Source organism: Cryobacterium sp. CAN_C2 (assembly GCF_015751745.1).
Lineage (GTDB): Bacteria > Actinomycetota > Actinomycetes > Actinomycetales > Microbacteriaceae > Cryobacterium.
In genome coordinates this window covers 115,344-155,866 of record NZ_JADOUX010000007.1, presented here as the reverse complement: position 1 = coordinate 155,866, position 40,523 = coordinate 115,344, and the positions used below count along the sequence as shown (strand labels likewise).

Annotated in this window: 36 protein-coding genes (1 of these 36 only partly in view); 20 read left to right on the top strand and 16 right to left on the bottom strand. The window is 63.9% G+C overall.

Features of this window, described 5'->3' with window-relative positions; genetic code table 11:
* Positions 1–252: 252 nt before the first annotated feature.
* Both IWX77_RS08115 and IWX77_RS08110 read right to left on the bottom strand, forming a co-directional pair.
* Positions 253–819 carry a hypothetical protein gene (locus IWX77_RS08115; protein ID WP_327012119.1) on the bottom strand — a complete coding sequence of 189 codons (567 nt, stop codon included), beginning with the start codon at positions 817–819 and terminating at the stop codon, positions 253–255.
* Between the two features lie 7 nt (positions 820–826).
* The gene (locus tag IWX77_RS08110; RefSeq protein ID WP_196844003.1) at positions 827–1,261 is read right to left on the bottom strand and encodes a single-stranded DNA-binding protein; all 435 of its coding nucleotides are present in this window, start codon (positions 1,259–1,261) and stop codon (positions 827–829) included.
* Between the two features lie 252 nt (positions 1,262–1,513).
* On the opposite strand from IWX77_RS08110, the gene IWX77_RS08105 reads away from it, so the two are divergent.
* A complete protein-coding gene (locus tag IWX77_RS08105) occupies positions 1,514–2,047 on the top strand; it encodes an SHOCT domain-containing protein (protein WP_196844002.1) in 534 nt (177 codons plus the stop codon).
* Positions 2,048–2,112: 65 nt separating this feature from the next.
* Here the strand turns inward: IWX77_RS08105 and IWX77_RS08100 are convergent, their stop codons facing one another.
* The 5 genes from IWX77_RS08100 to IWX77_RS08080 all read right to left on the bottom strand — a co-directional run bounded on the left by IWX77_RS08100 (position 2,113) and on the right by IWX77_RS08080 (position 9,236).
* Positions 2,113–3,936, bottom strand: coding sequence for a TraM recognition domain-containing protein (locus IWX77_RS08100; protein ID WP_196844001.1), 1,824 nt, complete (start codon positions 3,934–3,936; stop codon positions 2,113–2,115).
* Between the two features lie 168 nt (positions 3,937–4,104).
* Positions 4,105–5,568 carry an ATP-binding protein gene (locus IWX77_RS08095; protein WP_196844018.1) on the bottom strand — a complete coding sequence of 488 codons (1,464 nt, stop codon included), beginning with the start codon at positions 5,566–5,568 and terminating at the stop codon, positions 4,105–4,107.
* Between the two features lie 23 nt (positions 5,569–5,591).
* Positions 5,592–5,993 (bottom strand): hypothetical protein, encoded by a 402-nt coding sequence (locus tag IWX77_RS08090; RefSeq protein WP_196844000.1) that lies wholly within the window; start codon positions 5,991–5,993, stop codon positions 5,592–5,594.
* 715 nt (positions 5,994–6,708) lie between these two features.
* Positions 6,709–7,506 carry a DUF4839 domain-containing protein gene (locus IWX77_RS08085; RefSeq protein ID WP_196843999.1) on the bottom strand — a complete coding sequence of 266 codons (798 nt, stop codon included), beginning with the start codon at positions 7,504–7,506 and terminating at the stop codon, positions 6,709–6,711.
* A 383-nt stretch (positions 7,507–7,889) separates the two neighbouring features.
* Positions 7,890–9,236 (bottom strand): SCO6880 family protein, encoded by a 1,347-nt coding sequence (locus tag IWX77_RS08080; RefSeq protein WP_196843998.1) that lies wholly within the window; start codon positions 9,234–9,236, stop codon positions 7,890–7,892.
* Between IWX77_RS08080 and IWX77_RS08075 the strand changes: the two genes are divergently transcribed.
* Positions 9,235–10,436 (top strand): IS3 family transposase gene (locus IWX77_RS08075; protein ID WP_196843997.1). Its coding sequence is split into 2 segments (ribosomal slippage): positions 9,235–9,487 and positions 9,487–10,436, totalling 1,203 coding nucleotides; the frame shifts between segments, so codons are not numbered across the junction. The genes IWX77_RS08080 and IWX77_RS08075 overlap by 2 nt on opposite strands.
* Positions 10,437–10,665: 229 nt before the next feature.
* Here IWX77_RS08075 and IWX77_RS08070 read toward each other — a convergent pair.
* Positions 10,666–11,442, bottom strand: coding sequence for a hypothetical protein (locus tag IWX77_RS08070; protein WP_196843996.1), 777 nt, complete (start codon positions 11,440–11,442; stop codon positions 10,666–10,668).
* 321 nt (positions 11,443–11,763) lie between these two features.
* Between IWX77_RS08070 and IWX77_RS08065 the strand changes: the two genes are divergently transcribed.
* On the top strand, positions 11,764–13,545 hold the full coding sequence (locus tag IWX77_RS08065; protein ID WP_196843995.1) for a serine/threonine protein kinase: 1,782 nt from the start codon (positions 11,764–11,766) through the stop codon (positions 13,543–13,545).
* A gap of 711 nt (positions 13,546–14,256) precedes the next feature.
* Complete coding sequence (gene mobF, locus IWX77_RS08060; RefSeq protein ID WP_327012120.1) at positions 14,257–17,784, top strand: MobF family relaxase; 3,528 nt, start codon at positions 14,257–14,259, stop codon at positions 17,782–17,784.
* A gap of 52 nt (positions 17,785–17,836) precedes the next feature.
* Here mobF and IWX77_RS08055 read toward each other — a convergent pair whose 3' ends face one another.
* A complete protein-coding gene (locus IWX77_RS08055; protein WP_196843994.1) occupies positions 17,837–18,451 on the bottom strand; it encodes a hypothetical protein in 615 nt (204 codons plus the stop codon).
* A gap of 228 nt (positions 18,452–18,679) precedes the next feature.
* On the opposite strand from IWX77_RS08055, the gene IWX77_RS08050 reads away from it, so the two are divergent.
* The 5 genes from IWX77_RS08050 (at position 18,680) to nadE (ending at position 23,507) form a co-directional block, all read left to right on the top strand.
* Positions 18,680–19,864, top strand: a complete 1,185-nt coding sequence (locus IWX77_RS08050; protein WP_196843993.1) for a competence protein CoiA — start codon at positions 18,680–18,682, stop codon at positions 19,862–19,864.
* A gap of 269 nt (positions 19,865–20,133) precedes the next feature.
* Complete coding sequence (locus IWX77_RS08045; RefSeq protein WP_327012121.1) at positions 20,134–20,520, top strand: sulfate permease; 387 nt, start codon at positions 20,134–20,136, stop codon at positions 20,518–20,520.
* Positions 20,521–20,596: 76 nt separating this feature from the next.
* The gene (locus IWX77_RS08040; protein WP_196843992.1) at positions 20,597–20,863 is read left to right on the top strand and encodes a hypothetical protein; all 267 of its coding nucleotides are present in this window, start codon (positions 20,597–20,599) and stop codon (positions 20,861–20,863) included.
* A gap of 8 nt (positions 20,864–20,871) precedes the next feature.
* Positions 20,872–22,095 (top strand): hypothetical protein, encoded by a 1,224-nt coding sequence (locus IWX77_RS08035; protein ID WP_196843991.1) that lies wholly within the window; start codon positions 20,872–20,874, stop codon positions 22,093–22,095.
* 590 nt (positions 22,096–22,685) lie between these two features.
* Positions 22,686–23,507, top strand: coding sequence for an ammonia-dependent NAD(+) synthetase (gene nadE, locus IWX77_RS08030; RefSeq protein WP_196843990.1), 822 nt, complete (start codon positions 22,686–22,688; stop codon positions 23,505–23,507).
* Positions 23,508–23,538: 31 nt separating this feature from the next.
* Here the strand turns inward: nadE and IWX77_RS08025 are convergent, their stop codons facing one another.
* Positions 23,539–24,309 (bottom strand): hypothetical protein, encoded by a 771-nt coding sequence (locus IWX77_RS08025; protein ID WP_196843989.1) that lies wholly within the window; start codon positions 24,307–24,309, stop codon positions 23,539–23,541.
* Positions 24,310–24,409: 100 nt separating this feature from the next.
* The gene (locus IWX77_RS08020; RefSeq protein ID WP_196843988.1) at positions 24,410–24,655 is read right to left on the bottom strand and encodes a DNA mismatch repair protein; all 246 of its coding nucleotides are present in this window, start codon (positions 24,653–24,655) and stop codon (positions 24,410–24,412) included.
* 146 nt (positions 24,656–24,801) lie between these two features.
* Here IWX77_RS08020 and msrA point away from each other — a divergent pair, with 146 nt between their 5' ends.
* From msrA to IWX77_RS07995, 5 genes are all read left to right on the top strand, one after another.
* A complete protein-coding gene (msrA, locus tag IWX77_RS08015; protein WP_196843987.1) occupies positions 24,802–25,326 on the top strand; it encodes a peptide-methionine (S)-S-oxide reductase MsrA in 525 nt (174 codons plus the stop codon).
* 206 nt (positions 25,327–25,532) lie between these two features.
* A complete protein-coding gene (locus tag IWX77_RS08010) occupies positions 25,533–26,072 on the top strand; it encodes a single-stranded DNA-binding protein (RefSeq protein ID WP_196843986.1) in 540 nt (179 codons plus the stop codon).
* Between the two features lie 35 nt (positions 26,073–26,107).
* Positions 26,108–26,692 carry a DUF6993 domain-containing protein gene (locus IWX77_RS08005; protein ID WP_196843985.1) on the top strand — a complete coding sequence of 195 codons (585 nt, stop codon included), beginning with the start codon at positions 26,108–26,110 and terminating at the stop codon, positions 26,690–26,692.
* 5 nt (positions 26,693–26,697) lie between these two features.
* The gene (gene ettA / locus IWX77_RS08000) at positions 26,698–28,380 is read left to right on the top strand and encodes an energy-dependent translational throttle protein EttA (protein WP_196843984.1); all 1,683 of its coding nucleotides are present in this window, start codon (positions 26,698–26,700) and stop codon (positions 28,378–28,380) included.
* An 18-nt stretch (positions 28,381–28,398) separates the two neighbouring features.
* The gene (locus IWX77_RS07995; RefSeq protein WP_196843983.1) at positions 28,399–28,866 is read left to right on the top strand and encodes an acyl-CoA thioesterase; all 468 of its coding nucleotides are present in this window, start codon (positions 28,399–28,401) and stop codon (positions 28,864–28,866) included.
* Positions 28,867–28,896: 30 nt separating this feature from the next.
* Here IWX77_RS07995 and IWX77_RS07990 read toward each other — a convergent pair whose 3' ends face one another.
* The gene (locus tag IWX77_RS07990) at positions 28,897–29,340 is read right to left on the bottom strand and encodes a Rieske (2Fe-2S) protein (RefSeq protein ID WP_196843982.1); all 444 of its coding nucleotides are present in this window, start codon (positions 29,338–29,340) and stop codon (positions 28,897–28,899) included.
* Between the two features lie 330 nt (positions 29,341–29,670).
* Between IWX77_RS07990 and IWX77_RS17065 the strand changes: the two genes are divergently transcribed.
* Positions 29,671–29,982 carry a sigma factor-like helix-turn-helix DNA-binding protein gene (locus IWX77_RS17065; RefSeq protein WP_327012122.1) on the top strand — a complete coding sequence of 104 codons (312 nt, stop codon included), beginning with the start codon at positions 29,671–29,673 and terminating at the stop codon, positions 29,980–29,982.
* Positions 29,983–30,484: 502 nt separating this feature from the next.
* The gene (locus IWX77_RS07980) at positions 30,485–30,655 is read left to right on the top strand and encodes a hypothetical protein (protein WP_196843981.1); all 171 of its coding nucleotides are present in this window, start codon (positions 30,485–30,487) and stop codon (positions 30,653–30,655) included.
* A gap of 8 nt (positions 30,656–30,663) precedes the next feature.
* Here the strand turns inward: IWX77_RS07980 and IWX77_RS07975 are convergent, their stop codons facing one another.
* Positions 30,664–31,539 (bottom strand): acyl-CoA thioesterase, encoded by an 876-nt coding sequence (locus tag IWX77_RS07975; protein WP_297413258.1) that lies wholly within the window; start codon positions 31,537–31,539, stop codon positions 30,664–30,666.
* 68 nt (positions 31,540–31,607) lie between these two features.
* Between IWX77_RS07975 and IWX77_RS07970 the strand changes: the two genes are divergently transcribed.
* The gene (locus IWX77_RS07970) at positions 31,608–32,285 is read left to right on the top strand and encodes a hypothetical protein (protein WP_196843980.1); all 678 of its coding nucleotides are present in this window, start codon (positions 31,608–31,610) and stop codon (positions 32,283–32,285) included.
* 4 nt (positions 32,286–32,289) lie between these two features.
* On the opposite strand, the gene IWX77_RS07965 is transcribed toward IWX77_RS07970, so the two are convergent.
* Positions 32,290–33,843 carry a PucR family transcriptional regulator gene (locus tag IWX77_RS07965; protein WP_196843979.1) on the bottom strand — a complete coding sequence of 518 codons (1,554 nt, stop codon included), beginning with the start codon at positions 33,841–33,843 and terminating at the stop codon, positions 32,290–32,292.
* Between the two features lie 138 nt (positions 33,844–33,981).
* On the opposite strand from IWX77_RS07965, the gene gabT reads away from it, so the two are divergent.
* From gabT to IWX77_RS07950, 3 genes are read left to right on the top strand one after another with little or no spacing between them, the layout of a single operon-like run.
* Positions 33,982–35,349, top strand: coding sequence for a 4-aminobutyrate--2-oxoglutarate transaminase (gabT, locus tag IWX77_RS07960; RefSeq protein ID WP_196843978.1), 1,368 nt, complete (start codon positions 33,982–33,984; stop codon positions 35,347–35,349).
* Positions 35,346–36,842: an NAD-dependent succinate-semialdehyde dehydrogenase gene (locus IWX77_RS07955; protein ID WP_196843977.1), complete on the top strand. Its 1,497-nt coding sequence runs from the start codon at positions 35,346–35,348 to the stop codon at positions 36,840–36,842. The genes gabT and IWX77_RS07955 overlap by 4 nt, the downstream gene beginning before the upstream one ends.
* A 25-nt stretch (positions 36,843–36,867) precedes the next feature.
* Entirely contained in the window at positions 36,868–38,244 is a 1,377-nt protein-coding gene (locus IWX77_RS07950; RefSeq protein WP_196843976.1) for a flavin monoamine oxidase family protein, read from the top strand.
* 652 nt (positions 38,245–38,896) lie between these two features.
* Here the strand turns inward: IWX77_RS07950 and IWX77_RS07945 are convergent.
* Together IWX77_RS07945 and IWX77_RS07940 are read right to left on the bottom strand one after the other, a co-directional pair.
* Complete coding sequence (locus IWX77_RS07945; protein WP_297413294.1) at positions 38,897–39,304, bottom strand: globin; 408 nt, start codon at positions 39,302–39,304, stop codon at positions 38,897–38,899.
* Between the two features lie 109 nt (positions 39,305–39,413).
* On the bottom strand, positions 39,414–40,523 hold the 3' portion of the coding sequence (locus IWX77_RS07940) for a mechanosensitive ion channel family protein (RefSeq protein ID WP_196843975.1). Its footprint extends 6 nt past the window's final position; the window shows 1,110 of its 1,116 coding nt (coding positions 7–1,116); its start codon lies beyond the right edge, outside the window; its stop codon occupies positions 39,414–39,416.

The window sequence follows — 40,523 nt, the reverse complement described above, 5'->3', positions numbered from 1 at the left end:
TCATCTTTGCGTCTCCCAAGTGCCAACGGCTCCAACGCTGCTGAAGACATCCTGCCGTCGCGCGTGGGCTCATCCGCTGCCCGTAAGACGGACGCTGAGCGGGCACGTCCGCACGGATACTGGGATCTGCGGGTTACGAGCCCGAAGGTGTCGCGTTTACCCCGCCCTTTGAACATTCTCGCTCAGGAGCGTCAACTGCGACAGCGAAGCAATCCCTTTTGCGCCCTTCGCAAGAGCCAAGGCTTGGCGATATCAACTAGATTCAGCGCGAGAGTAGAACGATGCCTCGGCATCGCGGCGACGCGCGACATCGTCGACGACGAACTGCACGAAGTCCTCATCGCGGTCGCCGATGATCTCGTCTTCGACGGTGTCGGCCGGCGGCTCGCCTGGCCAAGCAGTCTGCCGCGTTGCCCGGTCGCGCTCCAGCCGCGTTCCCGAGATCGCGACCCAGTCGCGCAGCCGATGGCGGGCATCCGCAAAATCGCGATGCCAGCCAAGCGGAGCGGAGCCGTGCTGGTCAGGGTCGTAGGCGCCGAGCCAGTGCAGGTGCAGTGCGGAGAGTTCCCAGACAAGTTCGGGGTGCCGATGCCAGAACGGTGGCACGACGGATGCCGGCAGCCCGTAGGTGCGCCGCAGCCAGTTCACCCACCGGTTGAGTTCGATCCATTCGGCTGCGGCGTCGTCGGCGCTGAGCAGGTTCCAGTTGATCGGATGCGGCGGCTCCGCCGTGAGCGGACCGTCTAGGTCATCCAACGAGCTCGCTCGGAACGCGTCGTCGTGGTCGTCGGATGCCCACTCGACCAGTGACTCTGCCATTGCTGTTTCACCGCCTCGAGCTGGTGTGAGCCGCTTCCGCTTCGTGCTCAACTTCGGTATCCAGCGAGGTGTTCGAAGCGTCGCGATGGGTACGGTCGACTTGATAGTTGGTGCGAGCGAGGTCGTGGCCGATCTTCTTGGCGACGAATTCTTCGCGTTGCATGGTTTCGCCGTCGCGTTCGACCTGGAAAATGCGCACATACCCTTCGGCGACGAAGCTGTCGCCTTTGGCGAAGCGGGCAAGAGCCCGTTCGGCGGTGGCGCGATAGGCGACCAAGTCGTGGAAGGTTGGCTCGAGCGCTGTGAAGTTGCCGCTGTCGTCGTGTCGGAAGTGCGGCTGGCCAACGCGCACGTAGAAGCGGGTATCGCCATTCGCGGTGACCGATCGCTGCGGGTCGGAAGCGATGAAGCCGGACAGCGATTGCTGCGTGTGAAATGCCATGGGACTCTGCCTCTCGTGATTTGGACGGTGCACGTTGATTTGCCTTCACAAGGAGGTGCGCATTCGCTCCCTATTTCTTCGGCGACAGTCAGGAGCGGTCGATTTCCGGGTAACTCGAGTCCCGCAGTGATTGGTCATCATGAAATTCCATCTGACCTTGATCGCTGGCTAGGGGTGCCCTTCCGATTACGAACAAAAAGGTGGGCGGTGCGGTCGGCTGATATCTTTCTCTCAGTCATCACAATCGGGGGTATGTCCATGAACGAAACGCCATTCTTCACTTTTACGTCACACATCGATGGTAAAAATGCCCGCATATCCGTGTTTCAGGATCGAGTCGAGTGGGTTAGACCTAGGGGTGTATCGGGCGGAAAGATCACGGCAGGGCTGCTAACGGGGGGACTGTCGCTTTTTGCAACGGGATTCGCAAACGGTAAAAGTGGCACCGAGATGATTCCAGTGAAAAGCATGTCCAGCGTTACGACGTCGCGAGATGGTCTGTTGAATACCAAAGTTTCCGTGATCACGTCTGGCAACACGGTCGACTTTCGCGTATCCCACGCGGAAGCCGCAAAAGTCAAAATCATTCTGACGCAGCTCATTCTTGGTTCGCACCCTTCACAGCAGGTACAGAACTCGGAAAGGGTGGCCGCTTTACCAGCCCCTGCGGTGCCCCAAGACGACGTGATGGCGCAACTTGCCAAGCTGGGCGAGCTCAAGGCGGCTGGCGTTCTAACGGCAGAAGAATTCACTCAGAAGAAGGCCGAGTTGCTTGGAAGGCTCTGATGACGACCTTTACGATACGTCCTGCTAGATGAACGGCACGTCCGCGGCACGTTGACGGATGCATCTCAACGGCGCGTCTGATCGTCACGCGTAGGTTCGACTCGCTCAGGTTCAGGTCCGCTTCGAGTCGGCCTCCCCATCAACCCCTCGATTTCCTCCCAGTTCGCACGCAACTCTTTGGCATCCGGGCGCGCGGTCCACATCTGCAGACTCGCGATGATCGGTGGCGCCGCGCGCAGCATGATCAGGCCGGTGCCGAACGGCAGGGTGCGGATGGTGTCGGGCGGCATGATCGGCACCCGGCGGATGGAGCGCTGCGATGAACGCGAGCCGCGATCGCCGATCGTCGTCGAGTCGGTCGTTTCGTCGCGGTCGCCGATCAGAGTCGAGAGGTCGTGCAGGTCACGTGAATTGGATCCACCGCCGAGCACGATCTTGACGATGGAGGAGTCCCAGATGGTGCCGGCGGCGTTGTCGCTCCACTTCGTGCGCGCCTGCGCTAGGGACTGCAGCACCGGCATCGTCGTAATACCGGTGCCGCCGCCCTCAGCCATGAGCGTGGGTAGCGAGGGGAGTGGCGCGAGGTTTCCGATCTCGTCGAGCGCGAGCAGCAACGGTGGGTCCAGCCTTGCGCCCGCGCTTCGGGCGGCGATGCGGCGAGCGGTCTCGACGAGGTCCTCGACAAACGCCGACACGAGAGCGGCCGAGTTGTTCGAGCCCGCGCCGGTCGCCAGCAGGTAGAGGGTGCCATTGCTGCGTAGGAACGCTTCGGGGTCGAACCCCTCGCCCTCCGGTGGTGAGACGGCATCCAAGACTCGAGGGTCAGCCAAGGCGCCCAACGAGAGCGAGACCCCTTGCCAGATGGAGTCGCGCGTGCGCGGGTCGGCCTCCAGAGTGGCCCGGAGCGAGTCGCCCCAGCCGGTGGCCGCTGCTGGAGCGCTCAGCAGAATCGAGACGGCGTCGTGGGCAGCGGCCGGGTCCAGGGTCCAGCGAAAGAGGTCAGCTGGCGAACAGTGATCGAGCGCTGCCGCGTGCAGCATCGACTGCAGGGCCGTGCGGGTCTTGGCTTCCCAAAATCCACCGCCTTCGACGCCGCCCGCGGCCAGTCCGGTTCCGGCGGCGAGCCCTGCCGCGCGAATCATCGCCGTGAGCGGATCCTCGCAGCCGCGAATCGGTGACCACCGCAGCCCCACCGGCACGCCCGCCGCCAGCTGTTGCGGATCGAACACCGCCACCGGCCCCAGCCGTTGCCGTGCGCGCAGCGTGGTCGTGAGGTTGTCGGGGCGCGTCGAGGTCGTTACGACCGGGCCCGGCGCATCAAGAATGGCATTGATCACGATGTGCGCCCCCTTGCCGGAGCGTGGCGGTCCGATTACCAGGATCGAGTCCTCGACGCTCGCCCACACCGCGGTACCTCGTGATCGCCCGATTCGATAGCCGACATCGCTCGGGCTGGCCTTCGCGAGCGACGGTCGAAGATGCGCGGCGCGCTTCATGATCGCCGAATGCGACGCGGCACGGGCCACCTCGGCACGGGTCGCTGTGCCGGCAATGCGGTACGGGTCGACCTTCGTTGTGACGCCCCTGAAAATGCGCCACAACCCAATCGCCAGAGCGGATGCCAGCCCCACCAGCACGATCGTCGTCACCCAATATGCGACCGCATTCAAACCCGGTGCCCGAAGCCCTGCGGCCGGGTTGCCTGGCTCTAGGAGCACAGCGAGTCCGGTTTCCGGCCCGCCAGCGGGTTGCTTGGTGCCCGTCACCCAGGCCGCGGCAGCACCCGAGCCGCGAAGCAGCAGAGCCAACACTGCCGCGCCGATCAGGAGTCCAATACCGAGGTTGGTCAGCTCGTCACCGAGGTCGGTCTGCGGTCGCTGGGTGGTCATCCGCTTAAGACTTCAGATTCGATCCGGGATGGCTGAACCGGCGCGTGGGGGAGTGAGAGAAGTCTCGCTCGTCGGAAGTAGACGGCGCGGGGCTCGGGTAGTTCGGCGAGTGTCATTCGCGATTCTCGTCCCATGGACAGTCCTCCTCAATCAATACAAGTTGTACAGCTATTGCCCCGATGTCATCCGCGCCGTCGTGTCGAACGCCGCAAGCTCATCGGGGTGCAGTTGATGCTGCACAACAAAACTGCGATCCTTCACCCGCCACAACCCCTGACCGGTGCCGAGCGCGGGCAGCAATTTCTGCTCGGTGCGGCTGAGCCCGAGCGCGCTCGCCGTGGATCCGAGCTGATCCGGTTCCTGCCGGTAGACGATGCGCGTCTCAGCGTTGGCCAGGAGCGACGACGCCAGGGCGCGCATGGTGGATCCGGAGTCGCCGACGTTGTCGAGATCGCTGAGCTTGTGGAAGATCAGCATGTTGGCGATGCCGAAGTGTCGGGCGAGCCGCCACTGGGCATCCATTCGGCGCAGCAGCGCCGGATACGCCATGAGTCGCCAGGCCTCGTCGTAGATGACCCAGCGCTGGCCGCCGGCCGGGTCGGCGAGGGCGGATTCCATCCACGCCGACGAGCATGTCATCAGCACCGAGATTAGGGTCGAGTTCTCGGCCACCCGCGACAGGTCGAGCGACACCATCGGCAGCGAGGGGTCGAAGCGCACGGTCGAGGGTCCGTCGAAGAGTCCGGCGAGGTCGCCGGCGACCAGCCGTCGCAGCGCATGGCCGACGAGGCGGCCGTCTGCGGCGAGGCGACCTTCGTCGTCCTCGGGGTTGGGGGAGAGGATGCGATCGACCACCATGGGCAGGATCGGCACTTCGGAGCTGCGCACGGCATCCGCCAAGGCGAGATCGATGGCCGTGTGCTCGAGCGGGCTGAGTGGACGATCGAGCACGGTTTCGGCGAGGGCGCCGATCAGATCACGGCGCCGGGCGGTTAGCTGCGCCGACCATTCGGCGTCCGAAACGGATGCTACCCGGTGGCCTTCGTCGAGCGGGTTGAGCCGGTTGCGCAGGCCGTGGCCGAGGATGATCGCCTTGCCGCCGACGGCCTCGGCGACGGCGGTGTGCTCGCCCTTCGGATCGCCCGGCACATAGACGCGCCGGCCGAAGGGGAGCGAGCGGGTGTAGAGCGACTTCGCCAGCGAGGACTTGCCGGAGCCGACGATGCCGGCGAGCACGATGTTCGGGGCGGTAATCATTCCCTGTTGGTAGAGCACCCAGGGGTCGTAGACGAAGGCTCCGCCCGAGTAGAGGTCCTGTCCGACGAAGACCCCAGCCGAGCCGAGTCCGGCCTCGGCGAGAAACGGGTAGTGACCGGACAGCGTCGCGGTCGTGTCTTGGTGCTTGGGGAGTTTTAGTCGTCCGGGCGTTCGCAGCTGAGCTGGACCCGGCTCGCCGGCTTTGGGCAGGTACGCGCCCGATCGTGCTTCGTCCCGCTCCGCGTGCCAGCGCGTGCGGGCGGCGAGAGTCGTGGCCTTCTGGGCATCCGCTTCGATCTTGCCGGCCTCTCGGCGACGAGCGCGACGGTCGCGGCGCAGCTCGCCGCACGGCTCGACCAGCGCGGCTGTGTGCATCCGCTCGGTTACTGCGGTGTCTTTCACAGCGTGACCGTGCGCTCGACCAGGCGCGTTGACCGCGGGGCGCCCCAGATGTCGTCGCGGTGGGGCGTCGACGGTGCCGGTACGACTTCAGATTCAAGCGGATGCCACCGCAACAGCGATACGTACCGGTACGTCCTGCTGTAGGTCAGCGCGTATGGAGAGCCGTCGTGCTCGATGATGTGGTCGGTCCGGCCGGCCGGGATGCGGTCGTAGACGTACCCATTCTCGAGGGCGGCATCGGTCGTGGCCTCGCCGTGGTCTCGTGGCTGCAGGTAGTCGAAGGCAGCGGATGCTCCGCTTCGGTCGATCAGTCCGAGCACCGCGTCGGCCTCAGCTCCTTGTAGGAAAACGACACTGATCCATCGAGATGTGCGGTTCTTCGTTTCGTACCCAGCCATGCGTCGCTCCAATCACGTATTGCTTTGCTTTGGAGGTGCGCAGAGCGCTACGCCGGCGGAGACGGCGGTGACAGAATTAGGTGGAGAGGCGCCGTGTCCGTCTGATGATTCGGATCTCGATGGCCCTATAGAGGAAGAAACCCATAGAGATAATCGAGCTGCTCCACATCGCAGACTGCCCGAACTCGGAAGAAACCCTTCATCGCCTGCAACGCGCGGTCAACAACACCCTGCCGTCGGACACGCCCATCAAATCCATACTGATCGATTCCGCTGAGACGGCCGCGAGTCTTCTCTTCGCTGGATCGCCGACGATCCTCGTCGACGGTGTGGACCTCTTCCCTACGGACGGCCGCACGAGCCACCTCGCTTGCCGGATCTATCGCACGCCGAATGGCATGGCCGGAGCTCCGACCCAGCAGCAAATCGAAGCAGCACTTGCTGCTTATGGATAGCGCCGCGGAATTCAGCTGTTCCTGCTGTGGTCGCATCTATCCCCGCCGCAAGCTGCATGCCTTCAGCGACAGCGTCTACATCTGCCGACGATGCGGACTGTGGGTCGCGCTCCGGCTCCGTGCCGATCCGCTTGGGCACGATCAGCATTAGTCGACCCGCTGTGGCACCTGCCTTCGGAGCGTCGTTTCGGCTCCAACCGATCGCGTCAAGCAGGCTTCGCTCTAGCAATTGATGTGATTAGTCGGTTGATTCAGCGCTTCTAACGGAACGCAGTAGCGACCGGCTCGAGAATGAATTGGCAGGGGAGGCTGTCGAAGAAGTCGACTTCAGCTGTGATACGAATCTGGTCCCCCACGCCGATAGTGTCTTTTCCATTGGATCCGGTGAGATGCAGATCGTATGTGGCATTCACGTCCCGGAACTGAAAGGAAGGCCCAACGATCTTTGTTTCGCTGTAGTCCCCAGGCGCGAGAAGGAAGTCATACCGAGTGTCGTAGTCGCCGTGGTGTTGCATAGCAGAGATGTTGCCGTCGAATTCAATTATTCGACCTTCGTATTTGGCCGCGAAATCTGAATTCACGTCACTGCAATTGTCTGTTATAGCTAGGAACGCTGCGAGGTCCGCGTTGTTTTCAACAGTCATAATCTCCGCATCTGCACTGGGACTGACGGACGGCTCTGCGGACGGAGCTGCAGACTCCGCAGGCTGGTCCTCGTCATCCTCAGGGAAGGAATGGTACGACACGACAATCGAAACGCCGCGTTCAAATACGCTGGCCTTATCGAAGGACGCGACTCCACCGATCTCAACTTCCTCTACCTCTCCGGGGCTGCTCAGCCAGCCGGCAATTAGGTCGCCCATCGCCTTCGTTTCGACATTCGTGAAGCCGGCGCCGGTCAAAGAATCCGCGACGTCTTGAAAGTCTTCGTCAATGAAGTCATCTGAAGATGCTGGCATGCGTGCCTGATCAGCCGTGAGGGGCTTTTCACGACTGCACCCTGCGACGGACAGCATCAATGCCACTCCGAGGCCTGCCGCGATAATTCTTTTGATCACTTGAAATACCTCACTGTTTCAGGGACGTGCTTCTGACGCGCCGTACTTGGCCGCCTGCGTCGGTGCAGGCCAACCCGTCGCCAGGCATTGCGGCGTGCGGACGGGAATCCGCCTACTTGATCAGGGCCCGGATTATGAGAACGACCAACCACAGACCCCCCGTGATGATGGTCAAGATGGTGTGCAATAAAATCGCACCGCAGCCAGGCTTGTTCTTCGCCAACGTTTCTCATTCCCCGTAAGTGCCTCGCGTACGGCAGTACGCCGACTCGTCGAATCCCCGGACTCGGCCAAGCCTCGCCCCCATGCTTCTAAGCCTTATCGTAGTGGCTGGATTTCTGGTCGCTCGCAGGCCTCAGAAATAGATAACCACCTAGCGATAGTCACACGCTCCGACACAATGGCAACGCCGCAGCCGTGAACGCCTGCGCCTGCTGCCCCACCAACCTGCGTGTCTCGCAGGATGCCTGAATTGCGGCCTGCTCGATCGACGCCACCGTAGCGTCCAGCTCATCGACCGTGGGCGCGGTTATGCAGATGAGGCCGGTGGTGCGCAGTACGCCGTGGCCTGCGGTGAGGTCGGCCTCCTGGTGCAGCAGGTCGTGGTACTCGGCGGTGGCGCCGGCATCCTCTATTTGGCCGATGCGGTTGCGTTGGTGGGCGTCGCTGATGAGCTCGGTCTTCTTCTTGCGCAGGTCGCGCGCGGCCTGGTCGGCGCGCACGGGCAGGTAGTGCAGCGACACGGTGCGCAGGATGCCGTTGGTGAAGACCAGCGGTGACAGAAACCCGGGGAAGACTTGCGACCTGGGCCATTCGCTGATCCACAGCACCGCGTGAAAAGCACTGTCGGTGCGAAGATGATCCCAGCTCTCGGCGACGGCAACCGGCCCGGCCGTGGCCAACGACCGCCCAACTAGCGGATGCCGCTCCAGATCGACACCGATAGCCGGGTCGTAAGCGGTTCGCAGGATCACCGCGAGCTCGTCGGCGGTAAGCCAGCCGCCGACGGTCAGGTCCGCTGCCCGCAGCGCGCCAGTGAGAGCGGTCATTTCCTGCCGCAACACGGTCGCCGCGCCTCGCATGCCGCCGCCCTGAGTGCGCACCTGCCGGCCCGCCGCGTTGAGATCGAGTGACAGTGCGATCGTTGTGGCATGGCGTTCCCCTGCGGGTCCGGCTCTCTCGATCAGGTCGCGGTAGGTGGTTGCGGCCCAGCTGTCGTCGTTGATGCCGTGCCCCTCCCACCACTCGGTCAGGCCGGTGCCGGAGTCGGGCAGCGTGCGCTCAGACACCTGCAGCCGCGCGATCCGCCCCGACCGGCAAGCGCCAGCGAGCACGCGCCCCCAGCCGACCACGCGTCGATGCTGCTCGTCCGGGTCGAGCAGCGCGAACGCCGGGTGCGACACAGCGACGACCGCGGTGAGGGTTTGCGCGTGCGGGTCGTGGATCATGACCGCCCCTGACTCGGGATCGTTCCACTCGCGCAGCGCGGCGGCATCGCCCGGCAGTGACAGGGTGCCCACCGGGCGCGGGCGGATGATGCGGCGCCGGTAGGTCAGCTGCTCATGCCCAGACCGCCACGCCCACCGAGTGACGACCGGCATCCACTCGACGATTTTGCGCCCGCCAACCGGGATACCCGCGGTCACCGCCGCGGTGCCCCAGATCGGGCTCGTCCACGCGACTGCGCCCGTACAGTGAATTGAGACAGACGATAGGAGGATCTGTTTCATGACGAATCGTCGTAAGTTCAGTACTGAGTTCCGGGCCGAGGCCGTGGAGCTGGTCGTTTCATCGGGCCGGCCGATCGCGCAAGTCGCACCCGAGATCGGGGTCGTGGAGGGGACGCTGGGGAACTGGGTTCGGGTCTGGAAGGAAGAGCACCCCGACGCCGGCGCGAAGGACCCTGGCCCGGTGGAGTGGAGCAAGTACAAAGCGTTGCAAGCTGAGAATGCCGAGCTGAAACGGGAGATCGAATTCTTGGGAAAAGTCAGCGCCTTCTTCGCGGCGAAGCAACGATAAACGACTACTTCATGTTTATCAGTGTGGAGAAGGCCACCTTCCCGATCGACTGGATGTGCCGCAAGCTCAAGGTCTCTCGGGCGTCGTTCTACCGCTGGCTGCGTCCGGCGGAACCCACTAAAACGCAGGTGCGCCATGACGAGCTCGACGCGCACGTGGTCCGCGTCTACAAGCGTGAGAAGGGCAAGGCTGGGAGGGACCAGATCACTACCCTTCTGGGTCAGGAGGGCGTCAGTATCGCCACGGGCACAGTCGGGTCGATCATGGCCGGGCGCGGCCTGCGGGCAGTCAGGATGCGGGCGTGGAAGAAGACGACGACGGTTGACCCCGACGCCCGGACCGAGCACATTAAGAACCACATGCTCGACAAGAATGGGAAGCGGGACTTCACCTCCACGGTTCCAGGGACCAGGCTCTGCGGCGATATCACCTATCTGAGAACCGGGTCGGGGTGGCTGTATTTGGCGACCGTCATTGACTTGTCTACGCGGATGGTCGTGGGCTGGTCGATGGCCGCTCACATGCGCACCAGCTTGATCATCGACGCCCTGGCGATGGCCCGCGACCACGGCCACCTGGACGTGAACGGGGCCATTTTCAACTCGGACCGCGGCTCACAATACACTTCTGGAGATTTCCAGAAGTGGTGCTTCGCGAACGGGGTGACGCAGTCGATGGGAGCGGTGGGCGTGTGTTGGGATAACGCCGTGGCGGAGTCGTTTTTCTCCCATATGAAGACCGAAATGTATTACCAGCAGCACTTCGAGAACCACCTCGCCGCGCGCACCGCGGTGATGGAATACATCGAATCCTGGTACAACCGGCGACGGCCCCACTCCCACAACGGAGGATTACAGCCGGCCGCCGCTCTCGCCGCTTACCAAGACCGCCGCCAACTGGCTGCGGCATAGAAGAAAAACACATCGAACTGTCTCAAAAACTTGATGAGCGCATGTTTCCAGTGTTCTTGCGACCGATTGCATCTACTTTGGCGGATCGCCGATGAATCCAAGCTGCGTTTCGCCGACACGATGCAGCGGGGCCGATACATCACGCCGCGACCAATGAGCCATGCCCGCTGGGGTGGCAGTCGGTACCGCCACAGCGTTTCGACAATTAATCTGTTTATTTCTGTGTTCCTTACGGACTTTGATTCGCCGGCCTCTCGGGACGCCATGACCAGTCTGTTCGGACCCAGCCTGCAACCGGAGACCAGTAGAAGCACCCCTGGTCAGACATCAATCCTCCTGCCCAAACGTGAGTGATCTCGACCGGTAGGCGAGGAGGAATGACAGGGAGCCACGATTCGGTTAGAGCGAGTTGTGCGCCGAAGCGGCTGCCGACCGTTGCCCATATGAAAGCATGGCGCTCAACTCCGCCGTATCGGGCAAGCTTCGCGGCCACGTCCATTTGCGCCGCTAGGACGTTACTTATCCAGTTGCCGAGCTCGTCCGTCCCGGCAGAGCCGCTCCAGCCGCCTTGGGAAAGGATCACATTCCACCCCACGGGTTCTACTGACATTTTGCTCATGCGACGAATGCCGAGATCACGAAAAGCTCGGGGCACGTGGGTGCCGTCCATTTCATCGGGTAATTGCGGGTCCATCGCGAGCAACAAGGACGGCAGTTCCTCATGGATATGGCGGATTCTCGCGCGACGTGTGAGCGTCATATGCCAGGAATTCCTAATTCCCGGGACCTGGAGGAACTGTCCGTATTGCTCAAGAGCCGCAGCTTGGCGCACGTATGGCACCTCGTGATCGCTGACAACCTCGAGCGGGTAGTTACCCTTGCTGCCCCGAATGATCGCATCCACCATTCCAGGGGATCGGCCGTCGTCGTGCAGGTCGACGGGAACGCCGAGGTGAAGCGCCACTATCTGTCGGGCGGTCGCTTCTTCAAAACGATCTCTAGTCACCCTGCGAAAGGTACGCGACGATGGACACCGATGCTAGGCCATGGCTAGGCAAGTGTCGAGAAATCCAGGCGATAAATAGCCTCTGGATCACGTTCTTCGCGAACACGACCTTATGGTGTCCCGCGCGCGCTGCGATCCTCGCCGACTCGACTGCTCCAGCGCTGCAGCCAACACAGAACCCACTCCCACGCCTTTTGCAGATCGAGGATGAAGATGACGAATCGCGTTGGATGCGATCTCGTGAAGCGCGCGACGGATGACCGGCTGGCCTCGATTCGACTTGTCGCGCAAGCACCACGGGGGCGGTAGTAGCGTGGCTTCATGCCGAACCATGAGTCACTCATCATCGACGGAGTCACTTATGAACTCGAATCAGCCCTAGGACAGGGCGGATCAGCCGTCGTCTGGAAGTCTCGCCGCAGGCCCGACGACCTGGTTTTCGCGGTCAAACGGATCAGGAAGGATTCCAATGAGGGCTCCGCTCGCAACAAGCGTTTCGAGCAGGAGATCGGGTATGGCCAGACGGCGAACCATCCAAACGTCGTAAAGATCCACGCACGCTCGGACGACGCGAACTTCTTTTACTACGTCATGGACCTTTACCCTATGACCCTGCGAAACGTGATCAGCGACGAATTCGATGCCGAAGTGCTCCTCGACTACACACTCCAACTCTGCGGCGCGCTCGCGTACGTGCACAGCGGCGGCATCGTGCATCGCGACATTAAGCCCGAGAATGTGCTCGTCGACCCTGACGCGCGCCGACTAGTCCTGGCCGACTTCGGCATCGCGCACTTCAAGGACTCTGCGCTTACGGAGCGCGACGATCTCTTGGTGAACCGGAACTACCTCGCACCCGAACAGATGATGAGGAACAATGCTCACGGCATAGGCAAACCTGCGGACGTCTATTCGCTCGGCCTGATCATTACCGAGATGTTCACGAAACAGAACGCCCGAGGGAGACGGCACGCGCTTATACGTGAAAATTACCCGTTCCTGGCGGACCTCGACCTGATCGTTGAACAGATGATGCTCCAAGACGAGGGGCAGCGGCTCCGTATCGACACCGTGCGTGGCCTGATCAGGATGACGCTTCAGCGGCTTAACTCTACGATCGAGGAGATAGTCGATGAGTTGCGCCCAAACGAGCTGCCCGCCGGCGTTTCGCCTGGCGAGGTCGAGCGGATCCTCGGCCGGGCTGCGAGGGACGTGCTATCAGCCAGGCAGGTTTTCGAGCGGGTCACCGACCAAGAGCTTGGGCGATATAACCTCAACTATCACTGCGAGATTGAGTACCAGGTGAGCCCGGAGTTGTTCAACACCTGTGCTCAAGCTGTTGTGTACGCCCAGTGCAAGGCAAAATTCGATTACGAGGGCGCTGGGCGCTGGGACGAGCCTGACGACTCTCTGGTGTCATCGGTCGCCAAGCCCGCGCTTCTTCGCGAGCTGGAGTTGATTTTGGATGACTTCCCCCTCCTTCAGAGTTCACTCTGGGATGGGCTGCCGCGGCAGTCAACTCACTTGTTCAGATTCCTCAAGGACTACCACTGCAACGAGCTTCTGACGAGGATCCGAGCATCCGTCTACGGCCAGGACGCCGACTCATTAAGGGTCAATCTGATTGGTGCCCCGATCCTCTGGATCGCCCGATGCGTACGCGGGTATCTGGACACCGATTACCTGAAGCTCGACAATACGGTTCGCGAAGAGATCGGGTTTGAGCGCCACCTATCCGTGCTCTGGTCGGAGACGCTTCCGTTGGATTCGGCCCGCGAAGCGACTGGAGCGAAGCTCTTGTCCGAGCCGTTCAACGCCGACGACGTAGCGCTGACGCTCAAGACGTTTGAGGCGAAGTGGGATGTTTCCGTCGGAGAGCTCCCCAAAGGAGATTACTCGGTCATGTTCCGGGCACCCGACGAGTACCGTCGCTTCCACGACGAAGCGCTCGCTCTCGCAGAACCGGGCTCAGTGTTCGAGGCCGACGTACTCAATCTGCTCCGCCCTGAGGCGGAGTTCGACGATCTTGTCGCGCTCACGTGGGATCGGGACTTCGACGTGGCGATCACTCTCGGGAAGATCATGGGCACCCACTCGCCCTAGGTCTAGCCCATCGAGACCCTCCGGTGCGTTGAAGGATCCGCTTACGCGGCGCGAACGCGCGAATAGCTCGAGGCCATCACGAGCGTCACCAGGGCGGCGAGAGGTGCACGTTGAGTTGACGCTTAGCCTTCGATCCGGCGCCTTTGGTCTACTCATCGTCTACTCATCAGAATCAAGAGGCGACGACCCGAACCAGCAAGGTGAAATACGTAGGAGAGAACCGCACCGTTCCCTGTAAAAACAAGGGATCCTGGCGAACTTTCCGAAAAATGCGGTGTCAGCCCGTGCGTTGGAACCCCAAAGGTATAGCAGGCTCAGATCTTTCAAGGCCGACCTGAAATCGAGGCAGCCCTCGAGACTCCTGCTGGCCAGTCCTTGACAGGGCTTCCGTGTTCCAAGTGGATGATGCAGCTGAAGGGTTTACGGCCTTTTGCCTGGGGCGGCACGGGGTGCCGAAGCGCGGGGTCCATCACGCTGAGGGTCGAGCGTCGTCCACTACGGCCGACCGTGGCGACATAGACCACCTTCGGCCTTGCTGCGCTCGTATGCCCGAAGGATGTCGCCTCCGCCAGCGGTTGGGCGCGGTGAATCGTTGGCCACGATGGCCTGAATAATCTTGGCGGAATACTTGCCCAGTTGCTTGCAAAAATCCTGCGACGAAGAAGCGTCTGTCGAATGCTCTGGCGGTCGCGGCGCACCTTCAATGCAACTATGGAGGTAACTGGGGTGACGGTGTCGATGCGGGTGATGAGCGCAGGGGACGGTTACAAATACCTGCTGCGCACGGTCGCCGCTGGTGATGGCAAGCGACTTCTGTCGACTCCGCTGACTCGTTACTACACCGAGGAAGGGACGCCGCCGGGACGGTGGATGGGCGGCGGCCTCCGCGGCCTCGGCGAGGGACTCATCGTTGAAGGCGATGTCATCACTGAAGCGCAGCTGCAGTTACTCATCGGGTTGGGACGCGACCCGGTTACCGGCGAACCTCTCGGTCGCGCGTACCCGATGTATCGGCCGGCCGACGACCGCGCCTCCGACCCGAGAGGCGAGCTCGGTCCGACCGAACGAGCCGCGGCATCCGCTGAAGAGCAGTCGGACGCAGCACGCCGTCGGGCCGTCGCGGGCTATGACTTTACGTTTTCGATTCCGAAGTCGGCGAGCATCCTCTGGGGTGTGGGCGATGCGATCACCCAGGAGCAGATCGTGCACGCGCACCATGCGGCGGTGGCCGAGGTGCTGGCGTACATGGAGCGCGAGGTCGCGGCGACGCGCACCGGCTCGACGGCGCAGGGCGGCACCGTGGCGCAGGTCGATGTGACCGGACTGATCGCGACGGCGTTCGATCACTTCGACAGCCGGGCCGGCGACCCGCACCTGCACACGCACGTCGTGATCAGCAACAAGGTGCAGACCGTGCTCGACGGCAAGTGGCGCTCCCTCGACGGCCGGCCGATGCACGAGGCCGTGGTGGCGCTTTCCGAACTGCACGAGACGCTGTTTGCCGACGAGCTCACGCGATCGCTCGGCGTGCGGTGGCAGATGCGGGAACGGGGGCGAGATCGCCACGCGGCGTGGGCGCTGACGGGAGTGCCGGAGGCGCTCGTTGCGGAGTTCTCGACGCGGGCCCGGCACATCGATGTCGCAACTGACAGGTTGATCGAGGAGTTTGTGACCGGTCACGGGCGGCGTCCGACGCCGGTGACGATCATGAAGCTGCGTGCGCAGGCCACGCTCGCCACGCGGCCGGCGAAACAGGTACACTCGCTCGCGGACCTCACGGCGGCGTGGCGCGAACGCGCCGCGCACGTGCTCGAGCACGAAATGTTGACGGTCGCCGAATTGTCCCCAGTGTTGCTGCGTGCCGAGGACCTGCCGCGCCAGGCCGTGGATGCGCTCGGGGTGAGCGTGATGACGGCCGTCAGCGAGAAGCGCGCCACCTGGCGGCACTGGAATCTCACGGCCGAGGCTGCGCGCCAGACGATGCCGTACCGGTTCGCGTCGGCCTCCGATCGGGAAGTCGTCGTCGGTCTCGTAGTGGATGCTGCCGAGCGCGCGTCCCTGCGCCTCACGCCGCCAGAGCTCGCCGTGAGCCCCGTGGAGTTTCAACGGGAGGACGGGGCGTCGGTGTTTCGGCCGAAGCATTCCGTCGTGTTCACCTCGACCGAGCTGCTCGACGCGGAGACTCGGCTGCTCGAGCGGGCCGCGCTTCTGACTGCACCACGCGTGGCGCTCGGGTTGGCCGCTCGTTCTCGATTGCCGGGTGGCGGGCGGCTTGCTGACGACCAGCTCGAGGCGCTCGCGTCCGTTGCTGGTTCGGGCCGTTTCATCGATGTTCTGGTGGGGCCGGCCGGCGCGGGCAAGACGACGGCGATGAACGCGCTCCGGCGAGCGTGGGAGGCAACGCACGGAACCGGCTCCGTGGTTGGGCTGGCTCCGTCGGCTGCCGCGGCGACGGTTCTGGCGACGGATCTCGGTATCGCGACCGAGAACCTGGCCAAATGGTGGCAGACCCATGTTGACCAGGGCTCGTCATTTCGGGCTGGCCAGCTCGTAATCATCGACGAGGCATCGCTGGCGGGCACAATGCCATTGGATCGGGTCACCGCTCAGGCCTTGGATGCGGGGGCGAAGGTGTTACTGGTCGGCGACTACGCTCAGCTGCAGTCGGTCGAGGCGGGCGGTGCGTTCTCGCTGCTCGTGCACGATCGAGCGGATGCGCCCGAACTCATCGATGTGCACCGCTTCGTGCACGAGTGGGAGAAGACAGCGTCCCTCGGGCTGCGCCAAGGCAACCCCGACGTGATCGACTTGTACGGCTCGCATGACCGCTTGCGCGACGGCAGCACCGAGGCGATGGCGGATGCTGCCTACGAGGCATGGCGGGCGGACATCCGCTCGGGCAAGTCGGCCGTGCTGATCAGCGACTCAAACGAGGCCGTCGCAGCGCTGAACGTGCGCGCTCGCACCGAGCTGATTCTAGAGGGCCGGGTCGACGCGCTGCACGAGGTCGCCCTGCACGACGGAACTCGCGCCGCCGTCGGCGACACGGTCATCACCCGGCGCAACGACCGGCGGCTGTATGCGTCGCGCAGCTGGGTGCGCAACGGCGATCGGTGGAATGTGATCGGCGTGCATCGGAACGGTTCGGTCGAGGTGCGGCGGCAGGGTCGGCGGTGGGGGAGCACGGTACTGCTTCCGGCTTCGTACGTCGCTCAGCACGTCGAGCTGGGCTACGCGGTCACCTCTCACCGGGCGCAGGGGATCACGACCGACACCGCGCACGTCGTCGTCGCGCCGAGCATGCCGCGCGAGAACCTGTACGTGGCGATGACGCGCGGGCGCGAGGCGAACAGCGCCTACGTCGCTGTCGACCGGCCCGATGTTGCCCATGTGGGGCCGCGGCCGGGTGACGCTGCGGACGTGACGGCGCGCAGCATCCTCTGTGGCATTTTGCAGCACGTCGGGGCCGAGCTGTCCGCCCACGAGACTCTGGCGGCCGAGCAGGATGCGTGGGGATCGGTGGCGCAACTCGCGGCGGAGTACGAGACCCTCGCGGCCGCCGCGCAGCACGACCGGTGGGCCGCTCTGGTGCGAGCGAGTGGGCTCTCGCCTGGACAGGCTTCAGAGGCGATCAATTCGGATGCCTTCGGGCCTTTGACCGCGGAGCTGCGGCGAGCCGAGGCGCACTATGTTGACGTGGCGCGCCTGCTTCCACGCGTGGTCGCGGCTCGGGGTTTCGAGGATGCTCAGGACATCGCGGCAGTGCTGCGAGCCAGGGTCGCCGCGGTCGTGTCGCGAGATACCGGGGCAGGTCGCAGCCGCCGTTCTCCGCGGCTCGTTGCCGGCTTGATCCCTCGTGCGCTCGGACCGATGGATGCTGCCATATACCAGGCGTTGGTCGAGCGCGCCGACCTGATCGAGTCGCGAGCGTCCGCCGTGCTCGACCAAGCGTTGCTCGCGGGGGAGCCGTGGACTCGAGCCCTCGGCGCCGCACCACGCGGGTCGGCCGCCGCCGCGTGGCACCAAAGCGGATGCACCGTCGCCGCCTATCGTGACCGCTACGGCATCACTGGAAATCGACCCCTCGGTGCAGCTCCGGAATCGACGGCACAGAAACTCGACGCCGCACGCGCTCGAGTCGCCCGCGAAGCAGCGCACCGGCTTGCGGAAGAAGGCCACGCGCAAGATGGACCGAGACGCACTCTATCAACCCGAACCGCGGAGCTGGTCACTAGGTAGAACTTGGTTGACTGCACGGTTTCTACGAGCACCTTCATTTCCCCTGTCTCTACTAGTCGAGAAAGTACGTGGACACTTTCTCCTCGCTGACCAAGAGATCTTCTGTCGATACACCGATTTCATGCGCAAGAGAGATCGAGCCGACGAATGCGAGCCGCGGTTCCGGATCGAAAGCCTTTTCGAGCAGATTGAAGTAGTGATCCAGACCCTCGTTCAATTGCTCGATCAGAGCCTGATATTCGTCATCGAGCCTCTGATCGAGAGCCCTTTGATATTCAAGGTACTTTTCAATCAGCTGCTCCTCCCGCTTGGATAGTGAGTCTCTGACTGACCGGTACATCACCATCCCGACGGCGTTGCCGATGACAGCACCCAACACAGGGATCGGGATTGCTGCTTGGCCGATGAATGAAGAAAGCGCACTCACGGCCGCGTCAAGAGACACGAGCTCCGCGTTCTCTAGGAATTCGATTTCGGTGATTTGGCCCGTTCGAAGCTTGTGTGCCTGCTCGGCGATGCCAAACGAGGCGGTCACGATCGCGCTGGCAACAGCTGCGGATGTAGCCGTGAAATTGGTCAGGGCGTAGATGCTGAGCCCGCGCACTCCACCGTTCATCGTGCCGAGTCCGGTCTCACCTAAGCCTGGCAGGACTGCCCTGAGGCTCATGCATCGATTCGCGCATTGGCACCCGGGCCATTAGTCGCGCGATTCCGCCTGGTCCGTCAGCGTGTACGCGGTACCCGGCGAATCGAGCTGGCCAGAGACCCGCGATGAAATCTTCGTCTTGAAGTAGGTGTGGCGTTTCCCTTTGAGCCGGAATTCCTCGAGCCGTCCTCGAGCCAGTCCTCTACACCTCCACAATTCATGTCGCACCGCGCTACTAGACTCGGGCTCGTGCCCCTCGTCGCTCACTACAAAGACCAGCGTGTTGAAGCATGGCGCTTAAATCATGTGGAATGGGTCGCCCTCAAACAGGGTTACAGGGACGCAGGCGTCGCCATGGTCTGCGGAGAGCCCGGATACCCGAAGACTTCGCCGAACGGTTTGCAGTTTTTTGCTCACAAGTCAGCTGACTGCACAAGGCACGAGGGCGGCCCGGAGTCGCCAGAGCATCTTCAAACGAAGGCGTTGATTGCTGCCGCCGGTGAGGCCCATGGATTCGAAGCAATCGTCGAATCTCCAGCGGATGATCGGTCGTTCATCATTGACGTACTGCTTGTTCGAGGAAGCCGGCGTATCGCCGTCGAAGCGCAGTGGTCCAAGCAGAGTGACGCCGAGGTCAGTCGGCGAAACGCGCGGTATACGGCCGTGGGCCTCGAAGTCTTGTGGCTCGTCGGCCCTCGTAACCGTGAATCGGTGAATGATGTGCGAGCAGAGCATCTGAACGGCACCGTCGACAACATCACTATCGATCTCGCCCTCGATTTGGCCGAGTCGAGGACGACACTTCCGCTTGCTCACGGGCTTGACCTGCTCTTCAGCCAGGTCCTCGCTCCAAAGCTTGAACCCGTTGTTACCAGTGCCTACGTCGCCACCGCGATGGCGAAATGTTGGAGCGAAGAATGCGGCAAATGGATCTCTTACTGGTACGTGGTTGACGTGGACATTGAGACAAGATGCGGCCAGACGGCCGCAGTCTGGCTTGACGACTATGAGCCCTGGCTGCCTGAACGTGTCGAGGAGCGGCTACAGGCCAGCATCATTGCCCAGATCACAGCAAGTGGCTTACCGAAGCCAACGTACTTCGAAAAGCGATACTCCAAAGTGGTGGAGACGTATTACATCGCCCAGAACTGCGGCTACTGCGGCCTCGTTCAAGGCGATGGCCACATCGCCCAGGACCGCAAATGGACAGGGTATCGGGTTCCCGTCAGTGGTAGAGCCAAGCTGCCCGCACCCGCCTTTAGCGCCCAGCACCTCTGCCGAGACGCCGGCCGAGGAGCCTGTGACCCAGAGCAGAACGAAGTGCTCGCGCAGCCGAAGGAACCGAGCTGGCGGAGGTTTGGGCTGAGCAGCACTGAGGACCGCGAGTATGAGGCCGTGCTTCCGGCCAAAGGCGAGCGACGGTCAAAGCGGTGACCGGAGGGGTTATGGACGGGTAAACAGGCAAAGGCCGTTTCGACTAATTCATTCGTTCGCTCGCCGTCATGGCGTGCAGATTAGCGCGAGCCCGTGCGGGAAAGCGCGAGCAAGCATCCGTTTGCCAATTGGCACGCGGCACTTTCGCCCGTGCGCATCCAGTCCTACAGTGTTGGCAGGCAACCTCTATTACGCGCCGACGCTCGTTGCTACGGCATAACTTTCAGTCCCTTCAGGTTCTTGTTGCCGAACGTCTGAAAGGCCGCGCCATGTTCGACCTCATTCTGGCCGCGATCGCCCGCAGCTACTTCTTCTTGCGCCGTTTCATGCCGACCGCCATCGTGATCGACGCAATCAATACGCGGCGCGGGCTGAAGTGGGGTGTGCCTGCGATGCTGCTCGCCGTTCCTTATTCGCTCGCAGCTATCTATTGCCGAGCGCAGGTCGAAGTTGGTGGTCCGGGCTGGCTGAACCTGCTCGTGTTGCTGTTCCTTTTCAACACGCTCAAGTTTGTTTTGATCGGGCCGATCAGCCTGCTGAAATTGATCACGGTTCGCGTTCGTGAAGCCGTGGCACGCCGGCGCATCACCCGGACGCTGCTCGCCAACGACGTCGAGCACTTCGACGAGTCCATACTCGTTTCGCGGCACGGCTAACGGCACGTCTGGGCTGGCGTACCTCTTGTTAGCGGCATGATTGGCTCACCCAGGTCCGCGCACAGGAGGCTGCACCATGACGATCCCGCAGGAGCAATTCGACGACCTGCTCAGCCGCACCGCGCTGGCCGCGCTGTTCTACTATCCGGAAGTCGCCGTCGACGATGACGGCCCCCACCTGCAGAACGACATCGCGTACTGCCTGGAGCCCGTCGCCGGGATCGCGGACGAGGATGCCGAGCGGCTCCGACTCGCGGTCGGGCGTGTGATCGCGAATCCGACGGCGCATCGCTCTGAACTGCTTGCTTTGGTCATCGAGCTCGCCCCGCCGCCGGCCGAGTAGCCGCGATCATGAACGACCCATCTGAGGAAAACGCCGCGCCGCGGAAGGCGCTGGCGGAGCATCCGTCTGACGAGGCGGAGAAGCGGCGCCAGTATGTGGCGGCGAACCGCGACCGGATCCGCGAGCTGAATCGTCTATGGCGGTCCGAACATCTCGACCGGGCCCGGGAGCTCAATCGGGATTCGATGCGTCGGGCTGCGGCTCGCCGGCATCGCGAGGCGGAGGTGCGGGCGCGGGGGAGGCAGCGTGCGAAGCGCTGGCGGGAGGAGCACCCCGAGCGCAAGCGTGAGTATCAGCAGCGGTGGGTGGCGGAGAACCGCGAGAAGGTGCGCGAGTACTACAACCGCTACTACGAGGCGCATCGCGACGAGGTGAATGCCCGCGCCGCGGCCAGGCGGGATGCCGACCCCGAGCGCACGAAGCAGATCACCCGGCAGTGGGCCGAGCGCAACAAGGATCGCCGGGCCGAGTTACAGCGCAACCGGCGCAGCGACCCGGAGATCTACCAGTCCGAGCTAGAAGCCAACGCTGCAGCGAGACGTCGCAAGCGCAGCCTGAGCCGGGCCGGCCTCCCGCCGAAACTTCTGCACGCGACGACCGTGGCTGAGCGACGCACCAACGAGCGCGAAGCTGACGCCTATTTCAATGACCCGTCGCGGCCAGAGCATCTGCGGCAGTTCACCGTTTTCGCCGAATCGCTCACCGAGCACATGCTCAAGAATGGCGCCCGCATGCACGAGTTCGCCGAGGCCTACGTATCGTCGCGTGCCCGCATCGGGCTGCCGTCGGTGTCGGTGGAGGACGTCGTCTACGCCCGAGCCGTCGACATAGTCGCAGAGCGGATGCGGCGGGTCGACCTACTGACCGGCCGCGACGTTGCGGCGGCTGTGCGGAGTGCGAAGGCCGAGGTTCAGCGCGAGGAGCGGCAGCGGCAGTTCGAGCGACTCATAAGAACAATCGTGACCCATGCGCACCGCAATAGTGCCCGGTTTCGCGTCGACGCGGAGATGGACAACCAGGCTAGGACTCATCGGGGAAAGCCTTCTGTGCCCGTCGAGTCACTGGTCGTGCAGCTCGCGATGCAGGAGGTCATTGGGCGCGTGCCCACGAACAGGCTGACAATCAAGGATGCTCGGAACGCTGCCCGCCTCGCGAGGCAGCGCGTTGCGATGTCGTTCCAAGCTCGTCCGGACGCGGTAGACGAACGGATTCACCGACGGCCAGTCGGGTAACTTGCCTTTGGCTTGCCACACCCTGGATGTGGGCGGATTTCGCGGTCTCCCTAGACGCCTGCCCAGATCGGTTAAGCGCGGTCGCGACCGTTGTGCGGAAGCGCGGGGCTAGTCACAGGCGGTCACCACGTCAGGTGTGGAACCCGAGACCAGGAGTTCGGCTCGCGCTCGGTATCGTATGTCGAACGGGTGTGGGTTTGGGGTCGAACAGTGGGACTTGATGCGCGCACGTTTATTCAACGTTTATTGCGTCGAGACCAGCCGAGATGGGCCGAGGTATTGCGATAGAATTGTGCCAGATATCACAGGGAACTCCTGATCAGATCGAGATCGGACAAGATCAGTCTAGGTTTCGCAATGAGAGTCGCTGAGCCAAGAAGGGTCCGCCGCAATCCGATTGTCGTAGGTTCGATTCCTACCGAGGGCACCGCGAGAGAATCGTTTCTCGCTTCGGCGGGGTGCCGGAGTGCGGGGCGCCGGAGTGCGGCGTGCCTTGAGCGCTCGTCGATGACCAGGCGTGGTTGGCCTGTTCTGGGCGTTTTTTCGGGTGCGGTCGCTGCGCGAATTGTCGAGGATTGCTAGATTCAAGTATGCGAGAACTTCAGGCGCGAATCATCGCGGAACTCAACGTCTCACCCACCATTGACCCTGCCTCAGAAGTGCGTCGCCGGGTGAAGTTTCTCAAGGAATACCTCAAGGACACGGGCGCCCAGGGACTCGTGCTCGGCATCAGCGGAGGCCAGGACTCCACCCTCGCCGGCCGGCTCTGCGCACTGGCAGTCGACGAACTCGTCGACGAGGGCCACCCGGCGACCTTCGTGGCCGTGCGCCTACCCTACGCGGTGCAGCGCGACGAAGCAGATGCCCGACTCGCGTTGGAATTCATCCGCCCGCGATCGCAGGCCACCTTCAATATCGAACTCGCCGTCGACGGGTTCGAGAGCGAGTTCCTGGCGAGCCTCGACGTTGCGATGACCGACTTCACCAAGGGCAACGTCAAGGCGCGCTCCCGCATGATCGCCCAGTATGCGCTGGCAGGCCAGCTCGGTCTGCTCGTGGTTGGTACCGACCATGCCGCCGAAGCGGTCACCGGATTCTTCACCAAGTACGGCGACGGCGGCACGGACATTCTGCCGCTGACCGGTTTGACCAAGCGTCAGGGCCGCGCCCTGCTGACGGAGCTGGGCGCGCCCGAACAGCTCTATCTGAAAGACCCCACGGCTGACCTGCTCGACCACACTCCCGGCCAGACCGATGAGGCCAATCTCGGCCTGCAGTATGAGAACATTGACGACTATCTCGAGGGCCAACCGGTCGAGGACGAGGTCGCCGCGGCGATCGAAACGCGCTACCTCAGCACCGAGCATAAGCGGCGGGTACCCGCCTCGCTGTTCGACGAGTGGTGGCAGTGATGTCGACACCATCCAGCGTGTCGAGCTGCCTCTAGAGCGTCGGGGCCGCCGACGACCGCGTGAGCGGGTCTGTGCTGCGCACCTCGAGCTTGTTCACGTCGTCGAGCAGGCGCTGGGTCTCGGTAGACGGCGACGCGCTTGATGGCGATGTTGTCGAAACGGATGCCGGGGTGCGGTTGACGGCCGCAGGCGTGAGCGGCGCGGCCCGCAGCGGAGCCGGCGCGAAATCGGTCGCGCTGTACTGGTCGTGGTGCTGCTGGGCCACCCAGGCTTCCTGTTCAGCGAGCAGGCTCTTCTCGGTGGAGGAGTTCTGCGCCTTCCAGCGGTCCAGATCGCTCTGAAAAATCTTGCGTGCTCGGGCCGGCTTGTTCTGCCAGTCCACCAAGCGGTCACGAAACTCGACCAGGGCCGGCTCCAGCTGGTACCCGAAGGTGGCGGAGGTGCGCTTGAGCTCATAGAGCTCGTGGGCGGCCCAGTTCGCGGCGATTCCCGATCCACGGATCGGCAGCAACCGCACCTGAATGTCGGCCTGGCCAACCGCCCGGTCACTCATGACCTGCTCCTGCGGTGTCAAAGAATTCCAGACGGATGCTTCGGTGGCGGCATCGATAAGGGTCGAGATCGCGGCGACCTTGATCTCACGATCCCGCTGGGTGAGGAGCCGTTTGACGGCCCCGCGGGAGATCAACGCCGCCAGCACGCTGGCAATGACGATCGCGCCGATGAACACGACCGCGGTGAAAACCATCGGTTGGGTGCTGACATCGGTAAACCAGGCTACGAAGCTATTCCACCATTCCATGTGGTGGATTTTATCCGCGTCGAACCCTGTTCGCGGGGACCAGCCGCGGCGTGCCCCCGCGCAGTTGCCACTATTACATGTCGCTCTAGTAGATGACGCTTTAGCGAAAACAGTCAACCGCGTCGTCGATGCGACAGAAGACGCCGAGGTCTCGGGTGCGGGTCGCGAACACCACGCGTCTGGCGCTGAATCGGTCGCCGTCGACGCCGGCATGGCGTTCGAGATAGCCGATGACGGCGCCAGCCGGATCGACGATGCGCCACAGCCCGTCGCGCACGAGAATGAAACTGCGGCCACGAACTTCGGGAACTACTGCGTGAGCAATCGGTGCGCTGAGAGTGGTCATACGTGCTCCTTCGTGGTGGCGACTCAGCCGGCCGCGGGTGATTCTTTCACCGTATGGGCGACCACTGACATCCGCTTCGGGCGAACGCGCTCCGAGAGTGCCGCTTCGACCTGTGGCCGCAGCGACCGACCAGTTAGGCTGGCCCGGTGCAAACTTTCGTGGTCGCAGGTGGATGTTTCTGGTGTCTCGATGCCGTGTATCGGGTGCTGCGCGGAGTGAGCGATGTCGTGTCGGGGTACACCGGCGGTACAACCGCCAACCCGACCTACGAAGCGGTCTGCAGCGGGCGCACCGGTCACGCCGAGGCCGTCGCGGTGACCTTTGACCCCGACGTCGTTCCGGCGAGTGTTATTCTCGACGTGTTCTTCACGCTGCATGACCCGACCCAGCTCAACCGCCAGGGCAACGACGTCGGTACCCAATACCGGTCGGCGATGTTCTTCACCGACGACGAGCAGAAGCAGCTGTTTGAAACCGCCCGCGATCGGGCGAACGAGTGGTGGGGCTCCGCCATCACGACCACCATCGAGCCGCTCGGCGACTATCACGAGGCCGAAAAGTACCACCAGGACTTCTTCAATAAGCATCCCGGTCAGGGTTACTGCATGGCGGTCGCCGTGCCGAAGGTCAATAAGATTCGCAAGTCGTACTCCCACTACCTCGTGAGCTAGTTTCTCCTCCACAGTCGCTCGGCTGCGGGATTCTCCACTGATTAGGATGGCTTCAACCGAGAGGTCGTTTCGGGCGGCACACTCGCAGTGTGCGACCCGGGAACGGCGAAGACTGGCACGAGTTGCCGTTCCCGGGGCGTGTGCGCCGACTGTTTGTTCGGCGCTTGCGCGATCGTGTTTACGCGATAACCGTGCCGGGAGAAACTATGAGCGAGCACATCACGGTATCCGGAATCATCGGTACCGTCCCCCGCCGGACCTTCGCCAAAAACGGAGCTCCGATCACGTCTTTTCGGCTGGCCGCCCGCCAACGTCATTTTGACCGGGCCAAGAACGACTGGGTCGACGACGACACCAGCTGGTACTCCGTCGCGATGTTTCGCCAGCTGGCCACGAATGCGGCTCAATCCCTCAGCAAGGGCGAGCATGTCATCGTGTCGGGACGGTTGATCATTCGCAGCTGGACCAACGCAGAACGCTCTGGAACGGACGTTGAAATTGTTGCTGACTCCGTCGGCCACGATTTGACCTGGTACACCACGACGTCGGTGCGGAGTGGTGCGCCGGACCCTGCGGGTGCTGGGCAGACCGGGCCGGAACCGGTCGAATCCGCGGAATCCGCGGAATCCGTCGAATCGGCCACCGCAGATGAGGCGGAGCGGGCACACACCGACCGTTCCAGAGACGGCTTTGTTCCGATCGACACCGACGCAGATCGGGACGAGTATGCGCGTTTAGACTCGTAATATTGTCCACGCGTGTGGACTGGGGGAGGCAGTTCGTGAGCGTGGCAGAAGCAGCACGGCAGAATATGAACGCGAGTACGGTAAAACGGCGCGCCCGCTGTTCGTGGTTCACCGTGGGTGCGGTGGGCGCGGTGCTGATCCTCGGTCTCAGCCTGACCGCGTGCACCGGCGGCCCGGCCGAGCCCGCCGCCAGCGGGACGGCGCCGTCCACTTCGTCTACACCAGACGCCTCGCCCATACCGGAGCCCTCGCCCATACCGGAGCCCTCGAGCATACCGGAGCCCGACCCGACCCTGTTGCCGACCGGAACCGCCGCCGAAAACCTCGTCTATTTCAACTTTCTCGCCGCCGCCGTCACCAAGGCGAACCCTGCCGCCGACGGACGCGCCTACATCGACGCGCTCGTGGCCGGCGGGTTCGACCGAAACGCCATGGAAGTGACCTTCGACCGCACCCAGGCTGATCTCGCCGCGGACTCGGTCCAGTTCTCGCTGCGTTTCGCCAACGAATGCCTGATCGGCCAGATTGGGCCGGCTAGCGACGGCTTCCACAGCGTGGTCGCGCCCATTCTGTCGACCGGATTGTGTCTTGTCGGGTCCACCCGGCAAATAGACTGGTAACCACTATGGCCGAATTTATTTACTCAATGGTCCGCGCTCGCAAGGCGATCGGCGAAAAGCTGATTCTTGACGACGTCACCATGTCCTTCTTTCCCGGCGCCAAGATCGGTGTGGTCGGCCCGAACGGTGCCGGAAAATCCACCATCCTGAAGATCATGGCGGGCCTGGACACCCCGAGCAATGGTGAGGCGAGACTCTCCCCGGGTTACACCGTCGGAATCCTCATGCAGGAGCCGCAGCTCGACGAGGGCAAGACCGTGCTGGAGAACGTGCAGGAGGGTGTCGGGCCGATCAAGGCCAAGGTCGACCGTTTCAACGAGATCAGCCTCGCCCTCGGCGAACCCGATGCCGACTTCGATACCCTGCTCGCGGAAATGGGCGTACTGCAGGAAGCCATCGATGCAGCGGATGCCTGGGATCTCGATTCCCAGCTCGAACAGGCCATGGACGCCCTGCGCACTCCGCCGGGCGACTCCGAAGTCTCCAACCTGTCGGGCGGTGAGAAGCGCCGGGTGGCGCTGACCAAACTGTTGCTGCAGAAGCCCGACCTGCTGCTTCTCGACGAGCCCACTAACCACCTCGACGCGGAGAGCGTGCTCTGGCTCGAGCAGCACCTCGCCAAGTACCCGGGCGCTGTGCTCGCCGTGACGCACGACCGGTACTTCCTCGACCACGTGGCCGAGTGGATCGCAGAGATCGACCGCGGACACCTGTACCCGTACGAGGGCAACTATTCGACCTACCTCGAGAAGAAGCAGGAGCGCCTTCTCGTGCAGGGCAAGAAGGATGCGAAGCTGTCGCGTCGTCTCGCCGACGAACTCGAGTGGGTACGCTCCAACGCCAAGGGCCGTCAGGTGAAGTCGAAGGCCCGCCTGGCTCGCTACGAAGAGATGGTCACCGCCGCCGAAAGCACCCGCAAACTCGACTTCGAAGAAATCGTGATTCCGGTCGGCCCGCGCCTCGGCGCCCAGGTGATCGACGCGACCAAGCTGGAGAAGGGCTTCGACGGGCGCATGCTCATCGACAACCTCAGCTTCACCCTGCCGCGCAACGGCATCGTCGGCATCATCGGCCCGAACGGAGTGGGAAAGACCACCCTGTTCAAGACCATCGTCGGCAAGGAACCGCTCGACGGCGGCGAGCTGAAGATCGGCGAAACGGTCGACATCTCCTACGTCGATCAGGACCGTGGCGGCATCGACCCGAACAAGACGCTGTGGGAGGTCGTCTCCGACGGCCAGGACTACATCCAGGTCGGCAAGATCGAGATCCCCTCGCGCGCCTACGTGTCGACTTTCGGCTTCAAGGGCCCCGACCAGCAGAAGAAGGCCGGTGTACTCTCCGGTGGTGAGCGCAACCGCCTGAACCTGGCGCTCACCCTCAAACAGGGCGGCAACCTGCTGCTCCTCGACGAGCCCACCAACGACCTCGACGTCGAGACCCTCGGTTCGCTTGAGAACGCATTGCTCGAGTTCCCCGGTTGCGCCGTGGTGATCACTCACGACCGGTGGTTCCTCGACCGGGTTGCCACGCATATTCTCTCGTATGAGGGAACCGACGACAACCCGGCCAACTGGTACTGGTTCGAGGGCAACTTCGAGTCGTACGAGCAGAACAAGATCGAGCGGCTCGGCCCGGATGCGGCCAAGCCGCACCGCTCCGCCTACCGCAAGCTCACCCGCGATTAAGACAGACCGGGAGACCTTATGAAGCTGCACGTACCGATTCGCCTGCGTTGGTCCGACCTCGATGCGTACGGTCACGTGAACAATTCCGAGATGCTGCGCCTACTCGAGGAGGCGCGCATCCTGGCTTTTTGGGCGACCGACGACGGGGCGATCGGCGCGAGCACGGCCGTGCTCGACGGTCGACCGGGAGCTGCGACCCTGACGCTGATTGCGCGGCAGGAGATCGAGTACCTGGCGCCGGTGCCGTACCTGCGCCAGCCGCTGGACGTGCGACTGTGGCTCGGCAAGCTCGGTGGGGCCAGCCTCGAGGTGTGTTACGAGGTGTGCAGCCCCGAAGGGGTCTCACCCGAGGTGTTGTATGCGCGGGCGAACACCACGATTGTGCTCGTCGACGCTGCGAGCGAGCGTCCGCGTCGCATCAACGACACCGAACGCGCGGCCTGGGCGCCGTACCTCGACGCCCCGGTAGAGTTTTCCCGGCGCTGAGGAACCGCTGGCGACTGGTCAGGCTTGTCGTCAACCAGACATGACGGCGTTGCCGTCGACCGTGACGGTCACCGTGTCGAGCCCCCGCGGCGCCGGACCGCCGAGTACATTCCCGGTCGCGAAGTCAAACCGCGATTGGTGACAGGGGCAATCGAATTCGGTCGCCGCCGGCTTCACTTTGCAGCCCTGGTGGGGGCAGATTGCGCTGAAAGCAACGACCGTGCCGGATGTCGGTTGGGCGAGCAGAATTGCTTGTCCATCCAGCGTGACCGCGATGCCGCCGCCAACCGGGACGTCGGAGAGCTTGGCGATCTGGGTTGCCGTGGTCGGCGAGCCGGAATCGGTGCCCGACCGACTCGGATCGGTGGTGCCAGCGTCCGGCGTGCTGCTGCAGGCGGCCAAGGCCACGGCTGTAGCAGCGCTTCCTCCGGCCACGATGATGTTGCGACGGGTCAGGTTGAGTTCCGGTGTCATGGTGCTCCTCAATACACGAGTTCGCGGGTAAATCGCTGCTGCTTCAGCTGATAACGAAGTGACTGGCGATTTTGTTCACTACATTAGCGCTGCAATTAAACTTTAATCGCACAGTAACCGTGTCAGCAGGGGAGGTAGGCCATGACGGTTGAGCGCGCTGAACTGTTACCGGCCCTCCATGACGAACACGGATCACTTCTGTAGCACTACGTTGTACGGGTGACCCACTATTCTGCCCTCGCCGACGATGTCGTGCAAGAAACGTTACTGCGTGCCCGGCTACGGCCCCGACCAGTCGATCAGACCGATGTGGCGGCCTAGCTGTTCACGGTGGCCCGCAACCTCGTGATCGACGATCGGCGCTCGGCCAGGACCCGGCATGAGATTGTGACAGATCAGCTACCCGACGTGCCCACCGGCGACCAGACCGACGCGCTGCTGGACGCCTGGCTGGTTTCGGACGCACGCCATGACCTCTCACCCAACCACCGGGCGGTCATCGTCTGTGCGTATTTTCGGGGCCAGTCGGTGGCCGAAACCGCGCGGGACCTCGTCATTCCCGAAGGCACCGTGAAATCGAGGCTGCACTATGGCCTGCGAGCCCGGCGACTCGCACTGCACGAGCGAGGAGCGACGGAGTGAGGAGTGACGGAGCGAGGAACCCTCCAGCGGATCGGTACAGCGAGTGGGATGGAGCCAACGTGCTCGGCGCCCTGGTATCGGGGGACGGCCATGACTACGAACGAATAATGACTGCGCCGGCTGCAGCCAGGCGGTCGCGCACCTCGTGGGTCTGCCCGGGCTGCTCGCCCAGGTACCGAGCGAACAGGCCTTACTGCTCGGCCTTTCCGCCGATTCGACATCGGATACCGCTTCGTCGCTCTCGGCGGGCCCGCCTGCTGGTCGCCGGAGGCGTGGTCGTGGCCGCCGCGGTCGCTGCATCCGCTGCACTGGTCCTGCCTGGCTGGCTCGAGCAGCCCGGCATCGGGGCAGGCGAACCGGCCGTGGCCATGACCGCGATGGTACCCAGCCCACTCAAAGCCACATTCCGCCTCACCGGGAAGACTGGGGTACCCGCATCGACGCGAACTGCAGCTATGCGCACAACAGTGCTGACTTCGGTGCGCAGCCCTATGCCCTGTTCGTGACCGACCGGGCCGGCCGCGAGACAATCGTCGCCGGCTGGATCTTCGGGCCCGGCACCACAATCAGCGCGGCCGGCACGACGACCGTGGCCGAAAATGACATTGCGAGGGTTGATATTCGGTGGATGCCCGACGAACGCGTGCTCTTAAAGTCCAGACCGAGCTGGTAGCTGGCGCGCTACTCCAGAACGATGGGGACGCGCAGCATGCCTTCCTGCGCCACGGTGGCCAGAAGTACGCCCTCGCGACTGAAGATGCTGCCCGTGGCCAGACCGCGACCGCCCTGCGCGCTCGGGGAATCCTGCACGTAGAGCAGCCATTCGTCGACCCGACCGAAGCGGTGCCACCACATGGCGTGGTCCAGGCTCGCGACCTTGAGGCCGGGAGAGGACCAGGCGACGCCGTGCCGACGCATGATCGGTTCCATGATCGAGTAGTCGCTGGCATAGGCCAACGCCGCGCGGTGCAGGTCGGGGTCGTCGGGCAGCGCAGAGAAGGTCTTCATCCACACCATTTGGCGGGAGGTGTGTTCACCGTTGACCTTGAGATAGATCGGTGAGGGAACATGCCGCATGTCAAAGGGGCGCTCGCTCGCCCAATAGCGCGCCACCGAATGGTCGATGTGCGCAAGCGAGGCGGATGCCGTCGGCAGGCCTTCCGGATCGGGGATATCCGTCGGCATTTCCAGATGGTGTTCCAGACCCTCGTCGGTGTCCTGGAAGGACGCGATCATCGACAGGATCGGCACGCCGTCCTGGTAGCACTGCGTGCGGCGGGTGGAGAACGAGCGACCATCGTGAATGCGCTCGACCGAAAAGGTGATCGGCTGGTTGACGTCGCCGGGGCGCAGAAAATAGCCGTGCATCGAGTGCACGTGCCGTTCGTCGGGCACGGTACGCATCGCGGCGACGAGCGACTGGGCCAGCACCTGCCCCCCGAACACGCGGCCGAGCGGCATCCACTGGGACGGACCGGTGAAGATGTCCTCGTTGGTGCGGGCACCGGTGTCCGTCAGATCGAGGACGGCCAGAAGGCCTTCCATCGGCTTGTGCATGCTGTCTCCTCGGGCAAGTTCGCGACCGCGGCATGCGGGTGTTTCGTATCTTGGTAGTTTAGGAGATGATGAGCCAGTCATTTACTCTTACCGATTCCCAGTCCCTCAGCGACCTGATCGTGTTTCTCTCACGTTCCGGGCGTGTTCTCGACGGTTCCGTGCGCCTCATGGCGTCCGAGGGCGTTCTTGCGGTGTACACCGCCATCTTCTATCCGCGTGGTCTGCTCGACGCGAGTCCGACCGTGCTCGGCCTGCGCACCTTCTCCCTGCAGGAGCCGGTTGACCTCGACAAGGTCGTGCCGGTGCGGTCCCTGCTGGAACGCCTCAAACGCCTCGAATCCACCGCGCCTGATCTGACCCGGCCGGTCATCGTGACCGTTCCCCTCGAGGTGAACACCGTCACCTGGGCCGGTATCTCACCGCCGAAGGGCGGCTGGGAACCGCACGGCCAGACGCCAGCAGCGCACCTCGAAGCGGCCGCTCGGACCGGTATCGACGAGGTCGCCGCCGCCCTGCCGGAGGGCACTGGAGAGCTGATCGTCGAACGCGTGCGGTCCGAGGTCTGGGGCCGTCACGTCGACGGCCTCGAGTTCGTGCCGACCGGCGCCGGTTTTGCCGCGTTCAGCCTGGGGTTTCTCGCCGAAGACGAACCGGTGCAGCTCTTCGAGTCGGGGCTGTGGACCCGCCTCAGCACGAGTCGCGGCCATGTTCTGGTGCGGCGCAAGCCGTGGACCCTCAAGGCCTAGCCGGCTACAGACCGGCGGTGTCGGTCGCGAGCAGCGCCGCCCAGACATCCGCGCGCGCCGGAAACGACCCCAGATCGCGGTACAGCAGTTGTTCCGCCTGCTGAATGCGGCTGCGCACCGTGTGGCGATGCACCCCGAGCTGGGTGGCGGCTTCGCCGAAATGCCCATTGCAGAGCAGCCAGACCCGCAGGGTGCTCAGAAGCTCGGTGTTGTGCGCCCGATCGTGTGCCAGAACCGGTGCGAGTGTTGCCAGGCCGACCTCGCGGGCATCGGTTCTTGCCAGCAGTGCCAGCACACCCTGGCGGGCGACAACACTGAACTCGGTCACGCCCGGTGCGCTCTCCCGCGCCCGGGCCAGCGCCTGCTGGCCTTGATCGAGCGCGCGGGGCAGCTGTCGATAGGTGGTCGGCTCAGACAGTCCGGCGTGCAACTCAAACAAGGCGCACAGATTTGCCAGGATGCCGTGGGCCGCCCGGTCCAGACACAGCACGATGGTGTCGTCCTGGCGGGCGAAGAACAGCTGGCCGGGGGAGTCCTCGACGCGTAGCTCCAGATACTCGGTGATCGCGTCGCGGCGGAGAGCCGGCGCATCGACGACCGCGACCAGCACCGGTGCAACGGGGAGCGCACCCCACATCTGCCGGGAGATCTGATCGACGAGTTTCTGGTCACCCCCGAGCAGGGTGTGCATCAGGCCGGAGCGCAGCAATCCCTGTGCGCGATCGAGCGCGTTGTTCTGCTCCAGGGCCAACCCGGCAAGTGCGATAACGCTCGTGACGACTTCGGTGCTGGCCCGGTCGAGCGCTCGCGGACCGCCGAGGGCGAGCACACCGCGCAGGCGGTCGTGGCCACCGAGGGTTTGCAGGGTGAGGGTCTCTCCATTCGCGTTAACTGCGCTGCTGGAACGCTGCCCGCGGGCGAGCAAACGCCGGGCCTCGTGCTGAACGGTGGCAAGAGCTTCGGGGGCAGCGGTGAACGTGGCGCGGGGAAACACCCGGTCGAGTGTGCCGCTCGCGTCGAACAGCGCGACCCAGTGGCCGAGCTGGGCCGACAGCTCGGCGAGTGTCGCACTCAAACCGTCGGGTCGGAGCGCGGCGAGCGCGATGGCACGCTGTGCCCGCAGTGCCCAGGTAGCGCGCGCATACCGATCCTCGGCCACCAGGTCGGCGGCCGCCCGGGCCACGGCAATGAACGGAGTGCGATAGGGAACCTCAAACAGCGGCAGCCCGATCGAGCGGCAGGCCGCGATCAGCCCGTCGGGCGTGCCGTCCCTAATGACCTCGGTGCCAAAACCGAGCGCCGTGATGCCCCGCTCCTGCAGGCGCTCTATATAGGAGCGGTAGTCTGCGGGCGCTGTCAGGTCGCTGCCGAACTGTGTACCGGTCGTGAGCAGTACCTGGTCGGCTGACAGGAACGGGGTCGGATCGACCAGGTCGGAGCTGTGCACCCAGTCGACGGCTTTATCGAGCATCGTCTCGAGCGCGGCCGGGTCGGCGTCGCCGAGCACCGTGAGTCCGAGGTTCGGGTGGGCGACGAGCCTGCGCAGGGTGGGAAGCATGATGCCTTATACGAGTTGGCGAGAGTTAGTCATTCAACTATACAGCTGGGACATGTCATCGAAACTCCCATCTGTCTAGCCTTACCGAACTGGCATCGTGGCCGCGATACCGCCGTTTTTTTTGGATCGGACACTCTTATGACACTTGTAGACACTCCTCGTCTCACCGGCACGCCGCTTGGCGGCCCTACCCTGGCACAGGAACGCACGCTGGTCACGAACATCCCCGGGCCGAAATCGCGTGCGCTGAGTGAACGCAAAGCCCAGGCGGTTTCGGCCGGCGTCGGCATCTCGCTGCCGGTGTACGTGGTGGCCGCCGGTGGGGGCGTGCTCGTCGACGTCGACGGCAACTCGCTCATCGACCTCGGGTCGGGGATCGCCGTCACCGGTGTTGGCAACAGCGCCCCGCGCATCGTCGAGGCCGTTGCTGCCCAACTGGCCCAGTTCACTCACACCTGCTTCACCGTGGCGCCCTACGACTCCTACATCGAGGTGGCCGAAGCACTGAACCGTCTCACGCCCGGCGACCACGAGAAGCGCAGCGCGCTGTTCAACTCCGGCGCCGAATCGGTGGAGAACGCTGTCAAGATTGCCCGCCACTTCACCGGCAAGCAGGCCATCGTGGCCTTCGACCACGCATACCATGGCCGCACGAACCTGACCATGGGCCTGACAGCCAAGAACCAGCCCTACAAGAATGGCTTCGGTCCCTTTGCGCCCGAGGTGTACCGGGCACCCATGTCGTACCCGTTGCGAGACGGCGGCCTCGACGGCGTCGTGGCGGCGAACCGTGCCATCTCGCAGATCGAGAAGCAGATCGGGGCGAGCAACCTTGCCGCCGTCATCATCGAACCCATTCAGGGCGAGGGCGGCTTCATCGTTCCCGCCCGGGGCTTTCTCGCCACCCTGCTTGCCTGGTGCCGCGCCAACGAGGTTGTGTTCATCGCCGATGAAATCCAGACCGGCTTCGCCCGTACAGGACACATGTTCGCCTGCGAGTACGAGGGGATCGTGCCCGACATGATCTGCACCGCCAAGGGCATCGCCGGCGGACTGCCCCTGTCGGCCGTCACCGGACGCGCCGACATCATGGACTCGCCGCAGGCCGGTGGCCTCGGTGGCACCTACGGCGGTAACCCGCTTGCCTGCGCCGCCGCGCTTGCCACCATCGACACGTATGAAGCTGAGCACCTGGTCGAACGGGCCGCCACCATCGGAACGATCATGGGCAAGCGCCTCGGTGCGCTCGCCGCGTCCGACCCCCGCATCGGCGAGGTGCGCGGCCGCGGCGCCATGATGGCCATCGAGCTCGTCGACCCCGCCACGGGGGAACCAGACGCCGCACTGACCGGTCGGGTCATCGCAGCCGCCCACGCGCAGGGCGTGATCCTGCTGGGCTGCGGGACATACGGTAACGTCATACGCTTTCTGCCACCGCTCAGCATTCCGGACCACCTGCTGCTCGAGGGCCTGCAGGTTTTGGCCGACGGCCTGGCCGCCGCATGAGCGTCCTGCTGGAGGGCGCCGTTGCCTTCTCCGTCAAGGAACGCAGCACTGCGTTGCTCGCCCGCATACCCGACCAGCTCTACATCAATGGGCAGTGGCAAAATGGCACCGGGGAACCCATCGTGGTGACCGACCCGGCGACCGGGCGTGTTCTCAAACGAATTCAGAACGCATCCGCCGCTGATGGCGCCCGCGCGCTCGATGCGGCCGTTGCGGCCGCGGTCTCCTGGGCGGCCACCCCGGCTCGCGCGCGTGGCGAGATACTGCGCCGAGCATTTGACCTGCTGCAGGAGCGTCGCGAAGATTTCGCCTTGCTCATGACTCTCGAAATGGGCAAACCGATCGCTGAAGCCAACGGGGAAGTCACCTACGGCGGCGAATTCTTGCGCTGGTTCAGCGAGGAAGCCGTGCGCATCAGCGGTCGATACGGTGCCAACCCGGAGGGTACCGGCACGATGGTGGTCACCCATCGACCGGTCGGCCCGTGCTACCTGATCACGCCGTGGAACTTTCCCCTCGCCATGGCCACCCGCAAGATCGCCCCGGCGCTCGCAGCGGGCTGCACGGTCGTCGTCAAGCCCGCCGAACTCACTCCGCTGACCACACTGTTGTTTGTGCAGCTGCTCGAGGATGCCGGCGTGCCGGCCGGCGTCGTCAACGTGATCACGACGACGCAGTCGCAAGCGGTGTCGGCCCCGATCATCGCCGACCCCCGGTTGCGCAAGCTCAGTTTCACCGGATCCACGGTTGTCGGGCGAGCGCTCATCGCCCAGGCGGCCCAGAACGTGTTGCGCACGTCAATGGAACTCGGCGGCAACGCCCCGTTCCTCGTCTTCGCCGATGCAGATATCGAGAAGGCCGTCACCGGCGCCATGCTCGCGAAGTTTCGCAACACCGGCCAGGCCTGCACGGCAGCCAATCGGTTCATCGTTCACGCATCGATCGCCGAGGACTTCAGCCGTCAGCTGACCGACCGGGTCAACGCCCTCGTGCAGGGACCCGGCACCGACCCAAGAGTGAATCTCGGGCCGCTCGTGACCGACGCGGCCGTCGACAACATCGTTGCCCTCGTGCAGGACGCCCTCTCGCGCGGCGCCACGCTGCTCACCGGCGGCATTCGACCCGACGGGCCCGGCTCGTTCTACGCCCCCACCGTGCTGACCGGCGTAAGTGCCGACAGTCGCATGGTGCGGGAAGAGATCTTCGGCCCGGTCGTCGGAATCACCACCTTCGAAACAGATGAAGAGGCCATTGAATTGGCAAATGACACCGAATATGGACTGATCGGCTATATTTTTACCAACGATATGACCCGTGGGCACCGTATGATCGACAGTATCGACACCGGAATGATGGGCCTCAACACGGGTCTCGTATCGAACGCCGCAGCACCATTTGGCGGTGTCAAACAGTCCGGGCTCGGTCGTGAGGGCGGCCTTGAAGGCATCAACGAATACCTCTCGATCAAGTACACCCTCATTCCCGGATACTAACCCGCCAGACAATACAGGAGCAACCATGACCACGATCGATCGTGACGTCGTTATTATCGGCGCCGGGGCATCCGGTCTCACCGCCGCGACCACGCTGCAGAAAGCCGGCCTCAGCGTTGCCGTGCTCGAAGCCCGCGACCGCGTCGGCGGGCGCCTGTTGACCGACCGGATCGAGGGAGCCATGCTCGAGATCGGCGGCCAGTGGGTCTCGCCCGACCAGCACGCACTCAAAGGCACGCTGGCCGAGTTAGGCCTGGCCACCTATCCGCGCTACCGGGCCGGTCGAAACGTCTACATCAACAGTGCCGGCGTGGTCAGCCGGTTCGACGGAGACATCTTTCCGGTACCGGCCCGGACCGAGGCGCAGATCGTCGGCCTGATCGACAAACTCGACGCCCTCGTGGCTGAAATCAACCCGGATAGCCCGTGGGAGCATCCGCTCGCCAAAGAACTCGACGAGGTGTCATTCAGCCGCTGGCTCGAGAAGCAGACCGATGACCAGGAAGCTCGCGACAACATCGGCATGTTCATCGCTGGGGCCATGCTCACCAAGCCCGCCCACGCCTTCTCGGCGTTGCAAGCTCTGCTCATGGCTGCCAGTGCCGGGTCGTTCAGCAATCTCGTCGACGCAGATTTCATTCTCGACGAGCGTGTTGTCGGCGGGCTGGCGCAGGTGCCGCTGTTACTGGCCGAGAAACTCGGCGGCGACGTCTACCTCGCGCAGCCGGTGCGCAGCCTGGCCTGGAGCGACGGGGACGTCACGGTCGTCGCCGACGGCATGACGGTGACCGCCCGACACGCCATCGTGGCCGTTCCGCCGCCGCTGATCAGCCGTATCAGCTTCGTGCCAGCCTTGCCGCGACGCCAGCAACAGCTGCACCAGCACCTCTCGATGGGCTGTGTGATCAAGGTGCACGCCGTCTACGAGACACCGTTCTGGCGTGCCGACGACCTCTCGGGCACCGCGTTCAGCCCCTACGAGCTCATTCATGAGGCCTACGACAACACCAACTTCAACGACCCGCGCGGCACCCTCGTTGGTTTCGTCTCCGACGAAGAAGCGGATGCCGTCTTCGCGCTGAGCGCCGACGAGCGCAAGGCGCGTGTCCTCGAGTCACTGTCGCACTACTACGGCGAGCAGGCGCTGCACCCGGTTGTTTACTACGAAAGCGACTGGGGTTCCGAAGAATGGACCCGCGGCGCCTACGCGGCCAGCTTCGACATGGGCGGACTCGTTCGGTACGGTGCCGAACTACGCAGCCCCGTCGGCCCGATCTCCTTCTCGTGCAGCGACATTGCCGGCAAGGGATACCAGCACGTTGACGGCGCCATCCGGGTCGGGCAGGACGTTGCCGCGGCGATCATCGCCACACGCCAGCTGGTCGCCAGCCCGACCGTGTGAGGTCTCTGGTCGGCTGAATCGCAACCCGGGCGGGAGCGGATGCCCTCGCCCTCGGTGGCGCCGAGGGTCTCGACCGCACTGAGCCGCTTGACCGGGGCGTTGTTGCGCGAGCGCGCCCGCCGCCTGCGTGAGTGCCGTGTTCACCGCGGCGGGAAGTCCCAGCGGAAGGATGGCACTTGCAAACCCCACCGCGAAGAACCGAGCCTCATGAAAAGGCGGGTCGGCCTGCACCGCCACGACCAGCAGCAGCGCCACCGCGTCGTCGGCGATGTTGCGGGCCAGATAGCCCCTCTCGCGCTGCAACGGACTCACCGTGCCCGGTGCCGGGCCACCTCGAGGTTCAGTTCATCAGGCCGGTGCGCGATGGGCCATGACGCGCTGCAGCACCTTTGGTTCGGAGAACCGATAGTCGTCACCGGCCTCGATCGCGGCGGCAACAGGGTCAGGGCCGGAGTGAGGCAGTGCTCGGGGTGAGGCAGTGCTCGGGGCAGTCGAAGCAAGACGACCGTGATTGCCGTGTGGCGTGGTGCTCGTGTACGCGGATCCCGCGCGTCAGCTGGCCGCGTGTGCGAAGCGTGCCGCTCGAGGGCGAGCCTATCGAGAGCTGGTCACGATCAGGGGCGACCATGCGCCTGTGGTAACGCGGCGCGGTCTACTCCTGGAAGCTGTTCACCATCGCGAACGCGGCGCGCTCCAGATAATCCCAGAGAATGCCCTGCTGTAACGGCGGCAGATTGGCCGCGTCGACGGCAACGCGCATGTGGCCCAGCCACCGGTCGCGGGCATCCGGATTGACCTTGAACGGCACATGCCGCTGGCGCAGCCGCGGGTGACCGCGTTGCTCGCTGTAGGTCCCGGGGCCGCCCCAGAACTGTTCGAGGAACATGACCAGCCGGTGTTCGGCGGGGCCGAGGTCGTCTTCGGGGTACATCGGCTTCAATACCGGGTCCGTAGCCACGCCCACGTAGAAGTCGTGCACGAGCTTTTCAAAGAACGAAGTTCCGCCGACCTCGTCGAAGAACGTCGGCACTGCGGCAGTACCGTTCTCACCCTCGCGCAGGTGCACGGCGGCGGGGGCAGTCGGCTGGTCGGTGGGGTGTCGTTCAGAGGTCACGTGGGGCAGCTTTCTTCTGTGGGCTCGTTCTGTGGGTTCGTTCTGTGGGGCAGGGTCAGCCAATGCCGTCACCGCGAGTTTCGGGGTCGGGCGTCTTCATCGGAGCCGGAACGTTTTTGGCCTTGCGCGGCTTCCGCACCGAGACGGGGCCGGTGCGCACGCCGTCAACGACGTCGGGCACGGCGGCCGCGGCCCCTTCGGCCGCGTCGATGGCGCCCTCGGCCGGTTCAATGGCCGATCCGTCGATGGTGCCGTCGCCGGAGGTCATGACCACGCTGTTGAGAGGGGTAAGCGGCACGCCCATGCCATCGAGGGCCTTCTTCATGTGCAGGCGCAGATCGCGGGCAAAGTCCCACTTGGCCGAAACCCGGGTCTTGACCACGAGCCGGGTGACGAGGGCTTCGGCGCTGATCGACTCGAGGCCCCAGATTTCGGGCTTTTCGAGAATGAACGCGCGCCACTTGCGACTCGACGCGAGGGCTCTGGCCACGCGCAGAAGCTCGTCTTGCACGGCCTCGACGTCGGAGCTGTAGGGAATGGCGAGATCGATGATGACGCGGGCCCAGCCCTGCGACATGTTGCCGACTCGAAGAATCTCGCCGTTGCGAACGAACCAGAGTGTGCCGTCGATGTCGCGCACCTGGGTGATGCGAATGCCGACCGTTTCTACGATACCGGATGCGAATCCCACGTCGACAATGTCACCCACGCCGATCTGGTCTTCCACGACCATGAACAGGCCGTTGAGAATGTCCTTGACGATGTTCTGCGCACCGAAACCGAGGCCGGCACCGATTGCCGCCGTGAGCAGCGCGAAGGAGCCGAGAATGTCCTTGTTCAGTGTGGTGACGATCAGCAGCAGAGCAGTGATCAGAATAAACACGTTCACGATATTCGCCAGCACGGCGCCGAGGGTGCGCGAGCGCTGCACGACGCGCACCGCCGCCATCGGCGACACGTTCAGCGCCTGGGTGTCATCGACCTTCTGCGTCTTCTTGACGCCGGAGACGATCTGCTGCACGACCCGCCGAATGACGAATTGCAGAGCCCAGCGCAGGGCAAAGGCGATGACGATGATCGCCGCAACGGCAAAGATCTTTTCCCCATAGGCAGTCCACGGAATTTGAGCGAAGTAGGCACCGAGGTCGGTCCAGAAAGTTTTCCA

What these genes read in the sequence shown, in the direction of transcription:
- IWX77_RS08045 (WP_327012121.1), top strand. Translation starts at nt 20,134, where the DNA reads ATGTTCGACCTCATTCTGGCCGCGATCGCCCGCAGCTACTTCTTCTTG.
- IWX77_RS07990 (WP_196843982.1), bottom strand. Translation starts at nt 29,340, where the DNA reads ATGACACCGGAACTCAACCTGACCCGTCGCAACATCATCGTGGCCGGA.
- IWX77_RS08025 (WP_196843989.1), bottom strand. Translation starts at nt 24,309, where the DNA reads ATGGAATGGTGGAATAGCTTCGTAGCCTGGTTTACCGATGTCAGCACC.
- IWX77_RS08035 (WP_196843991.1), top strand. Translation starts at nt 20,872, where the DNA reads ATGAACGACCCATCTGAGGAAAACGCCGCGCCGCGGAAGGCGCTGGCG.
- gabT (WP_196843978.1), top strand. Translation starts at nt 33,982, where the DNA reads ATGACACTTGTAGACACTCCTCGTCTCACCGGCACGCCGCTTGGCGGC.
- IWX77_RS07975 (WP_297413258.1), bottom strand. Translation starts at nt 31,539, where the DNA reads ATGCACAAGCCGATGGAAGGCCTTCTGGCCGTCCTCGATCTGACGGAC.
- IWX77_RS08055 (WP_196843994.1), bottom strand. Translation starts at nt 18,451, where the DNA reads ATGAGCCTCAGGGCAGTCCTGCCAGGCTTAGGTGAGACCGGACTCGGC.
- IWX77_RS07950 (WP_196843976.1), top strand. Translation starts at nt 36,868, where the DNA reads ATGACCACGATCGATCGTGACGTCGTTATTATCGGCGCCGGGGCATCC.
- IWX77_RS08100 (WP_196844001.1), bottom strand. Translation starts at nt 3,936, where the DNA reads ATGACCACCCAGCGACCGCAGACCGACCTCGGTGACGAGCTGACCAAC.
- mobF (WP_327012120.1), top strand. Translation starts at nt 14,257, where the DNA reads ATGGAGGTAACTGGGGTGACGGTGTCGATGCGGGTGATGAGCGCAGGG.
- IWX77_RS08105 (WP_196844002.1), top strand. Translation starts at nt 1,514, where the DNA reads ATGTCCATGAACGAAACGCCATTCTTCACTTTTACGTCACACATCGAT.
- IWX77_RS08065 (WP_196843995.1), top strand. Translation starts at nt 11,764, where the DNA reads ATGCCGAACCATGAGTCACTCATCATCGACGGAGTCACTTATGAACTC.
- IWX77_RS08080 (WP_196843998.1), bottom strand. Translation starts at nt 9,236, where the DNA reads ATGAAACAGATCCTCCTATCGTCTGTCTCAATTCACTGTACGGGCGCA.
- IWX77_RS07995 (WP_196843983.1), top strand. Translation starts at nt 28,399, where the DNA reads ATGAAGCTGCACGTACCGATTCGCCTGCGTTGGTCCGACCTCGATGCG.
- IWX77_RS07970 (WP_196843980.1), top strand. Translation starts at nt 31,608, where the DNA reads ATGAGCCAGTCATTTACTCTTACCGATTCCCAGTCCCTCAGCGACCTG.
- IWX77_RS08010 (WP_196843986.1), top strand. Translation starts at nt 25,533, where the DNA reads ATGAGCGAGCACATCACGGTATCCGGAATCATCGGTACCGTCCCCCGC.
- IWX77_RS07955 (WP_196843977.1), top strand. Translation starts at nt 35,346, where the DNA reads ATGAGCGTCCTGCTGGAGGGCGCCGTTGCCTTCTCCGTCAAGGAACGC.
- IWX77_RS08040 (WP_196843992.1), top strand. Translation starts at nt 20,597, where the DNA reads ATGACGATCCCGCAGGAGCAATTCGACGACCTGCTCAGCCGCACCGCG.
- IWX77_RS07965 (WP_196843979.1), bottom strand. Translation starts at nt 33,843, where the DNA reads ATGCTTCCCACCCTGCGCAGGCTCGTCGCCCACCCGAACCTCGGACTC.
- ettA (WP_196843984.1), top strand. Translation starts at nt 26,698, where the DNA reads ATGGCCGAATTTATTTACTCAATGGTCCGCGCTCGCAAGGCGATCGGC.
- IWX77_RS08115 (WP_327012119.1), bottom strand. Translation starts at nt 819, where the DNA reads ATGGCAGAGTCACTGGTCGAGTGGGCATCCGACGACCACGACGACGCG.
- nadE (WP_196843990.1), top strand. Translation starts at nt 22,686, where the DNA reads ATGCGAGAACTTCAGGCGCGAATCATCGCGGAACTCAACGTCTCACCC.
- IWX77_RS08095 (WP_196844018.1), bottom strand. Translation starts at nt 5,568, where the DNA reads ATGCACACAGCCGCGCTGGTCGAGCCGTGCGGCGAGCTGCGCCGCGAC.
- IWX77_RS08020 (WP_196843988.1), bottom strand. Translation starts at nt 24,655, where the DNA reads ATGACCACTCTCAGCGCACCGATTGCTCACGCAGTAGTTCCCGAAGTT.
- IWX77_RS08090 (WP_196844000.1), bottom strand. Translation starts at nt 5,993, where the DNA reads ATGGCTGGGTACGAAACGAAGAACCGCACATCTCGATGGATCAGTGTC.
- IWX77_RS08110 (WP_196844003.1), bottom strand. Translation starts at nt 1,261, where the DNA reads ATGGCATTTCACACGCAGCAATCGCTGTCCGGCTTCATCGCTTCCGAC.